The 52,998-nt window shown below is 63.1% G+C and carries 62 protein-coding genes (1 of these 62 only partly in view); 35 read left to right on the top strand and 27 right to left on the bottom strand.

Annotation, left to right across the window (positions count from 1 at the left end; genetic code table 11):
* Positions 1-164: 164 nt before the first annotated feature.
* Positions 165-881, bottom strand: a complete 717-nt coding sequence (rph, locus tag NKJ58_RS24670) for a ribonuclease PH (RefSeq protein ID WP_023672052.1) — start codon at positions 879-881, stop codon at positions 165-167.
* Positions 882-1,036: 155 nt separating this feature from the next.
* Between rph and hrcA the strand changes: the two genes are divergently transcribed.
* From hrcA to NKJ58_RS24685, 3 genes are all read left to right on the top strand, one after another.
* On the top strand, positions 1,037-2,122 hold the full coding sequence (hrcA, locus tag NKJ58_RS24675) for a heat-inducible transcriptional repressor HrcA (RefSeq protein ID WP_352854006.1): 1,086 nt from the start codon (positions 1,037-1,039) through the stop codon (positions 2,120-2,122).
* 36 nt (positions 2,123-2,158) lie between these two features.
* Entirely contained in the window at positions 2,159-2,359 is a 201-nt protein-coding gene (locus tag NKJ58_RS24680) for a hypothetical protein (protein WP_023672050.1), read from the top strand.
* A gap of 109 nt (positions 2,360-2,468) precedes the next feature.
* Positions 2,469-3,818 carry a PQQ-dependent sugar dehydrogenase gene (locus tag NKJ58_RS24685; RefSeq protein WP_023672049.1) on the top strand — a complete coding sequence of 450 codons (1,350 nt, stop codon included), beginning with the start codon at positions 2,469-2,471 and terminating at the stop codon, positions 3,816-3,818.
* A gap of 65 nt (positions 3,819-3,883) precedes the next feature.
* Here NKJ58_RS24685 and NKJ58_RS24690 read toward each other — a convergent pair whose 3' ends face one another.
* On the bottom strand, positions 3,884-4,348 hold the full coding sequence (locus tag NKJ58_RS24690) for a hypothetical protein (protein WP_352854008.1): 465 nt from the start codon (positions 4,346-4,348) through the stop codon (positions 3,884-3,886).
* A gap of 577 nt (positions 4,349-4,925) precedes the next feature.
* On the opposite strand from NKJ58_RS24690, the gene NKJ58_RS24695 reads away from it, so the two are divergent.
* The 3 genes from NKJ58_RS24695 to NKJ58_RS24705 all read left to right on the top strand — a co-directional run bounded on the left by NKJ58_RS24695 (position 4,926) and on the right by NKJ58_RS24705 (position 7,522).
* Positions 4,926-5,543 carry a LysE family translocator gene (locus NKJ58_RS24695; protein ID WP_023692951.1) on the top strand — a complete coding sequence of 206 codons (618 nt, stop codon included), beginning with the start codon at positions 4,926-4,928 and terminating at the stop codon, positions 5,541-5,543.
* A gap of 177 nt (positions 5,544-5,720) precedes the next feature.
* Complete coding sequence (gene cysK, locus NKJ58_RS24700) at positions 5,721-6,695, top strand: cysteine synthase A (protein ID WP_023672045.1); 975 nt, start codon at positions 5,721-5,723, stop codon at positions 6,693-6,695.
* A 200-nt stretch (positions 6,696-6,895) separates the two neighbouring features.
* Positions 6,896-7,522, top strand: a complete 627-nt coding sequence (locus tag NKJ58_RS24705) for a glutathione S-transferase family protein (RefSeq protein ID WP_023755939.1) — start codon at positions 6,896-6,898, stop codon at positions 7,520-7,522.
* Between the two features lie 9 nt (positions 7,523-7,531).
* Here the strand turns inward: NKJ58_RS24705 and NKJ58_RS24710 are convergent, their stop codons facing one another.
* Both NKJ58_RS24710 and NKJ58_RS24715 read right to left on the bottom strand, forming a co-directional pair.
* Positions 7,532-8,776, bottom strand: coding sequence for an RNA polymerase sigma factor (locus NKJ58_RS24710; protein ID WP_352854011.1), 1,245 nt, complete (start codon positions 8,774-8,776; stop codon positions 7,532-7,534).
* 7 nt (positions 8,777-8,783) lie between these two features.
* Complete coding sequence (locus NKJ58_RS24715; RefSeq protein WP_023744856.1) at positions 8,784-9,152, bottom strand: YciI family protein; 369 nt, start codon at positions 9,150-9,152, stop codon at positions 8,784-8,786.
* Between the two features lie 235 nt (positions 9,153-9,387).
* Here NKJ58_RS24715 and NKJ58_RS24720 point away from each other — a divergent pair, with 235 nt between their 5' ends.
* Positions 9,388-9,849 (top strand): RidA family protein, encoded by a 462-nt coding sequence (locus NKJ58_RS24720; protein WP_023755312.1) that lies wholly within the window; start codon positions 9,388-9,390, stop codon positions 9,847-9,849.
* On the opposite strand, the gene NKJ58_RS24725 is transcribed toward NKJ58_RS24720, so the two are convergent.
* The 3 genes from NKJ58_RS24725 to NKJ58_RS24735 all read right to left on the bottom strand — a co-directional run bounded on the left by NKJ58_RS24725 (position 9,812) and on the right by NKJ58_RS24735 (position 10,883).
* Positions 9,812-10,066 carry a hypothetical protein gene (locus NKJ58_RS24725; RefSeq protein ID WP_023744857.1) on the bottom strand — a complete coding sequence of 85 codons (255 nt, stop codon included), beginning with the start codon at positions 10,064-10,066 and terminating at the stop codon, positions 9,812-9,814. The two genes, NKJ58_RS24720 and NKJ58_RS24725, sit on opposite strands and share 38 nt — an antisense overlap.
* Before the next feature lie 62 nt (positions 10,067-10,128).
* Complete coding sequence (locus tag NKJ58_RS24730; RefSeq protein ID WP_352854013.1) at positions 10,129-10,554, bottom strand: thiol-disulfide oxidoreductase DCC family protein; 426 nt, start codon at positions 10,552-10,554, stop codon at positions 10,129-10,131.
* A 179-nt stretch (positions 10,555-10,733) separates the two neighbouring features.
* A complete protein-coding gene (locus tag NKJ58_RS24735) occupies positions 10,734-10,883 on the bottom strand; it encodes a hypothetical protein (protein WP_196813601.1) in 150 nt (49 codons plus the stop codon).
* 345 nt (positions 10,884-11,228) lie between these two features.
* On the opposite strand from NKJ58_RS24735, the gene ku reads away from it, so the two are divergent.
* Both ku and ligD read left to right on the top strand, forming a co-directional pair.
* The gene (gene ku / locus NKJ58_RS24740) at positions 11,229-12,095 is read left to right on the top strand and encodes a non-homologous end joining protein Ku (RefSeq protein WP_352854015.1); all 867 of its coding nucleotides are present in this window, start codon (positions 11,229-11,231) and stop codon (positions 12,093-12,095) included.
* An 11-nt stretch (positions 12,096-12,106) separates the two neighbouring features.
* On the top strand, positions 12,107-14,617 hold the full coding sequence (gene ligD / locus NKJ58_RS24745; RefSeq protein WP_352854017.1) for a DNA ligase D: 2,511 nt from the start codon (positions 12,107-12,109) through the stop codon (positions 14,615-14,617).
* 218 nt (positions 14,618-14,835) lie between these two features.
* Here ligD and NKJ58_RS24750 read toward each other — a convergent pair whose 3' ends face one another.
* The gene (locus NKJ58_RS24750) at positions 14,836-15,510 is read right to left on the bottom strand and encodes an ArsR/SmtB family transcription factor (RefSeq protein WP_023687541.1); all 675 of its coding nucleotides are present in this window, start codon (positions 15,508-15,510) and stop codon (positions 14,836-14,838) included.
* A 69-nt stretch (positions 15,511-15,579) separates the two neighbouring features.
* Between NKJ58_RS24750 and NKJ58_RS24755 the strand changes: the two genes are divergently transcribed.
* From NKJ58_RS24755 to NKJ58_RS24765, 3 genes are all read left to right on the top strand, one after another.
* Positions 15,580-15,783 (top strand): DUF1127 domain-containing protein, encoded by a 204-nt coding sequence (locus NKJ58_RS24755; protein WP_023687540.1) that lies wholly within the window; start codon positions 15,580-15,582, stop codon positions 15,781-15,783.
* Positions 15,784-15,868: 85 nt separating this feature from the next.
* The gene (locus tag NKJ58_RS24760) at positions 15,869-16,219 is read left to right on the top strand and encodes an NIPSNAP family protein (RefSeq protein ID WP_352854019.1); all 351 of its coding nucleotides are present in this window, start codon (positions 15,869-15,871) and stop codon (positions 16,217-16,219) included.
* On the top strand, positions 16,216-16,560 hold the full coding sequence (locus NKJ58_RS24765; protein ID WP_352854021.1) for an antibiotic biosynthesis monooxygenase family protein: 345 nt from the start codon (positions 16,216-16,218) through the stop codon (positions 16,558-16,560). The genes NKJ58_RS24760 and NKJ58_RS24765 overlap by 4 nt, the downstream gene beginning before the upstream one ends.
* Positions 16,561-16,720: 160 nt before the next feature.
* On the opposite strand, the gene mbfA is transcribed toward NKJ58_RS24765, so the two are convergent.
* Entirely contained in the window at positions 16,721-17,704 is a 984-nt protein-coding gene (gene mbfA / locus NKJ58_RS24770) for an iron exporter MbfA (RefSeq protein WP_023681248.1), read from the bottom strand.
* Between the two features lie 164 nt (positions 17,705-17,868).
* Between mbfA and NKJ58_RS24775 the strand changes: the two genes are divergently transcribed.
* Positions 17,869-18,189 (top strand): hypothetical protein, encoded by a 321-nt coding sequence (locus NKJ58_RS24775; protein WP_023728762.1) that lies wholly within the window; start codon positions 17,869-17,871, stop codon positions 18,187-18,189.
* Positions 18,190-18,306: 117 nt separating this feature from the next.
* Here NKJ58_RS24775 and NKJ58_RS24780 read toward each other — a convergent pair whose 3' ends face one another.
* The 4 genes from NKJ58_RS24780 to NKJ58_RS24795 all read right to left on the bottom strand — a co-directional run bounded on the left by NKJ58_RS24780 (position 18,307) and on the right by NKJ58_RS24795 (position 20,567).
* Entirely contained in the window at positions 18,307-18,678 is a 372-nt protein-coding gene (locus NKJ58_RS24780) for an endonuclease domain-containing protein (RefSeq protein ID WP_352854075.1), read from the bottom strand.
* Positions 18,679-18,774: 96 nt separating this feature from the next.
* A complete protein-coding gene (locus NKJ58_RS24785; protein ID WP_023681251.1) occupies positions 18,775-19,146 on the bottom strand; it encodes a hypothetical protein in 372 nt (123 codons plus the stop codon).
* 310 nt (positions 19,147-19,456) lie between these two features.
* Entirely contained in the window at positions 19,457-19,804 is a 348-nt protein-coding gene (locus NKJ58_RS24790) for a hypothetical protein (RefSeq protein WP_352854023.1), read from the bottom strand.
* 385 nt (positions 19,805-20,189) lie between these two features.
* The gene (locus NKJ58_RS24795; RefSeq protein ID WP_352854025.1) at positions 20,190-20,567 is read right to left on the bottom strand and encodes a hypothetical protein; all 378 of its coding nucleotides are present in this window, start codon (positions 20,565-20,567) and stop codon (positions 20,190-20,192) included.
* Between the two features lie 220 nt (positions 20,568-20,787).
* On the opposite strand from NKJ58_RS24795, the gene NKJ58_RS24800 reads away from it, so the two are divergent.
* From NKJ58_RS24800 to NKJ58_RS24810, 3 genes are read left to right on the top strand one after another with little or no spacing between them, the layout of a single operon-like run.
* Positions 20,788-21,981: a DGQHR domain-containing protein gene (locus NKJ58_RS24800; protein ID WP_352854027.1), complete on the top strand. Its 1,194-nt coding sequence runs from the start codon at positions 20,788-20,790 to the stop codon at positions 21,979-21,981.
* Positions 21,957-23,072, top strand: a complete 1,116-nt coding sequence (locus NKJ58_RS24805) for a hypothetical protein (RefSeq protein WP_352854030.1) — start codon at positions 21,957-21,959, stop codon at positions 23,070-23,072. The genes NKJ58_RS24800 and NKJ58_RS24805 overlap by 25 nt, the downstream gene beginning before the upstream one ends.
* Positions 23,072-23,899 (top strand): DNA adenine methylase, encoded by an 828-nt coding sequence (locus NKJ58_RS24810; RefSeq protein WP_031249420.1) that lies wholly within the window; start codon positions 23,072-23,074, stop codon positions 23,897-23,899. Before NKJ58_RS24805 ends, NKJ58_RS24810 begins: the two co-directional genes overlap by 1 nt.
* Here the strand turns inward: NKJ58_RS24810 and lepA are convergent.
* Together lepA and NKJ58_RS24820 are read right to left on the bottom strand one after the other, a co-directional pair.
* Positions 23,896-25,701, bottom strand: coding sequence for a translation elongation factor 4 (lepA, locus tag NKJ58_RS24815; protein ID WP_352854032.1), 1,806 nt, complete (start codon positions 25,699-25,701; stop codon positions 23,896-23,898). The two genes, NKJ58_RS24810 and lepA, sit on opposite strands and share 4 nt — an antisense overlap.
* Before the next feature lie 139 nt (positions 25,702-25,840).
* On the bottom strand, positions 25,841-26,212 hold the full coding sequence (locus tag NKJ58_RS24820) for an endonuclease domain-containing protein (protein ID WP_023681256.1): 372 nt from the start codon (positions 26,210-26,212) through the stop codon (positions 25,841-25,843).
* 194 nt (positions 26,213-26,406) lie between these two features.
* Between NKJ58_RS24820 and NKJ58_RS24825 the strand changes: the two genes are divergently transcribed.
* The 3 genes from NKJ58_RS24825 to msrA all read left to right on the top strand — a co-directional run bounded on the left by NKJ58_RS24825 (position 26,407) and on the right by msrA (position 28,309).
* Positions 26,407-27,108, top strand: a complete 702-nt coding sequence (locus NKJ58_RS24825) for a DUF1223 domain-containing protein (RefSeq protein ID WP_352854035.1) — start codon at positions 26,407-26,409, stop codon at positions 27,106-27,108.
* 79 nt (positions 27,109-27,187) lie between these two features.
* A complete protein-coding gene (locus NKJ58_RS24830) occupies positions 27,188-27,472 on the top strand; it encodes a hypothetical protein (RefSeq protein WP_352498511.1) in 285 nt (94 codons plus the stop codon).
* A gap of 111 nt (positions 27,473-27,583) precedes the next feature.
* The gene (gene msrA / locus NKJ58_RS24835; protein ID WP_352498510.1) at positions 27,584-28,309 is read left to right on the top strand and encodes a peptide-methionine (S)-S-oxide reductase MsrA; all 726 of its coding nucleotides are present in this window, start codon (positions 27,584-27,586) and stop codon (positions 28,307-28,309) included.
* Between the two features lie 165 nt (positions 28,310-28,474).
* On the opposite strand, the gene NKJ58_RS24840 is transcribed toward msrA, so the two are convergent.
* Together NKJ58_RS24840 and NKJ58_RS24845 are read right to left on the bottom strand one after the other, a co-directional pair.
* On the bottom strand, positions 28,475-29,479 hold the full coding sequence (locus tag NKJ58_RS24840) for a cytochrome d ubiquinol oxidase subunit II (protein ID WP_023696076.1): 1,005 nt from the start codon (positions 29,477-29,479) through the stop codon (positions 28,475-28,477).
* Positions 29,480-29,587: 108 nt separating this feature from the next.
* The gene (locus NKJ58_RS24845; RefSeq protein ID WP_352854038.1) at positions 29,588-30,949 is read right to left on the bottom strand and encodes a cytochrome ubiquinol oxidase subunit I; all 1,362 of its coding nucleotides are present in this window, start codon (positions 30,947-30,949) and stop codon (positions 29,588-29,590) included.
* A 269-nt stretch (positions 30,950-31,218) separates the two neighbouring features.
* Here NKJ58_RS24845 and NKJ58_RS24850 point away from each other — a divergent pair, with 269 nt between their 5' ends.
* Positions 31,219-32,145 carry an ABC transporter ATP-binding protein gene (locus NKJ58_RS24850; protein WP_352854077.1) on the top strand — a complete coding sequence of 309 codons (927 nt, stop codon included), beginning with the start codon at positions 31,219-31,221 and terminating at the stop codon, positions 32,143-32,145.
* Complete coding sequence (locus tag NKJ58_RS24855) at positions 32,142-32,903, top strand: ABC transporter permease (RefSeq protein ID WP_023681263.1); 762 nt, start codon at positions 32,142-32,144, stop codon at positions 32,901-32,903. Before NKJ58_RS24850 ends, NKJ58_RS24855 begins: the two co-directional genes overlap by 4 nt.
* A 194-nt stretch (positions 32,904-33,097) precedes the next feature.
* On the opposite strand, the gene NKJ58_RS24860 is transcribed toward NKJ58_RS24855, so the two are convergent.
* Positions 33,098-34,129: a phosphatidylglycerol lysyltransferase domain-containing protein gene (locus tag NKJ58_RS24860; RefSeq protein ID WP_023825836.1), complete on the bottom strand. Its 1,032-nt coding sequence runs from the start codon at positions 34,127-34,129 to the stop codon at positions 33,098-33,100.
* 185 nt (positions 34,130-34,314) lie between these two features.
* Here NKJ58_RS24860 and NKJ58_RS24865 point away from each other — a divergent pair, with 185 nt between their 5' ends.
* The 3 genes from NKJ58_RS24865 (at position 34,315) to NKJ58_RS24875 (ending at position 37,020) form a co-directional block, all read left to right on the top strand.
* Complete coding sequence (locus NKJ58_RS24865) at positions 34,315-35,463, top strand: flavin-containing monooxygenase (protein WP_155923588.1); 1,149 nt, start codon at positions 34,315-34,317, stop codon at positions 35,461-35,463.
* A gap of 394 nt (positions 35,464-35,857) precedes the next feature.
* Complete coding sequence (locus NKJ58_RS24870) at positions 35,858-36,343, top strand: MarR family winged helix-turn-helix transcriptional regulator (protein WP_023703860.1); 486 nt, start codon at positions 35,858-35,860, stop codon at positions 36,341-36,343.
* Positions 36,340-37,020 carry a GNAT family N-acetyltransferase gene (locus NKJ58_RS24875; protein ID WP_023681267.1) on the top strand — a complete coding sequence of 227 codons (681 nt, stop codon included), beginning with the start codon at positions 36,340-36,342 and terminating at the stop codon, positions 37,018-37,020. The genes NKJ58_RS24870 and NKJ58_RS24875 overlap by 4 nt, the downstream gene beginning before the upstream one ends.
* A 118-nt stretch (positions 37,021-37,138) precedes the next feature.
* Here NKJ58_RS24875 and NKJ58_RS24880 read toward each other — a convergent pair whose 3' ends face one another.
* Positions 37,139-37,363, bottom strand: a complete 225-nt coding sequence (locus NKJ58_RS24880) for a hypothetical protein (protein WP_023673272.1) — start codon at positions 37,361-37,363, stop codon at positions 37,139-37,141.
* 230 nt (positions 37,364-37,593) lie between these two features.
* Between NKJ58_RS24880 and NKJ58_RS24885 the strand changes: the two genes are divergently transcribed.
* Both NKJ58_RS24885 and NKJ58_RS24890 read left to right on the top strand, forming a co-directional pair.
* On the top strand, positions 37,594-37,935 hold the full coding sequence (locus NKJ58_RS24885; RefSeq protein WP_023681268.1) for a hypothetical protein: 342 nt from the start codon (positions 37,594-37,596) through the stop codon (positions 37,933-37,935).
* Positions 37,936-37,939: 4 nt separating this feature from the next.
* A complete protein-coding gene (locus NKJ58_RS24890) occupies positions 37,940-38,650 on the top strand; it encodes a phosphatase PAP2 family protein (protein WP_023687516.1) in 711 nt (236 codons plus the stop codon).
* 16 nt (positions 38,651-38,666) lie between these two features.
* Here the strand turns inward: NKJ58_RS24890 and NKJ58_RS24895 are convergent, their stop codons facing one another.
* Positions 38,667-38,858, bottom strand: a complete 192-nt coding sequence (locus NKJ58_RS24895) for a hypothetical protein (protein ID WP_023755330.1) — start codon at positions 38,856-38,858, stop codon at positions 38,667-38,669.
* Between the two features lie 79 nt (positions 38,859-38,937).
* On the opposite strand from NKJ58_RS24895, the gene NKJ58_RS24900 reads away from it, so the two are divergent.
* Together NKJ58_RS24900 and NKJ58_RS24905 are read left to right on the top strand one after the other, a co-directional pair.
* Positions 38,938-39,207 (top strand): helix-turn-helix domain-containing protein, encoded by a 270-nt coding sequence (locus tag NKJ58_RS24900; RefSeq protein ID WP_023673276.1) that lies wholly within the window; start codon positions 38,938-38,940, stop codon positions 39,205-39,207.
* Positions 39,208-39,286: 79 nt separating this feature from the next.
* Positions 39,287-41,008, top strand: coding sequence for a SulP family inorganic anion transporter (locus tag NKJ58_RS24905; protein ID WP_352854040.1), 1,722 nt, complete (start codon positions 39,287-39,289; stop codon positions 41,006-41,008).
* 18 nt (positions 41,009-41,026) lie between these two features.
* On the opposite strand, the gene NKJ58_RS24910 is transcribed toward NKJ58_RS24905, so the two are convergent.
* The gene (locus tag NKJ58_RS24910) at positions 41,027-41,884 is read right to left on the bottom strand and encodes an SMP-30/gluconolactonase/LRE family protein (protein WP_023681271.1); all 858 of its coding nucleotides are present in this window, start codon (positions 41,882-41,884) and stop codon (positions 41,027-41,029) included.
* A gap of 116 nt (positions 41,885-42,000) precedes the next feature.
* On the opposite strand from NKJ58_RS24910, the gene NKJ58_RS24915 reads away from it, so the two are divergent.
* Both NKJ58_RS24915 and NKJ58_RS24920 read left to right on the top strand, forming a co-directional pair.
* Positions 42,001-42,801 (top strand): helix-turn-helix domain-containing protein, encoded by an 801-nt coding sequence (locus tag NKJ58_RS24915; RefSeq protein ID WP_352854042.1) that lies wholly within the window; start codon positions 42,001-42,003, stop codon positions 42,799-42,801.
* Between the two features lie 116 nt (positions 42,802-42,917).
* Positions 42,918-44,294: an adenylate/guanylate cyclase domain-containing protein gene (locus NKJ58_RS24920; protein WP_023739822.1), complete on the top strand. Its 1,377-nt coding sequence runs from the start codon at positions 42,918-42,920 to the stop codon at positions 44,292-44,294.
* A gap of 50 nt (positions 44,295-44,344) precedes the next feature.
* Here NKJ58_RS24920 and NKJ58_RS24925 read toward each other — a convergent pair whose 3' ends face one another.
* The 3 genes from NKJ58_RS24925 to NKJ58_RS24935 all read right to left on the bottom strand — a co-directional run bounded on the left by NKJ58_RS24925 (position 44,345) and on the right by NKJ58_RS24935 (position 46,733).
* Positions 44,345-45,172, bottom strand: a complete 828-nt coding sequence (locus tag NKJ58_RS24925) for a C40 family peptidase (protein WP_023696064.1) — start codon at positions 45,170-45,172, stop codon at positions 44,345-44,347.
* Positions 45,173-45,213: 41 nt separating this feature from the next.
* A complete protein-coding gene (locus NKJ58_RS24930; RefSeq protein ID WP_023739821.1) occupies positions 45,214-46,149 on the bottom strand; it encodes a CHAD domain-containing protein in 936 nt (311 codons plus the stop codon).
* 86 nt (positions 46,150-46,235) lie between these two features.
* Positions 46,236-46,733 carry a CYTH domain-containing protein gene (locus NKJ58_RS24935; protein ID WP_023739820.1) on the bottom strand — a complete coding sequence of 166 codons (498 nt, stop codon included), beginning with the start codon at positions 46,731-46,733 and terminating at the stop codon, positions 46,236-46,238.
* 92 nt (positions 46,734-46,825) lie between these two features.
* Here NKJ58_RS24935 and NKJ58_RS24940 point away from each other — a divergent pair, with 92 nt between their 5' ends.
* From NKJ58_RS24940 to NKJ58_RS24955, 4 genes are read left to right on the top strand one after another with little or no spacing between them, the layout of a single operon-like run.
* Complete coding sequence (locus tag NKJ58_RS24940; protein ID WP_023681279.1) at positions 46,826-47,530, top strand: CerR family C-terminal domain-containing protein; 705 nt, start codon at positions 46,826-46,828, stop codon at positions 47,528-47,530.
* Positions 47,527-48,480: an HlyD family secretion protein gene (locus NKJ58_RS24945; protein WP_023681280.1), complete on the top strand. Its 954-nt coding sequence runs from the start codon at positions 47,527-47,529 to the stop codon at positions 48,478-48,480. Before NKJ58_RS24940 ends, NKJ58_RS24945 begins: the two co-directional genes overlap by 4 nt.
* Entirely contained in the window at positions 48,477-49,397 is a 921-nt protein-coding gene (locus NKJ58_RS24950; protein WP_023681281.1) for an ABC transporter ATP-binding protein, read from the top strand. The genes NKJ58_RS24945 and NKJ58_RS24950 overlap by 4 nt, the downstream gene beginning before the upstream one ends.
* Positions 49,394-50,530: an ABC transporter permease gene (locus NKJ58_RS24955; protein WP_023681282.1), complete on the top strand. Its 1,137-nt coding sequence runs from the start codon at positions 49,394-49,396 to the stop codon at positions 50,528-50,530. Before NKJ58_RS24950 ends, NKJ58_RS24955 begins: the two co-directional genes overlap by 4 nt.
* A 4-nt stretch (positions 50,531-50,534) precedes the next feature.
* Here NKJ58_RS24955 and NKJ58_RS24960 read toward each other — a convergent pair whose 3' ends face one another.
* Genes NKJ58_RS24960 through NKJ58_RS24970 form a run of 3 tightly spaced genes read right to left on the bottom strand, consistent with a single transcriptional unit; the run spans position 50,535 to position 52,518 of the window.
* A complete protein-coding gene (locus NKJ58_RS24960; protein ID WP_023681283.1) occupies positions 50,535-51,134 on the bottom strand; it encodes a DNA-3-methyladenine glycosylase in 600 nt (199 codons plus the stop codon).
* 17 nt (positions 51,135-51,151) lie between these two features.
* Positions 51,152-51,532 carry a nuclear transport factor 2 family protein gene (locus NKJ58_RS24965; protein ID WP_023681284.1) on the bottom strand — a complete coding sequence of 127 codons (381 nt, stop codon included), beginning with the start codon at positions 51,530-51,532 and terminating at the stop codon, positions 51,152-51,154.
* Between the two features lie 8 nt (positions 51,533-51,540).
* Positions 51,541-52,518: a threonine ammonia-lyase gene (locus NKJ58_RS24970; protein WP_023673293.1), complete on the bottom strand. Its 978-nt coding sequence runs from the start codon at positions 52,516-52,518 to the stop codon at positions 51,541-51,543.
* 195 nt (positions 52,519-52,713) lie between these two features.
* Here NKJ58_RS24970 and NKJ58_RS24975 point away from each other — a divergent pair, with 195 nt between their 5' ends.
* A protein-coding gene (locus NKJ58_RS24975) for a hydantoinase/oxoprolinase N-terminal domain-containing protein (protein ID WP_352519081.1) crosses the window boundary here: on the top strand, positions 52,714-52,998 show its 5' portion. It continues 1,737 nt past the right edge of the window; only the first 285 of its 2,022 coding nucleotides appear in the window; the start codon lies at positions 52,714-52,716; its stop codon lies beyond the right edge, outside the window.

Here is a 52,998-nt window from a genome sequence, read left to right on the forward strand (position 1 = left end):
GCCAAAAACTCCATGCCTTGCGATATCGCTGGCGTGAGCCACCACGAAAGCGCAAGTTTCAGTCCATGCCAAAGCTATCTTAGCGCCTATGCCCTTGCGGGGGAGATGGCCGGCAGGCCAGAGGGGGGTGTGAAGGATCGCCGACGTCATCACGTTAAATTCAATCAGGCCACAGCCATCTGCTGCAAGCTCACCAGCCGCTGAATGCCCTTCTTTGCCAGGCCCATCAGCTCCGCGAACTGCCCTTCCGAGAACGGCTCGCCCTCGGCGGTGCCCTGGATCTCGACGATGCCGCCCTTGCCGGTCATGACGAAATTGGCGTCGGTGCCGGCAGATGAATCCTCGATGTAGTCGAGGTCGATGACCGGCTGGCCGTCATGGATGCCGCAGGAAATTGCCGCGACATGGTCTTTCAGCACCTTGGCAACGCTGGCCATCTGCCGCGCTTCCATCCAGCGCAGGCAATCGTAAAGCGCCACCCAGCCGCCGGTGATCGAGGCCGTGCGGGTGCCGCCATCGGCCTGGATGACGTCGCAGTCGACGGTGATCTGCTGTTCGCCCAGCGCCTGCAGGTCGACAACGGCGCGCAAGGAGCGGCCGATCAGCCGCTGGATTTCCAGCGTGCGGCCGCCTTGCTTGCCGGCCGAGGCTTCACGGCGCATGCGCTCGCCGGTCGAACGCGGCAGCATGCCGTATTCGGCCGTCACCCAGCCCTTGCCGGAATTGCGCATCCAGCCCGGCACCTTTTCCTCCAGGCTCGCCGTGCACAACACATGCGTGTCGCCGAATTTCACCAGGCACGAGCCTTCCGCGTGTTTGGAGACGCCGCGCTCGAAGGAGATGGCGCGCATTTCGTCGGCTTGGCGTTTAGAAGGGCGCATCGAGGCCTCTTTCTGTTCTTTTACGGTTGCGTCGGCGGCTTGTAGACGCATGCAGCCCATGGCGCAAAGGAAAAGGCCGGGCGATCTGGCACAGACGCCGGGTTGCGCGGGGGCGATGGAAGTCTATATCCTTGAGCCGGAGGTTTTTGGCTCGAATGACCAAGGCAGTCACCGAACCCAGTCTGCTGGCGCCCGCGCTGCAATCGCTCGACATGCGTTCGCGCGACATTTTCCGGCGCATCGTCGAATCCTATCTGAAGGACGGTGAGCCTGTGGGATCGCGCAGCCTGTCGCGCATCCTGCCGTCGTCGCTGTCGCCGGCGACCATCCGCAACGTGATGAGCGACCTCGAGCATCTCGGCCTGATCTATGCCCCGCACATCTCGGCCGGGCGCCTGCCGACCCAGACCGGCCTGCGCTTCTTCGTCGATGCCTTCATGGAGCTTGGCGATCTTTCCGACGAGGAACGCCGGGTCATCGAGGCGCAGGTGCGCGCCTCCGGCTCGGGCGCGACGCTGGAACACATGCTGACCGAGGCCAGCCAGATGCTGTCGGGCATGTCGCGCGGCGCCGGCCTGGTGCTCGCCACCAAGAACGAGGTGGCGCTGAAGCACATCGAGTTCATCCAGCTCGAGCCGACCAAGGCGCTGGCGGTGATGGTGTCGCAGAATGGCGATGTCGAGAACCGCGTCGTCGACCTGCCGGCCGGCATCACCGTCTCGCAGCTGCACGAGGCCTCCAACTTCCTCAACTCCCATATCAGGGGCCGCACGCTCGCCGAGGCGCGCATCGAGATCGCCCGCATCAAGGACGAGACCAGGGCAGCGCTGGACACGCTGTCGCAGGATCTGGTCGAGAAAGGCCTGGCGGTGTGGGCCGGCGCCGATAGCGGCCTGCCGGCGCGCCTTATCGTGCGAGGCCGCGCCAATTTGCTCGAAAACGTCACCGCCCAGGCCGATATCGAATTGCTGCGCCACCTGTTCGAGGATCTGGAGACGCAGGACGGGCTGATCCAGCTGCTCGACCTCGCCGAGGACGGCCCCGGCGTGCGGATCTTCATCGGCTCGGAAAACAAGCTGTTCTCGCTCTCCGGCTCGTCGCTGGTCGTGGCGCCTTACCGCGACAAGGACGCCCGCGTCGTCGGCGCGCTCGGCGTCATCGGCCCGACCAGGCTGAATTATGCCCGCATCGTGCCGATGGTCGACTACACGGCCCAATTGATTACCCGGATGTTAAGATAATTCCGAAGCCGGGATCACCGTAAAGGAGGGCGCAGAATGGCGCTTGAATCGTTCAAGGCCCAGATCAGCATGCTGCTCGAAGAAATGGTCAACCAGCCGGAGGACGAGCACGAAATCCAGGAGCAGCTGCGCGAAAAACTGCGCGAAATGCGCGCCATGGGCTTGCCGCTGCCGGAAGATCTCGTCGCATTGGAAAAGCGTCTCGACGACGATCTGGACGTCGAAGAGGAAAGTTGAGCGGTTCTCTCGTCGAATCTGCGCGCGCGCACGCTTCTCTTTTGCGGCGGCTGCACAATATCTCCCTTGTGCATGACGCGCCGACCGGCGCGAGTTCGAGGAGAACAGCATGATCCGGATTGCCGGCTTGGCAGGCCTTGCCCTGCTTCTGGCCACCAGCACCTTCGCCCAGGAGGCCGATCAACCGCTGCTGACCGGCAAGGACGCTTTCGGCGACTGGAAGGCCGACAAGCCAGGTGTGCGCCGGCTGATCAAGCCGGATGATCTGCAAAAGCCCAACATGACCGAATCCGCCTCCAACAGCGCCGGCCTTGGCGATCGGCCCGAGGGCGCGAAGCCCGTCCTGCTGCCTGGGTTTTCGGCCGAACTGGTTGCTTCCGGCATTTCCAATCCGCGGGTCGTGCGCGTGGCGCCGAACGGCGACCTGTTCGTCGCCGACAGCGACGCCAACCAGATCCGCGTCTATCGGCTGGCCAAGGGTAGCGCGAAGCCGGCCGAAGAGGGCATTTTTGCCGACAATCTCAACCAGCCCTATGGCATCGCCTTCTACCCGCCTGGCGACAAGCCGCAATGGGTCTACGTCGCCAACAACGACAGCGTGGTCCGCTACGCCTATCGCGACGGCGACCTTAAAGCCTCTGGCGAACCGGAGACGATTGTCTCCGACATCCCTACCGGCGGCCACTGGACCCGCGATATCTCCTTCTCGCCGGACGGGAAGACGCTGTATCTCTCGGTCGGCTCCGGTTCTAACGTCGCGGAGGGCATGGGGAAGGCACCGAATAGCGGCCTTGACGCCTGGGCAAAATCACAGCCACTCGGCGCCACCTGGGGTTCCGAGGATGGCCGTGCCGACGTGCTGGCCTTCGGCCCCGACGGCAAGAATGGCCGCATCCTCGCTACCGGCCTGCGCAATTGTTCGGGCATGACCGTGCAACCGGCCACCGGCGCGCTGTGGTGTGTCGTCAACGAGCGCGACGGTCTCGGCGACGATGTGCCGTTCGAATATGCCACCTCAGTCAAGGACGGCGCCTTCTATGGCTGGCCCTGGTATTATATCGGCGCCAACGAGGACCCGCGTCACGAGGGCGCGCGCCCAGACCTCGCCGGCTCGGTCGCCGTGCCCGACGTGCTGATGCAGGCGCATTCGGCGCCGCTCAACATCGCCTTCTATGACGGCGACAATTTTCCGGCCGAGTACAAGGGCGATGCTTTCGTCGCCCTGCACGGCTCCTGGAACCGTGGTATGAGGACCGGCTACAAGGTGGTGCGGCTGAGATTCAGCGACGGCAAGCCGACCGGCGAGTACCAGGATTTCATCACCGGCTTCGTCCTCTCCGACGACGCCGTCTGGGGCCGGCCGGTCGGCGTCGCGGTGGCCAAGGACGGCGCGCTTATCGTAACCGAGGATGGCAACGGCACCATCTGGCGCATCACCCATGTCGATGGCCCATCCTGAGCCGGCGAACAGCGCAATCCGGCCCTAATGCACGTCCCGATGGATCACCTTGGGATAGGTATGGATCACCTCGGCCGATGAGCGCGGTCATCGAAACCGGTATCCCTGAGATTGAAGAGGCCGACCGAGCCGAAGGACTTCTTCGCCCCTTGCGCGAAGCGGCCGCCGCTGAAATCGTGCTCGTAAAGGCTCACCGTGACGTGGCCGGCATTGAGCTTCGGCACGTAAACACTGCTGATGGTGTCGTTGGCGACGCCCAGTTGGTTGATGTGGAAGCGATAGAGGTCCTGCACCATGCGCCGGGCCGCATTGCCATTGATCATCCAGTATTCGCGGCGCGATGCGCGGTTCGGGTCGATGAGTTTGAGCGGCGCCTTGCGGCCAAGCCCGAGCCAGTGCTCGAACACCATCACATTGGCGCCCCAGGGATAGGGATAATTGGACTTGTCGATGATGCGTGGCGGGCCATCCTCGGCAATCTCGGCGGTATCGACATAATCCAGCCATTGCAGCTGGAACGACGCTTCCACGTTGAGGTCGGTATTGCGCGGATCGGCAGCAATGATGCGCCAGTCCGAGACCGGCGAATATTTGGTGTCGAGGTCGATGTAGAATTCGCCTTGGCGGTGTCGTCGGGGTTTATCTTTTGCGGTCCGTCACGCTCGATCGCCACCAGCCGCACCTTGAAGCGGTTGTTGACGACCAGCGGATAGATCATCGGACGAACGGGGTAGGCGCCAGGGTTCCGGCTGTCGGTAAAATATCCAGTCTGCGGAACGACATCGCTATCGCCCTTGTCGAACAGGCTGAAAGCCTGACGCCCATCGAACCACAGATACCATTCCAGCTCGTGGACGTGACCGCGTGCTTCGGAATAGTTGTTGGGCATCCACTTCATGAGCTGGATGTGAAGTCTTTTGGCTAACATGGGTGCTCCTGCCGTTCGGAGCCATGCGAGATAGCCGACCGCCTTCGAGGCGTAAGTGAACCATCTCTCGCTTTCAGGCGATGATGACCGGCTTTCATGTCCTGCTTGGCGCAATCGAATCCGTTTTGCCGTTGCAGGCTTTTCATGGCATCAGAGTCGTTTCACGAGGTGCGACCGTCATGACCCTCACCGGCTTCCTTGCCTATAGTGCTGCGCTGGGCATCGCCGCCGCCATTCCCGGCCCCGGCGTCACCGCGCTTGTGGCGCGGGCGCTCGGATCCGGCTTCCGCTCGTCGCTGGCGATGTCGTTCGGCCTGATGCTCGGCGACCTCATTTATCTCACCGCGGTGGTGCTCGGCCTTGCCTTTGTCGCGCAAAGCTTCGGCATGGTGTTTCTCGTCATCAAATGGCTGGGCGTCGCCTATCTCGCCTTCCTCGGCTGGCGTTTCTGGACGGCCGGGATCACGCCCGAGACTGTCGAGGCCAGGAAAGGCAAGGGCGGCCTGGTATCGAGCTTCCTTGCCGGCCTCACCGTCACGCTGGGCAACCCGAAGACGATGATCTTCTACCTCGCCATCACGCCGACCATCGTCGACCTGAAGACCATCACGCTCGCCGACTACGGCATCCTGGTCGCGCTCACCGTTATCGTGCTCTTCGTGGTGCTTGTGCCCTATCTGGCGCTGGCCGCCAAGGCGCGCTGGTTCCTGAAATCGCCGCGCGCGCTGAAGGCGCTGAACCGCACCGCCGCTGGCTTCATGGTGGGCGCGGCCGCAGCCATTGCCGCACGTCAGTAGAGCGGTTCAGGCAATTCATTCCGCCGATCGGTCCATCCGGAAATGCGGCTTCGGAAGGCAAGCGTTTTCAGCAAGCGGCCCACTCGATATTTTCGGCCGGCAGCCTATCTTGCGCGGGCGAAAGCCTTATTCTGTCCGCCGACGCCAATTGCCTGATCTGATTTGGGAGCGAAACCAATGAACAAGCCTTCCGCGCGCGTGCCCGGCCGCGGCCGTGTCTACAACTCGATCACCGAGACGATCGGCGACACGCCGCTGGTGCGGCTCGACAAGTTCGCCAAGGAGAAGGGCGTCGTTGCCAACCTTCTTGCCAAGCTCGAATTCTTCAATCCGATCGCCTCGGTCAAGGACCGCATCGGCGTTTCCATGATCGAGGCGCTGGAAGCGTCGGGCCGGATCAAACCCGGCAAGACGACGCTGATCGAGCCGACCTCCGGGAATACCGGTATCGCGCTCGCCTTCGCCGCTGCCGCCAAGGGCTACAAGCTGATCCTGACCATGCCCGAAACCATGTCGGTGGAGCGCCGCAAGATGCTGGCGCTGCTCGGCGCCGAACTGGTGCTGACGGAAGGGCCGAAAGGCATGAAGGGCGCCATCGCCAAGGCGGACGAGCTGGCCGCCACCTTGCCCGACGCCGTCATCCCGCAGCAGTTCGAAAACCCGGCCAACCCGGAGATCCACCGCCGCACCACCGCTGAGGAGATCTGGAACGACACCGATGGCGGGGTCGACATCTTCGTCGCCGGCATCGGTACCGGCGGCACGATCACCGGCGTCGGCCAGGTGCTGAAGCAACGCAAGCCCTCGGTGCATGTCGTCGCCGTCGAGCCGGAGGCCTCGCCGGTGCTGTCGGGCGGCCAGCCCGGCCCGCACAAGATCCAGGGCATCGGCGCCGGCTTTGCGCCCAAGATCCTCGACACCTCGATCTATGACGAGATCGTCAAGGTCTCCAACGAGGATTCGGTCGCCAACGCCCGCCTCGTCGCCCGCCTTGAAGGCGTGCCGGTCGGCATCTCGTCGGGCGCTGCCCTGCAGGCCGCCATCGCCGTCGGGTCGCGGCCGGAGAACAAGGGCAAGAACCTGGTGGTGATCATCCCGTCCTTCGCCGAGCGCTATCTGTCGACGATCCTGTTCGACGGGCTGGGGGCTTAACGTCTTAACTGGATAGGCGGCGATCCTTCGCACCCCCCTCTGCCCTGCCGGGCATCGGGGGGTGCTGTCCCTCCGACATCGGAAGTCTCATGGCTGGACCGCAGAAAACCCGGCCGTGGCGTCCGCCACCGGCTTGAGCGGGAGGCGGCTTCAGGGTCAAATCGCCCCGGCCTGCTTCGCGCGGGCAGGGGGAGAATCACATGTACAAGCTTTACACGCGCCCAGGCAGCGGCGGTTTTGTCGTCGAGGCCGCATTGGCGCTGGCAAACGCGCAATTCGACCAGATCGACGTGCCGAAGAAGGATCCGCCGGACCCGGCTTTCCTCGACATCAGCCCGTTGAACCAGGTTCCGGTGCTGACCTTGCCCAACGGTCAATCGATAACCGAATCGGCGGCGATCTGCATCCTGCTTGCCGAGCGCCATCCGGAGGCGGGTCTGGCGCCGGCCGCCGGATCGCCGGATCGCGCCGGTTTCCTGCGCTGGATGGCGTTCATGTCATCGGTGCTCTACCCCGCCATCCTGCGCCTCTACTATGCCCATCGCTACACCACCGATGCCGACGGCAAGAAAGCCGTCAAGCAGGCAGCCATTGCCGAGATGGACCGCGGCTTCGCCATTGTCGATGCAGCCCTCGAGGGGCGCGGCTGGCTGGTCGGCGACGCGATGTCGCTGGCCGACGTCTACCTCGTCATGCTGGTGGCCTGGCACCCCGATATGGACAAGGCGCGAGCCGACTGGCCGAACATCGAACGCTTATGGTCGGCGCTGCGCGCGCATCCGCTGATGAAACGGCTCAACACCACGCATGAGATGTGGCCGGCCTGAACGGACGCTTCAATTTCGCAGGATCGCCCGTTTCGCCTGCAGGAAGCGGCGCACGGCGGGGTCGCGTTCAAGGCCGATCGCCCGGTCATAGGCTTCGACCGCTTGCGCCGCATTGCCGAGCCTGGCCAGCAGGCCGGCGCGAGCGGCCCAATAGGGCTGATAGTCGTTGAGCCGCTTGTCGTCGCCCAGCACGTAGAGCGCCGCCAGTCCTGCCGCCGCCCCTTCGGCCTCGGCAATCGCCACGGCGCGGTTGATCGAAATCACCGGCGAGCCTGATATCGCCGACAGCGCATCGTAGAAGTTACGGATCGCCGCCCAATCGGTTTGGCCGGTCCGTCGCCGCGTCGCATGCACCGATTGTACCGCCGCTTCGAGCTGGTAGCGGCCGATGACGCCCATGGTGGCGGCGTGGCCCAGCAGCGCCTCGGCTTCGTCGATCAGCGCGTGATCCCAAAGACGGCAATCCTGGCCGGCGAGCGGCACATAATCTCCAGCCGCATCGCGCCGCGCCGGGCGGCGCGCCTCGGCAAACAGCATCAGCGCCAGCAGGCCGAGCGCTTCCGGTTCGTCCGGCATCAGCGATGCCACCAGCCGCCCGAGCCAGATGCCTTCGGTCGCCAGATTGCGCGCTCTCGTCTCGGTCCCTGCCGGGTCGGTCCAGCCTTCGGCGAAAGCCGCGTAGATCGCTTCCAGCACCGTTCCCAGCCGCTCGCCGAGTTCGGCGCGATCCGGCACGCGGAACGGAATGCCGATCTCGCGGATGCGGCTCTTGGCGCGCACCAGACGCTGGCCCATCGTCGCCGGCGAAACCAGGAAGGCCGAGGCGATCGTCGCCGCGTCGAAACCCAGAACCGTCTGCAGGATCAGCGGCGCCCGCACGCTGGCTTCGATCGCCGGATGCGCACAGGCAAACATCAGCCTGAGACGTTCGTCGGGAAGGTCTTCGTCTTCCATGCTCGCCTCCATCTCCTCGGCCATCAGCTTGAGATGGTCGCGGCTCGCCTCGCTGGTCAGCCGACGGCGCACCGCGTCGACGCGCCGCCGGCGCGCCACGGCCAGCAGCCATGCTTCCGGCTTGTCGGGCACGCCGGTCTGTGGCCAGCGCTCCAGCGCCGCGGCGAAGGCCTCGGCCAGCGCGTCCTCGGCGCCGGCCACGTCGCGGGTGCGCGCCGCTAGCCAGGCGACCAGCTTGCCGTAACTCTGCCGGGCGGCCGCTTCGGCCGCCGCCCGCGCGATCTCCGGGCGATTGTCCATCACGGTTTCATTTCTTGGGCATGTAGTCGGCCATTTCCCAGATCGGCCGCAACTCGACCGTGCCGGCGCTCGCCGCCGGACAGCGCGCCGCCCACTCGATGGCGGTATCGATATCGGCCGCCTCGATCATGTAGAAGCCGGCAAGCTGCTCCTTGGTGTCGGCATAGGGGCCGTCGATCACGTTGGTCTTGCCGTCTGTGATCCGCACCGAGGTGGTCGCCTGGGTCGGGCGCAACCGTTCGCCGGCGAGCCATGCGCCGGATTTCTTCAACGCTTCGGTATAGGCGGCATATGCTGCGCTCATCTGCTGAGCCTTCTCGATTGGCGTGTTCGCCTGCGCGGCTTCGTCGCTGTTGATCAAAAGCATGTATCGCATGGGTCTTCTCCCGTGGTTTCGAAGGCCGCGTCCTAGCGGGGCCAGACGTATGTCGCGCGGCGGCGGCCGATTTCGACAGGCTTCAGAAAAAACTTTCGCCTCCGCCAGGAGATTTCGCAAGGACCAGATGTTCCTTCGTCTGCTGGCGGATGACCGGCAGCGGACTGGCCGTGGCTCCGCACAGCACTATCCTCTGTCGTTGGCGGGCACGTCACACGAGGCGTGGGAGAAGAGAATGGAACTCGTGACCCACAAGAAATTCAAGAACGGCCGGTTGATGCCATGGGGCAAAGGCACGGTCGTCAGCGGTGCGAAAGGCACCGTCTATCTCTGCGGCAACACCGCGACATCGGCTGACTACGATCCGGCCGGCAAGAAGGGTGGCGGCTTCGCCGGCGATGCCGCGGCGCAGTGGCGGGAAGTTCTCGGCAACATCAAATCGGATCTGGAAGAACTTGGCAGCGGGCTCGACCATCTCATCAGGCTGACCTTTTTCGTCAAAGGGCCATTTCCCGACGGCGGCGTCCTCAGCTCGCCTAATTTTCGTCTCGACGTGCTGGACGCGCTTTTCGCCGAGCATTGTCCGAAGCATTGCAGCGACAACAATCCGCCGCCTTCGGAGGTAATCGGCGTCGCAGCGCTTGCCCAGGCAGACATCGTCATCGAGATCGTCGCCGTCGCGGCGCTGCCGGACTGAGGCGCGAACGAACAGGCCGGCCTTGCGCGACGTCGCCGTTGCGATCGAAGCGCGTCGGCACGAGCGGCGGCGCCGCGCCGGTGCGGGTTTTGCACCAGGCCTCGGCTTTGGCCAGTGAGCGCCCGGCGACGAGCAGGATCAGGCGTGGCTCGCTCTCCAGCAATTGCACGATGCGGCCGCCGAAAATGCCATAGCCGCCAACGACCAGAAGCCTCATCTCGCCGCTCTTTTTGCGTATGTCGTTTTCCCAGACCGAGGTCACTTTTGGGTGACATGCGATTAGCCGATCATGCGCGCACGTATCGCGGCGGACAGGATCTCGCAACTGTCCTTGCGGCCGAACATGGCGTAGCGGTTTTTGGCGATGCGTTCGTAGAGCCAGTCACGCAAGGGGCGCGGGATGAGCAGCAGGGCCTTCGCCGCCCGCCACGGCCAGCCGAGTTCGGCCATCACCGCGATGAAACTGTCCAGCCGCATGAAGGGAGCGCCGCCGACAAGGACCAGATTGGTCTCGTAGCTGTCGGTGCGCAGCCCGTATCTCTGGAACAGCGCCTCGCCGAAGGGCGACTGCGCCGTGGCGAAGCGGAAGCGGTTTTTGCGGTCGAGCCCGACCACCGTGCGTACGAAGCCCGAGCACAGCACGCAGACGCCGTCGAAAACGATCAATGGCTGGCTGGCATCGAAGGGTTCAGGAGAAGAAGTCACGGGACGTCCGGCAGCTTGTGTCTTCAGACACTAAGCCCGCCGGCAGCGGGATCAAAGCCGCGGCGTTGTCGCACGGCTTCTCGCGGCCAGCGCGGGGCGCTCGGCGCGATAGGTGGTTGCGCGGGGATCGGCCTCCGGTCTGCAGATCCGGCTGTCGTGACGCGTTTCGAATGTCATGATCAATGCGCGCCGAGCGAGCTGCCGCGACGGGCGCAGGCCGGACCCGGGCCGCGCATGTAGTAGCGCTCCGGCCGATAGGTCGGCGCGATGAACTCACGGATGGCGGCGGCATAGCCGGCGATGTGGCCCCAGAATTTCATTTTACTCAAGTCCCTGTCCCGATTTTCGGATGTCCCGTCCGATTGCGGGGATCATAGCGTCGAGGCGTGAATAGTCGGTGAACACGATGTTAATCTTTGGTCGAAAACCCCATGCTTCGTGGCCGGAATGCGGCTGTTTGGGGGTCTTTCGGTGTGGTTCGTCGCCATTTCCGGCATTGTGACTTTTGCATCACATATGTTTCGTATGGATGTCGCTTGAGCGCGGTTCTGTTTCAGATTTGGCGAGCCTCTCGAAATTTCCATGCTCGCTGCCGAAATGCCCCTGGTTGCGCGCCCGGAACCGGAACGGGCCTTGCCCGTTCTCGCTTGAACCGCATCGCGCAGGAGTTCGCCATGGCACCTCGCCCCGCCTGGAAGGGCTATCTGAAACTGTCGCTGGTCACCTGCGCTGTCGAACTGACCAACGTCGTCACCCACGCCGAAAAAGTTTCGTTCCGGGTGCTCAACCGCAAGACCGGCAACACGGTCAAGCGCATCTATGTCGATTCTGAAACCGGCAAGCCGCTGGGCGATGGCGACGAGATCAGGGGCTATGAGGTGAGCCCCGGTGAGTTCGTCTATGTCGAGGACGAAGAGATCGAAGCGGTGCAGATCGAGTCCTCGCACACGATGGCGCTGGACGGCTTCGTCGACAAAGCCTCGATAGAGCAGATCTATCTCGACACGCCCTATTATGTCACGCCCGCCGACAAGGTGTCGGAGGAGGCCTTTGCCGTCATTCGCGATGCCATGGCGGACAAGAAGATGGCCGGGCTGGCGCGCGTCGTGCTCTATAGCCGCGAGCGGCCCGTGGTGATCGAGCCGCGCGGCAAAGGCATGGTGCTGACCACCTTGCGCTACGGCAACACGGTGCGGGAGCCGGAGAGCATCTTCGGCGACATCAAGGCGGTGAAGACCGACCAGGAGATGACCGATATGGCCGAACGCATCATCGACAAGAAGAAGGGGAAGTTCGATCCGTCGACATTCGAGGACAAGTATGAGGACGCGCTGCTCGAACTGATCCGCGCCAAGAAGGCCGGCAAGAAGGCGCCGAAAGCGCAGGCCGCGCCCAAGCCGTCCAATGTCGTCAATCTGTTCGACGCGCTGAAGAAGAGCCTGTCCGATGGCGGCCAGGCGGAAGGCCCGGCGAAGAAGGCCAAGCAGGCGGCAAAAAGCGGCAAGGCGAAAGCTTCTGCGCCCAAGCGCAAGTCGGCTTGAGGGTCGGCGCCGTGGCCAGCCTCGAACAATATCAGTCCAAACGCGATTTCAAGAAGACGGCCGAGCCGGCGGGCAAGGTCGCGCGCGGCAAGCAGCCCGGCGGCATCTTCGTCGTCCAGAAGCACGACGCGACCAGGCTGCACTATGATTTCCGCCTCGAGCATGAGGGCGTGTTGTGGAGCTGGGCGGTGACGCGAGGCCCGAGCCTCGACCCGCACGAAAAGCGGCTGGCCGTGCATGTCGAGGACCACCCGATCGACTATGCCGGCTTCGAGGGCACCATTCCCAAGGGCGAGTATGGCGGCGGCACCGTCATCGTCTGGGACGAAGGCACATGGACGCCAGAGATCGACCCCGCCAAGGCGATGAAGAAGGGCCATATCGACTTCGAACTCAACGGCCAGAAGCTGAATGGGCGGTGGCATCTGGTCAGGTTAAGACCCCGCCCTGGCGAAAAGCGCGACAACTGGCTGCTGATCAAATCCGACGATGCCGCCGCCCGCCCCGGCGAGGATATCCTGAAGGACGCACCGAAATCGGTGAAGTCCGGCCTGACCATCGAAGAGGTCGCGGAAGGCAAGACCGCCGACGGCAAGAAGCCGAAGGTCTGGCACTCCAACAAGCCTGCGGCATCCAGCAAGGCGAAAGCCGGCAAGCGCCTCGACTTCGTCGAGCCGCAACTGGCGACGCTGGAGCGCGAGGCGCCGCCCGGCGAGGACTGGCTGCATGAGGTCAAATTCGACGGCTACCGCATGCAGGCGCAGATCGCCGGCACGGAGGTGCGGCTGCTGACCCGCACCGGCCTCGACTGGACGGAGAAATTCGGCCCTGAGATCGTCGCGGAACTGGCCCAGCTGAAATGCAGCGACGCCATCATCGACGGCGAGATCGTCGTGCTCGCCGACAGCGGCGTTTCGTCTTTCTCGCTGCTTCAGCAGGATCTCTCCGCCAATCGAACCGACCGCTTCACCTACTATGTGTTCGACCTTATGCGGCTTGACGGCAAGGATTTGCGCCGCGAGCCGCTGGTCGAGCGCAAGCAGGCGCTGCAGGAGCTGCTCGGCGAGACGGCCGAAAATGCCCCCGTCCGCTTCAGCGACCATTTCGCCGAGCCCGGCAAGATCATGCTGCAGCACGCCTGCCGCATGGGCCTTGAAGGCATCGTCTCCAAGCGCGCCGATGCGCCCTACCGCAGCGGCCGTGGCCCAAGCTGGGTGAAGTCGAAATGCACGGCCCGCCAGGAATTCGTCATCGGCGGGTATCTGCCCTCGGACAAGACCGGCCGCGGCCTGCGTTCGCTGCTGGTCGGCTACCACGAGGGCGGCAAGCTCCACTATGCCGGCCGCGTCGGCACGGGCTTCACAGCCAGGAGCGCCACCGATTTGAAGAAAAAACTCGATGCGCTGAAGGCAGACGCCTCGCCGTTTGCCGCCGCGGTGCCAAAGGGCAAGGGTTTGGTCTGGGTCAGGCCCGAACTTGTCGGCGAAGTGGAGTTCCGCAGCTGGACCTCGGACCGTATAATACGCCACGCGTCGTTCCAGGGACTGCGCGAGGACAAGCCGGCGGAGGAAGTCGTGCAGGAAAAGCCATCGAAGGCGGCAAACAAGGCAAAGCCGGCGGCAGGCGGCGCCGGCAAGGCCGCCGGGGCTAAGGCGCCCGCGACGATCACGACCAGCGTAAAACTATCCCATCCCGACAAGCTGCTGTGGCCCGAGGAAAAAATATCCAAGCAGGACTTGCTCGAACACTACGCGCTGGTCTGGCCGCGCATGGAGCAGTTCATCGTCAACCGGCCGCTCAGCCTGGTCAGGGCGCCGGACGGCATCGGCGGTCCGCGCTTCTTCCAGAAACATGCTTCGGCCGGCATGAGCGACAAGATTGCCCGCATGAAGGACCCGACCGATGGCGAGGAAATCCTGTTCATCCGCGATTTCGACGGCCTTGCCGCTCTGGTCCAGTACGGCGTGGTCGAGGTCCACATCTGGGGCTGCAAGATCGATGAGCTGGAAAAGCCGGATCAGATCATCTTCGATCTCGATCCCGACGAAGGCGTCGACGTCAAGGCGGTGCGCGAGGCCGCGCTCGACATCAGAGGCAAGCTCGACGATCTGTCGCTGCCGAATTTCGTCAAGCCGTCAGGCGGCAAGGGCTATCACGTGCTGGTGCCGCTGAAGCCGTCGGCGGATTGGGAGGCGGTCAAAACCTTCTCGCATGATTTCGCCAAGGCGCTGGAGCAGGCCGCGCCCGACCGCTACACGGCGACGCTGTCGAAAAAGGCGCGCACCGGAAAAATCTTCGTCGACTATCTGCGCAACGGCAGGGGCTCGACCACCGTCGCGCCCTACTCTTCCCGCGCCAAGAAGGGCGCGACGGTCTCGGTACCGGTGACGTGGGCGGAGGTTGAGAAGGGGCTAGCGCCGAATTCGTTCCCGATCGGCGACAAGACGACGCTGAAGGAATTGGAGAAGGCCGATCCGTGGGCGGATTTCTTCGAGCAGGCGAAGGTGCTGAAGCGGGGGTGAGCGTCGCGCGCCTCACCTGCTACGCAAGCGTTCCGTCACACCCCCCTCTGTCCTCAAGGGGGGAGATTGGCAGCTTCGAGGCGCAGCTCACCTTTACGATGTTCGAGATTGGCGAAAGCTGTTGAGCGCGTAATCTCCCCCCTTGAGGGGGAGATGGCCGGCAGGCCAGAGGGGGGGTGCTGTCCCGCCAGCGTCGCCCAATTAGCGCTGCCGAACCTCTACGCCAAAAACACCCGCTCGAACGCCTGCTTCCCCGGCGGTGAAAACACCACCGCGCGGCTGTCCTTCTCCCGCCTTGCCCATTTCTCCGCCAGGATCTTGTCCAGAATAGCCGCGCCCAGCGTTCCCGCAAGGTGCGAGCGGCGCACGCTCCAGTCGAGGCAGGCGCGGCAGACCGGCCGGCGCGGCTTGGCGCCGACGTCGATGCCGATGGCCGAAAAATGCGAGGCTGCTGCTGGCCCCAGCCTCATCTCATTGTCGTCGCGCAACAGGATGCCGCGCGCGACGAGGCGGTCGAGCATCGCCACCGCATGTTCGCCGGCGAGGTGGTCGTAGCAGACACGGGCGACGCGCATGGCGCCGTCGCGCGGGCCGGGCCGCACCCGCTTGGGGCCGACCGCTTCGGCCACCCCGGTGATCGCCTCGATCATGCCGGCCACCTGCGGCCCTGCGAGGCCGTAATAGCGATGCCGTCCCTGGCTGGCCAAAGTTAAAAGCCCGCCCTCCATCAGTTTCGACAGATGCGAGGACGCGGTGGGCAGCGACACGCCGGCCTCCAGCGCCAGTTCGCTGGCCGTCAAAGCCGTGCCGCCCATCAGCGCATTCAGCATGTTTGCCCGCGCCGGATCGCCGACCAGGCTGGCGATGCGGGCAATGTCGGGTCCTTCACGCATAGTTAGGTCTCCATCGAAGCATTCTCGTCAGATAAGCATTATTGTCGGGCGGGATCAAGGAGAACGCCGATGCCAACCGCTTCCGCCCCACTCGCCAGCCGCCGGCCTTTTCCATTCGTCACCTGGCTGCAACGGCGGCTGCTCGCCCGCTGGTACGACCGCCACCTGCAGCGGCTCGGCCTCGCGGAGATCGACGACCATCTGCTGCGCGATCTCGGCCTGACCCGTGAGGATGTGCGCCGCGAATGCGCAAAATCCTTCTGGCAGGCCTGACAGCCAGCGCTTTTGCTTAGCAGACCCTGCGGCACAACGTTTCGACGCCGCTCGAACTATCCACGCGAAACCCAAGGAGATCACGATGACCATCACTTGCTTCATCCGCTATGAGATCGACCCGTTCGGCAAGCCGGCCTTCGAGCAATATGCCAAGGCCTGGGGCCAGGCGATCCCGCGCTGCGGCGCCGATCTGATCGGCTACTACGCCCCGCATGAGGGCTCGGCCACCACCGCCTACGCCGCCTACAACATCGACAGCCTCGCCGCCTACGAAGCATATCGCGCCCGTCTCGCCGCAGATCCGGCGGGCAAGGCCAATTACGAATTCGCCCGCCGCGAAAAGTTCATCTTGAAAGAGGACCGCATCTTCCTGAAGCTGGTGTCGGGGCCGCATGGACCGCGGCAGCTGTTCCAGACCAAGGAGGAGATATGATCGCTGTCATCTTCGAGGTGCAACCGGCTGAGGGAAAGCGCGATGCGTATCTCGGCATCGCCGCGGAACTCAGGCCGCTGCTCGACGGCATAGACGGTTTCATCTCGATCGAGCGGTTTCAGAGCTTGGTCGACCCGAACCGCGTCCTGTCGCTGTCCTTCTGGCGCGACGAAGAAGCGGTCGATGCATGGCGCAACACGGAAGAGCACCGGCAGGCGCAAAAGGCCGGCCGTGGCGGATTCTTTGCCGGCTACCGGCTGCGCATTGCGCATGTGCTGCGGGACTATGGGCTGACGGAGCGGGATGAAGCGCCGGCGGACAGCAGGGCGGTGAATGGGTGACTAGGTATCGGCGTCGCGCCAGGCCTCCTCATCCGGCCGCTTCGCGGCCACCTTCTCCCCGCTGGCGAGAAGAGACTGGCGCAGGCGTCGAAAATCTCCTCTCCCCTCGGGGAGAGGTCAGCCGAGCGAAGCGGAGGCTGGGTGAGGGGGCGCTTGGCGCTCACGCATTCCCGATCAGCACCCCGGCCGCAAACACCAGCGCCCCGCCCAGCACCACCTGAAACGCTGCGCGCAGGAAGGGCGTCTGCATGTAGCGGTTCTGCACGAAGGCGATCGCCCACAATTCGAAGAACACCACGACGGCCGCCACCGCCGTCGCCGTCCAGAAATGCGGGATGATGTAAGGCAGCGCGTGGCCGAGACCACCCAGCGTCGTCATGATGCCGACGGTCAGTCCGCGCTTGATCGGCGAGCCACGCCCCGACAGCTTGCCGTCGTCGGAAGCGACTTCCGTAAAGCCCATCGAGATGCCGGCGCCGATCGAGGCGGCGAGGCCGACCAGCAGCGTCTGCCAGGTGTCGTGCGTGGCAAACGCTGCGGCAAAGATCGGCGCCAGTGTCGACACCGAGCCATCCATCAGCCCGGCCAGTCCCGGCTGGACATAGGTCAGGATGAACTGGCGCTGCTCGGCGCTGGCTTCCTCGTCCTTGACCTCGCCCGGCACAAGTTTCTGCTCCAGCCGATGCGCCGAATTCTCATGGCTTTGCTCGGCCGCGGCCAGGTCGCCGAGCAGTTTCCGCGTCGAAGCATCGCCGGTGCGCTTGGCCGCTTCAACATAGAAGCGATAGGCCTGCCGCTCCATCTCTTCGGCTTGGCGCCGCACATGCTCGATGCCGAGCGGCCGCACCAGCCAGTCGGGCTTGCGCTCGTAATAGCCTTTCACGTGCTCGCGGCGCAGCAGCGGAATGCGCTCGCCGAAACGCTTGCGGTAAAGCTCGATCAGGGAATCACGATGGCCGTCCTCCTCCTCCGCCATCGCCTCGAACACTTTCGCCGATTGCGGAAAACTGTCCGCCAGCCCGTCGGCATAGGCGCGGTAGATGCGCCCGTCATCCTCTTCGGAGGAAATTGCCAGCGCCAGGATCTCCTGTTCCGACAGCGTTTCGAAAGGACGGCGGCCGAAACCGAAGACACGGGAAAGCATGAGAAATTCACCCCAGTTTAGAACAATTCTAAACTAGGCGCTGCAGTCTCTGCGGTCAATCACCAGTCAAGAAATGTTGAAGCGCCGGATTGCAACGCGCCCTTCATTATCGGCAAATGTTCACCTATATTGTCGCGACACGCAAGCGAAAAGGCATGAGCAAGATGACGGCAAAGCCGCACGACCACTTCGATCCGAAACCCGTCCTCGATCTGATCGCCAGCATCGAGGCCGATTTGCAACGGCTGAAAGGCCTGGTCGAACAGCAGGTCGAAAAATTCGATCCCGCCAATCCGCACAACAAGGCGCCAGACGGCAAGCTGACCGAGGAGGGCGTCGAATGCTGCTACCGCCTGTTCGACGAAGGCAGGTCGCGCTATTCGGTCGCCCAGCAGATGAAGATCTCGTTTGCCGCCGCGACGCACCGGTTCAATTCCTGGCGCAAGGCGGGCGGGCCGAAGCGGCAGAGGGCGTTGCTGGGATAATTGGCGAAAGCCGCGGGGAAACCCGATCTCCCCCCTCGTGGGGGAGATGGCCGGCAGACCAGAGGGGGGCGCTGTCCCGCCGACCTTTCCCTGCCCAAAGCCCAGCACCGGCACGGTTCAGGATGCGCCTCCAAGCCCAGCCGCAATCACAATATGCTGGCAGACATTGTCGACGTCGCGGATGACGTCGTCATTCCAGAACCGAAGGACGGTCCAGCCATCTTGTCCGAGGTGCGATGTCCGCGTTTCATCCCCGGCAGCCGCGCCGGCGTCCGCATGCTGGGAGCCATCGACTTCGATGACCAGCTTCTTCTCCGGGCAAGCGAAATCGACGATGTAGCCGGCAATCGGAAATTGTCGCCGGAAGCCAAGCCCCATCAGCCGGTGGGCACGAAGTTCGTTCCAGAGCTTGAGTTCGGCTGGCGTCAGGACTTTGCGCATCGATCTGGCGTTTGCGCGATGTCGAGGCGATAGAGGCGTGTGCGGCATTACGATGCTGGGTGGTTGCCGAGGCTTGCGCTCTATGGCGCCCCCCTCTGTCCTGCCGGACATCTCCCCCACTTGGGGGGAGATTGGCTGTACTTCCTACGGCGTCAGTTCAATTTCCTCCGTCTCGCCGCCATTGCAGGTGTAGCAGCAATCCTCGCATCTTTCCTTGTTGTTGGGGCCGACGCCCCAATAGGTTCCCTCGTCGCCGTCGACCCAGGCGCCGTAGCAGATGGACTCGCCTTCGTCGCACGAGACCGGGATCTGCTTGGTCTCGCCATCGTCGAGATAAAAATCCTTGTCGTTGCCCGGCCAGACATAGTCGCGGTCCTGGCTGTAGAGCTCGAGGCGCATGGCGTTGGGATGGCTGTTCTTGACGGCGAAGGTGATGTCGGCGGCGTGCGCGGCCGGCGCAAACAGCGCGGCAAGTGACAGCGCGACGACGACGCGGCGCAGACAAGTGAAAGACATGGTGTTCCCCCGAGGCAAATCGGCCCCCCGGCCGAGGGAATCAGCATCGCACGATGGCGGCGGAGATTGAAGGGCGGGGCGTGACTGATTTTGGGGGGATTGGTGAAGGTGGCGGAACTGCTGATCTCCCCCCTCGTGGGGGAGATGCCTGGCAAGAGGGGGGCGCTGTCCCGCCGACCTCTCATTCCTGCAGCCGCGTCATTTCAATTTTAGGCTTGCTGATCCATACGCTGGCGATCCTTCGCGCCCCCCTCTGTCCTGCCGGACATCTCCCCCACGAGGGGGGAGATTAGCAGCTTCGGCACCCCCACTACTCAACCAGATCGATCGTCTCGGTCGTCTTCTCCACGCAGATGAAACAGCACGTATCGCACGGCTGGTCATTGTCCGGCCCGACCCCCGCCGAAATCGCATCGTTGCCATTCACCCAGGCGCCGTAGCAGATGTTTTCGCCCTGAGAGCACGAGATCGGCACCGATTTCTGCGAGTTGGGCTCGATCAGAAACACCTGGTCGCCCCCCGGCCACGACATCTTGCGGTCACGGCTGAACAGCTCCACCGCCACCGCCTGGCTGCGCAGGTTCTTGACGAAGAACGCCATGTCGGCGGCATGCGCCGGGGTGGCGATGAGGAGGACGGCAAGGGTGAGGCGGAGCATGGCGGCGGGTTTCCGAATCGGAGACGCACGCTCGCATGGTCGGGGAAGAAGCGCCATCTTCCCTTCTCCCCCTGTGGGAGAAGGTGGCCTCGCGAAGCGAGGCCGGATGAGGGGTGTTCCAGGGAACGCAAGCGTCTCACTCCGCTGGAACACCCCTCATCCGGCTCGGCGCTATCGCGCCGATCCACCTTCCCCCACAAGGGGGGAAGGAAAAGTCAGCGCCCCACCTTCACATGCGGAGCCAGCCGCCGGATCGCGTCAATCACCTCGGCGACTTCAGCAACGTCCAGATCCAGCCGGCAAACGTCAGCACCAGGAACGGATAGCCGGCGGCGGGCAGCGGCGCCGAGGTGGGCAGCAAGGGCGCGCCCCACCATGCCCACCGTCACGACAAACAGGATGGCGCGCCGGCGAGCCGCATCCAGAGCGCAAAGGTATTCGCCGCGGCGATCAGAACGAGTGCCGCCGCCCACAGCGAAATGCCGCCGACATAGGAGGGCACGCTGGCCTCCAGCCCCGCCGCATTGCCGGCCAAAAGCAGGCTTTCGCCGGCGAGGAAGGTGAGGAAGCCCGCGGCTATGCAGTCATTGCCCAGCCGCTGGTATTTCATGGTCAGCAGCGCGGTTGCCATCACAAGCGCCACGCCGTCGATCGCCCAGAGTGTTTCACGCAGCGGAGCGCTGGTGACGAAGGTGCCGGCCAGGCCGAAGGCGCCACCGATGGCCAGGCCGATTGCGGCGATGGTGTCTGACGTGGTGCGCATGCGGGTTCTCCCAAAGCCGGAGAGAAGGATACGCTAAGGTAGAGGGTTGTTGAAGGCGTGGGCTCTTTCGCAGAGCCCCTTGCAAACATTCAAACTCCATTTGATAGCGCAAGTGGTGGACAGACAGAAATAATGATCGTGCCAGAGAAAAAAGTCCTTGATCCCGGATTCGGGACGGCCTCTCAGTTGAAATCGGCAGAAATATCTTGAAAGTGCCGGTATGGGGACGAATCAATCCGAAAAGTTGAGCAACGCGAGCTTTGCCGCGACGCGCTCTGAGCGCATTTCAGAATATAAGAACCGCCGGCAAGCCTTCGACTACGAAAAGGTGCCCGCACCTTCCGTCGACGATTTTAAAGCCAAAGGGTGGGAATTCGACAAGGCGCTCAAAACAGGCATACGTCTAAGACGGCCAAAGTCAAATGTGGAAATGTTGGAGAACAGATTTTGGTCCGTTCTCTACCTGCTTGGTTTTGAGCAACTCAACGTCGGGCATGAATTCGTCGTTCCCATAGACGCCGATGGCGATCGCATTGCGAAGAAAATAAGCGTCCTTGGAATCGATGAGGATACGATCGTTGTTGCGGATTGCCAAACAGCCGAAAGCCTTCGGCGGAAGAGCGCTTTCAGTTTGGTGGCAGATCTCGACACGCACAAGCGTGCAATAGCCAACACCCTCAGGAAGTTTCTGGGTGACGGCTCCGGTCGAAAAATAATCTGGTGCGTCGTGACGTCTCAAGTTCGTTGGTTGGAAGGAGATTTGGCGAAAGCGAAGGAAAAACAAGTGCATGTTCTGCGGGAGCAGGAGTTGCGATATTTTCAGGAAATTGCAAAGACACTTGGCCGCGCCGCAAAGCACCAATTTGTCGCGGAGTTTCTAAGCGGCCAGAAAATTCCTGCATTAGCCAACAGGTATGTTTCCGCGTCCCGATTTAAGCTCGGGGGCCGAACAGCTTACGCGTTTACAGTACCAGCCAAGGAACTGCTCCGGCGCGCATTCGTGAATCACCGAGACCTTCGCGATCCTTCTGGAGCTCCATCATATCAGCGGCTGATCGACTCTAAGCGTATCAAAGCCATTGCGAGCTTTCTCTCCAAAGGCGGATATTTTGCTAACTCGATTATTGTGAGCTTTCACATCCCGGTCAGATTCGACCAAGGAAGTCGCGATGACGAGTCAGACGTGCGCTTTGGCAAACTTTACCTGCCGGAATCGTACAAGACCTGTTGGGTGATTGACGGACAACATCGCCTGTATGGCGCCTCTTTGATGGAGGAGGGCATCGATCCGATCATACCCGTTGTAGCTTTGAGAAGCTTCCAGCCACCGAAGAGGCCATCCTTTTCACAACTATCAATAAGGAACAAAAGCAGGTGCAGCCGCGGCTTTTGGACGAACTGGATGGGGAACTGAAATGGGACTCAGACGACCCGGAAGAATCAGCGAGAGGCATCGCAGCTCGCTCGCTAGACCAACTTCGACATGAGATTGCTGGCCCGTTTGAAGATCGCTTCGCCCCGCCTGGCGTTCCTGCTACCAAGAACCAGGTTCTAGCGCTGCCTCAGATCAAACTGGCCCTTCTAAAAAGTGGTCTACTTGGACGGCGCTCTAGCCGAGATGGCTCATACCTGCCTGGCGCCCTGACCGGCGGAACTAAAAAATCAACATTAGAAAATACGTCGCAATTTCTCAGCGCGTATTTTTCGGCGGTCCGCGCGGCCAATGTCGCTCGGTGGGAAGCCGGACCTCCACAGCTTCTCTGCTACAACCCCGCCATCCAGGCTCACTTAAGACTATGTGGCGAAGTTGTGAGACACCTGACCCAATACTCGAAACTGGACCCCCATGAGAGCGACCCAGAGGTTATTGTCGAAAAAATCATCGGATTCTGTAATTCGCTCTTCGACTTCATATCGAACGGTACCGACGAAGCCTTTAAGGATCGGTTCTACGTTCCGTTTGGATCTGGTGGACCGGCGCGATATTTTTACCGGGCTGCCGAATTGGTGGCTCAAGCCAACTCCAATTTCGACCCGGACGGCCTCAAAGAATTTCTGGCCGGTACGAACAAGGATACTCGTGAGGAATGTAATCGCCTGGTTTCTTGGATCACAGACGAAGTCCATGGCTTTGTTGTTAGACGGTTACGAGACGAGCATGGGGATGACTTCTTCAACGTAGCGGTGCGGAACAAAGAAATAAAAAAGAAGGCATACGAAAAAAGCTTGGACGATCCAGCGGGACCGAAGCCTCTAGAAACATATCTAGATCTGATTGAGTTGAAGAAAATAGTGGAAACACCCGAGAACTGGCCTCTGTTCAAGGAGGCCCTCAGCTTTCCGCTGCCCGAACAATCGAAGGGCTTGGCAAAGTATCTCAAGTGGCTCGAAGATTTTAACGAAGTCCGGAAAATTTGGGCACATCCTTACGGACGTTCATACTCCGACGACGACGTCGCACTGCTTGAATTCATCCAAAGCGAGTTGAGAAAGAGGCTCGCGTAATGCTTTTTCGTACACCTGGTTCAATTATTTCTCCGCTCAAATGGGCCGGGGGGAAAAGGTGGTTGGCTAACCGCCACCAGGCTCTTTTCCCCAAGCAATTCAACCGCTATTTCGAACCCTTCTTGGGCGGCGCTTCGATCTTTCTTGCGCTGAGGCCAGAGAGCGCGGTCCTGTCAGACGCAAACGCGGAACTGGTCGAGATGTATAAGGCGATCAGAGATGACTGGTCGTCTGTTTCTGAGAAGCTACGATGGCACAGTGAACTTCACAGCGAGGCTCACTATTATCGGCAGCGCAGCGCTCCTCCAATGGAACGGTTCGAGCGTGCGGCGTGGTTTTTGTATATGAATCGCGCTTGTTACAACGGGCTTTACCGCGTGAATAGGCGAGGCGAATTCAATGTACCAAAGGGATCAAAATCGGAAATTTTGCTAGATACCGATGACTTTGCCGAGGTGTCCTCGGCCATGGCGAAGGCCGATCTCATATCCGATGATTTCGAAGCGATAGTTGACATGTCAGCCAGTGGAGATTTTGTTTATCTAGATCCGCCTTATACCGTAAAGCACAACAACAACGGATTTAACAAATATAACGAAAAATTGTTCTCTTGGTCTGACCAAGAGCGGTTAGCCAAATCGGTCGAACGAGCTAAGGCCAGAGGTGTAACGCTGATTGTAAGCAATGCGAACCATCAAAGTCTATTGGAACTTTATGAAGGTTTCGGCGAAATAGTCGAACTCACGAGACACAGCACCATAGGCGGCCTCAAGGCGTCTCGTGCAGCGGTTACAGAGATTTTGGTTCGTATTGGGTTTGACTCTTAATCGCCCATCTTCAAGGCCTGGATAAACGCCTCCTGCGGGATATCCACCTTCCCAAATTGCCGCATCCGCTTCTTGCCCTCTTTTTGCTTGTCCAGCAGCTTACGCTTGCGGGACACGTCGCCGCCGTAGCACTTGGCGGTGACGTCCTTGCGTAGCGCCGAGATGGTTTCGCGGGCGATGACCTTGCCGCCGATGGCGGCCTGGATAGGGATCTTGAACAGATGGTTCGGGATCAGCTCCTTCAGCTTCTCGCACATCTGCCGGCCGCGCTTTTCCGCCGCCGTGCGGTGAACCAGCATGGACAGCGCGTCGACCGGCTCTTCATTGACCAGGATCGACATCTTCACCAGATCGCCTTCCTTGTAGTCGGTCAGGTGATAGTCGAACGAGGCGTAGCCCTTGGAGATCGATTTTAGGCGATCATAGAAGTCGAAGACGACTTCGTTGAGCGGTAGATCGTAGATCAGCATGGCGCGCTTGCCGACATAGGACAGGTCGGCCTGGATGCCGCGCCGGTCCTGGCAAAGCTTCAGGATGCCGCCGAGATAGTCGTCGGGGGTCAGGATGGTGGCGCGGATCCACGGCTCCTCGATGGCCGAGATTTTCACCACGTCGGGCATGTCGGCGGGGTTGTGCAGTTCCTTGACCGAGCCGTCATTGAGCAGCAGCCGGTAGACGACGCTCGGCGCGGTGGCGATCAGGTCGAGGTTGAACTCGCGCTCCAGCCGCTCCTGGATGATTTCGAGATGCAAAAGGCCGAGGAAGCCGCAGCGATAGCCGAAGCCGAGTGCTGCGCTGGTTTCCATCTCATAGGAGAAGGACGCGTCGTTGAGGCGCAATTTGCCGACGGCGGCGCGCAGATCCTCGAAATCGGCGGCGTCGACCGGGAACAGGCCGCAAAACACCACCGGCTGCGCCGGCTTGAAGCCGGGCAAAGCGTGCGCGGTCTGGCGCTTATCCTCGGTGATGGTGTCGCCGACGCGAGTGTCGGCCACTTCCTTGATCGAGCCGGTGAAGAAGCCGAACTCGCCGGGGCCGAGCTCGTCGACATTGATGCGGGCGGGCGTGAACACGCCGGTGCGCTCGACCAGATGTTTTGCGCCGGTACCCATCATGCGGATGGTCGCACCCTTTTTCAGCACGCCGTCGATGATGCGCACCAGAACGATGACGCCGAGATAGGCGTCGTACCAGCTGTCGACCAGCATGGCCTTCAGCGGTGCTGACGCATCGCCCTCGCGCGGCGGCGGCAATTGGTGGACGATGGCTTCGAGCACATCGGGAATGCCGACACCGGTCTTGGCCGAGATCAGCACGGCGTTGGAGGCATCGATGCCGATGACCTCCTCGACCTGCTCGCGGATGCGCTCGGGCTCGGCGGCCGGCAGGTCGACCTTGTTCAGCACCACGACGATCTCGTGGTTGTTGTCGATGGCCTGGTAGACATTGGCCAGCGTCTGCGCCTCGACTCCCTGTGAGGCGTCGACGACCAGCAGCGAACCCTCGCAGGCGGCCAGCGAGCGCGACACTTCATAGGCGAAGTCGACATGGCCGGGCGTGTCGATCAGGTTGAGGATATAGTCCTCGCCATTGTTGGCGCGGTATTTCAGCCGCACCGTCTGCGCCTTGATGGTGATGCCGCGCTCGCGCTCGATGTCCATCGAGTCCAGCACCTGCTCCTTCATGTCGCGCAGCTCCAGCCCGCCGGTGGACTGGATCAGCCGGTCGGCAAGCGTGGATTTGCCATGGTCGATATGGGCGACGATGGAGAAATTGCGGATGTGGTCGAGAGGCGTGCTCATGGCGCGCGCTTTAGCAGGGGCGGGTTGCAGGGGCAAGCGGGGTGGCGGTGCCCTTGCCTTCTCCCCTTGTGGGAGAAGGTGGATCGGCGCGCAGCGCCGAGACGGATGAGGGGTGTTCCAGCTTGACGCCGACGTTCTTTCACCGCCATGGCTGCAAACTGACATCCCTTACATAAGCGATTATCGTGGTGCAGACGCTGTCCATGTCTTTCAGGACATCGTCGTTCCAAAAGCGCAACACACGAAAGCCTCTCGCCTCCAGTTCCGTTCTACGGGCCTGGTCTGACTCTGAGTCCGCATGCTGACTCCCATCGATCTCGATGATGAGGAGTGATTCAAGACAAGCGAAATCGGCGACGTATTTTCCAACAGGAACTTGGCGCCGAAATTTGATCCGATCGAGCCTGCGGTCACGTAGTTCGTGCCACAGTTTGTCTTCCGCCTCCGTCATTTCACGTCGGAGCGAACGGGCAAAGTTTCGTTTGGCAGGAGCGACGGGCTGATGTGGCATGACGTTAGATTAACCAACGTCTCACTCCGCTGGAACACCCCTCATCCGTCTCGGCGCTTCGCGCCGATCCACCTTCTCCCACAAGGGGAGAAGGCAACGACGCGTCCGCCCCCAATCACGAAGCGGTGAACCATGTAACGAAGCCTCGGGCAGCGACGAAGTGTGGGATGAACCCGCCGCAACGGAGACCCCCGATGACTGGACTTAACCCGAAACGCGCCGGCATGCTGGCTGCCGTAGGCGCCGCGCTGATGATGCTTGGCGGCACCGCCTTCGCCCAGCCGCTCACCGTGGTCGAATTGTTCACCAGCCAGGGCTGTTCGTCTTGCCCGCCGGCCAATGCCAACCTGATCAAGGTCAAGGACGAGCCGGGCGTTCTGGCGCTGTCGTTCAACGTCACCTACTGGGACTATCTCGGCTGGAAGGACATTTTCGGCCGCGAGGAATTTACCCAGCGCCAGGTGCGCTATGAGCCGTCGCTCGGCCGCTCCGGCCCGTTCACGCCGCAGGTCGTGGTCAATGGCGGTGCCGATGCGGTGGGTGCAGCGCCCGGCGAGATCGAGCAGCTGATTTCCGCGAGCGGTCACACGAACGGGCCGACGCTGTCGCTCGACGGCGGCAAGATCAGCATCGGCGCCGGCAAGGCTCCGGGCGGAAAGGCCGATGTCTGGCTGGTCCGCTACAACAAGGGCGTCGTCGAAGTGCCGGTGGCGCGCGGCGAGAATACCGGGCGCACGCTGCCGCATGCCAATGTCGTGCACTCGCTGGAGAAACTCGGCAGCTGGAGCGGCGACGCCACCACACTGCCGCTGCCGGCGGCAAGCGGCGGGCTGAGCACCGCGGTGCTGGTGCAGTCGCCGGGTGGTGGGCCGATCCTGGCTGCAGCCGCCGACTGATTCTTTTTCTACGCAACGCCGCTAGCGCGGCATAACCGGGCTCGCATCCGCGCGCCCTCTTCAAGGAGGAAATACCATCATGACCAAGACCCTGACCGCGCTCGCTTTTGCGCTTTCGATGACCGCCTTCGCCTCCGGCGCCCGCGGGGACGAAGCGACCAACGCCATGAAGCCGGCGATGGCAACTGATGCGATGAAGCCCGCGACCGATGCCATGGCGCCGGCGACCGATGCCATCAAGCCAGCCGACCCAATGGCGACGAATGCGATGAAACCCGCCACCGACGCCATGAAACCGGCCGATGCCATGAAACCCGCAACGGATGCGATGAAGCCGGCGGACGCCATGGCGCCCGCGCAATAAGGCTTGGTCCCATGGCCCGGCCGCACAGTGGCCGGGCCGGCGCACGGCAATTTGAGAAACCTGGCGGGACGTTCTGTCGTATAGTCTTCGCCACCATCAAGGAGATCAGACATGACCGGCATTGCAAGGACGAGAACGCCGATCTTCAAGAGCGCGCTTGCCGCGCTCATCGTCGCCGCCGCCGCGGCCGCCTTCTGGCAGAGCCCTGCGCGCTCGGCCGAGGACGCGGTGGTGATCCCGCCGCCGGCAATGGACGAGAAGGCCGCCAGCGGCAGCGAGAAGGCTATCTTCGCCGGCGGCTGCTTCTGGGGCGTGCAGGGCGTGTTCCAGCACGTCAAGGGCGTGACCAAGGCCGTCTCCGGCTACACCGGCGGCGCCAAGGATGACGCCGTCTACGAAACGGTGGGCAGCGGCCGCACCGGCCACGCCGAATCGGTCGAGATCACCTACGATCCGTCCAAGGTGACCTACGGCCAGCTGCTGCAGGTCTATTTCTCGGTCGCCCACAACCCGACGCAGCGGAACTATCAAGGGCCGGACTCGGGCACCCAGTACCGCTCGACCATCTTTGCCGAGAATGGCGAGCAGCAGAAGATCGCACAGAGCTACATCGCCCAGCTCGACCAGGCGAAGGTGTTTGCCAAGCCGATCGTCACCACGTTGGAGACGGGCAAAACCTTCTATCCGGCCGAGGAATATCACCAGGACTTTCTGACGCTGAACCCGACCTACCCCTACATCGTCTACAACGACCTGCCCAAGGTGGCGAATTTGAAGGCGCTGTTCCCGGGGTTGTACAGCGAGAAGCCGGTGCTCGTGCTGGCGGGGAAGAGCTGAGCACCTAATCTCCCCCCTCGAGGGGGAGATGTCGCCGGAGGCGACAGAGGGGGTCGGTCCGACCGGACGCGACCTCCTGCGGCAGAAGAAGGTTAGCGCTCCACGGGCGGCGACCCCCTCTGGCCTGCCGGCCATCTCCCCCTCAAGGGGGGAGATCAGCTCCCCTCAATCATACGTCAGATCCGTCGCCTTCCCGCCGAACACCCGATACGCATAGAACGAATAGAAGATGATCACCGGCAGCACGACCACCGTGCCGGCGAGGATGATGGCCAGGCTTTCCGTCGCCGACGCCGCCTGCCAGATGGTCAGCCTGTCGGGCACCACGAAAGGATAGAACGACCAGGCAAGCCCGGCAAAGCCGAGCGCGAAAATGGCGGCGAGCGTCAGGAACGGCCGCAGCGCGTGGCGATCGTCGGGCTTGGGCAGATGGAAGGTCTGCCGCCACAGCCACAGGAACAGCAGCGCCGACAGGATCGGCAGCGGCGACAGATAGAGCATTTCGGGCCAGACGAACCATTTGGCGAAGATACGCGGACTGGCGAATGGGGTCGCCAGCGACACCGCCGCCATGCCGAGCGCGGTCAGCACCAGGGCTGTCCGCAGCCAGGCCACCGCCTTCCTCTGCAATTCGCCCTCGGTCTTGTAGATGACCCAGGCCGCGCCCATCGCTGCATAGGCCGCGGACAGGCAGAGCGCCACCAGCGCCCCGAAAGCGATGCCGCCAAAGCCGACATCGAGGCCAAGCACATAGACGCCGAGCATATAGCCTTGCGCCAGCGAGGCGATGACGGAACCGAGGAAGAAAATGCGGTTCCAGCGGTGCTTCTTGCCGGCGGGCACTTTGGCGCGGAAATCGAAGGCGACGCCGCGCAGGATGAGGCCAACCAAAAGCACGAAGACCGGAATGTAGAGCGCGGTGAGGATAACGCCATGCGCCAGCGGAAAGGCGACCAGGAGCAGGCCGACGGCCAGCACCAGCCAGGTCTCGTTGGCATCCCAGAACGGGCCTATTGCCGCGATCATGGTGTCCTGCTCGGCATCTTCGGCGACCGAGAACAGGATGCCGATGCCGAGATCGAAACCGTCGAGAATGACGTAGATCAGGATGGCGAGGCCCATCAGGCCGGCGAAGATCAGGGGCAGCGCGGTTGGCCAGTCGAAGCTCATCGGTCTGTCATCCCTCTCATCAACGGTTCTGCCCTTCGCTATGGCTCCGGGCGTTCGTCATTCGAAAAGCCAAATCGTTGGCTTTTCGTCCGCTACGCGGACCATTCCTCACTCCGCTGCGGCCGGTTGCGACATCGCCGTCTTCATCACGCCCGGCAGCGGCGAGGTATCGCCGTCCTTGGCGGCCTTCAGCGCCAGGTGCACCAGCACGCCGAGATAGGCGATCAACAGCAGCACATAGAGGATGAGATAGATGGCGAGCGTCAGCGCGACATGGCTGCCGGCGACCGGGCCGATAGCGTCGGCGGTTTTCAGCACGCCAGTCACCAGCCAGGGTTGACGGCCGATTTCGGTGGTGTACCAGCCGGCCAGTGTCGCCAGCCAGCCCGACAGCGCCATCGGCACCATCAGCATGGCGAGCGGCCTCGGCAGGCTGTGGCGGCGCTTGAGGAAGAAAGTCGCCGACCACGAGACGATGAGCATCAAAATGCCGGTGCCGACCATGATGCGGAAGCCCCAGAACACCGGGAAGACCGGCGGATGCAGGCCGGGATAGTCGTTGAGCCCCGGCACGATACCGCTGGTGGAATGGCGCAGCACCAGGCTGGCGCCGTCGGGAATGGCGATCTCGAATTTGTTTTCCTTCGCCGCCTCGTCGGGCAGCGCAAACAGCACCAGCGGCACGTTGGGGCCGGTATTCCAGTTCGCCTCCATGGCGGCGATCTTCTGCGGCTGGTGCTCCAGCGTATTCAGCCCGTGCTGGTCGCCGGCGAAGATCTGGATCGGGATCAGGATGGCGGCGGTGAAGACGCCGGTGCGCAGCGCCTTCCACATCGATTCCGACCGGTCGCCGGTGAGATAGCGCAGCGCCGAGAGGCCGGCGATCAGGAACGACACCGTCAGGCCGGAGGCAAGCAGCATATGCGTCAGACGGTAGGGCATGGACGGGTTGAAGACGATCGCCCACCAGTCGACGGGATGCGCCTTGCCGTCGATCATCTCGAAGCCGGCCGGCGTCTGCATCCAGGAGTTCAGCGCAATGATCCAGAAGGCCGACAGCGTGGTGCCGCCGGCGACCAACACCGTCGCCAGCGTGTGGACGCGGTTGGAGACGCGGCGGAAGCCGAACAGCATGATGCCGAGGAAGGCCGCTTCGAGGAAGAAGGCGGTGAGGATCTCGTAGGCAAGCAGCGGCCCGGCGATGTTGCCGACCCTTTCCATATAGCCCGGCCAGTTGGTGCCGAACTGGAAGCTCATGGTGACGCCCGAGACCACGCCCATGGCGAAGGACAGCGCGAACACCTTCACCCAGGTGAAATAGGCGCGCATCCAGGCGGAATCATTGGTGGCGTTGTAGCGGAGCTTGAAGAACAGCAGCACCCAGCCAAGCGCAATCGTGATGGTCGGAAACAGGATGTGGAACGAGATATTCGCCCCGAACTGCATTCGCGACAGGATGAGCGGGTCCATGCGGGCTCCGGCTGCTGTTGTTGGCGCAGAATAGGCGGCGGATGCGGTCCGGTCAAAGCGGCTTGGCGTCACGCGGGGCGCGTTGTCGCAGCAGACGGGACCAATCCGTCAGTGCCCCGCAGCACTCTTGAAACGAAACGGCAAAGGGAACGTTTGTCCACAATTGTCAGCAGCGGCATTGACTTCCGAGCCTGCGCACCGACATTCAGCGCAATAATAATCCTCGCCTCTTGCAAACAGTCGTTTCCGGCCTCATGCCTTCCACTAATTTGCCTTCCATCATTTCGATTTCCGGGGTCACCAAGACCTACGCCACCGGCTTCAAGGCGCTGAAGGAAATCAACCTCGACATCGAACGCGGCGAGATTTTCGCGCTGCTGGGGCCGAACGGCGCCGGCAAGACGACGCTGATCTCGATCGTCTGCGGCATCGTCAACCGTTCGTCGGGAACGGTGACCGTCGACGGCCACGACATCAACCGAGACTACCGCGCCGCGCGCAGTCTGATCGGGCTGGTGCCGCAGGAGCTGACCATCGACGCGTTCGAGAGCGTCTGGGCAACCGTCACCTACAGCCGCGGCCTGTTTGGCAAGGCGCCCAATCCGGGCTTCGTCGAAAAGGTGCTGCGCGACCTGTCGTTGTGGGACAAGAAGGACGCCAAGGCGATCACGCTGTCGGGCGGCATGAAGCGGCGGCTGATGATTGCAAAGGCGCTGTCGCATGAGCCGCGCATCCTGTTCCTCGACGAACCCACGGCCGGCGTCGACGTCGAACTGCGCCAGGACATGTTGGCGATGGTGCGACGGTTGCGCGACGACGGCGTCACCATCATCCTCACCACGCACTATATCGAAGAGGCCGAGGCGATGGCCGACCGTGTCGGCGTCATCAACCGCGGCGAGATCATCCTGGTCGAGGGCAAGGCCGAACTGATGCGCAAGCTCGGCCGCAAGCGCCTGATCGTGGAATTGCGCAACCCGCTCACCGCCATTCCCGATGCATTCTCGCACTACGCCTTGGAGCTGTCGGGCGATGGCACACAGCTGACCTACACCTATGACAACCAGAGCGAACGCCCCGGCGTCGCATCGCTGCTGCGCGAACTCGAGACGGCCGGCATCCAGTTCCGCGACATGGACACGCAAAACAGCTCGCTCGAGGAGATCTTCGTCAATCTGTTGAGGCAAGAGCCATGAATTGGCGAGCAGTATGGGCGATCTACCGGGTCGAGATGGCGCGTGCGTTCCGCACCGTGCTGCAGAGCATCGTCTCGCCGGTGATCTCGACATCGCTTTATTTCGTCGTCTTCGGCTCGGCCATCGGCTCGCGCATCACCGAGATTGACGGCATCAGCTACGGCGCCTTCATCGTGCCGGGGCTGATCATGCTGTCGCTGTTGACGCAGTCGATCTCCAACGCCTCCTTTGCCATCTATTTCCCGAAATTCGTCGGCTCCATCTACGAGCTCTTGTCGGCGCCGGTGTCGTATCTGGAGATCGTCATCGCCTATGTCGGCGGCGCCGCGACCAAGTCGATCATCCTCGGCCTGATCATCCTGGCGACGGCCTCGCTGTTCGTGCCGCTCACCATCCAGCATCCGTTCTGGATGCTGGCCTTCCTTGTCTTGACGGCGGTGACCTTCAGCCTGTTCGGCTTCATCATCGGCATCTGGGCGAAAAGCTTCGAGCAATTGCAGCTGGTGCCGCTGTTGATCATCACGCCGCTGACCTTCCTCGGCGGCAGCTTCTATTCGATCAACATGCTGCCCGAGACCTGGCGCACGGTGACGCTGTTCAACCCGGTCGTCTACCTGATCAGCGGTTTCCGCTGGAGCTTTTACGGCAAGTCCGATGTCTCGGTCGCCGTCAGCCTGGGCATGACGATGGTGTTCCTCGCCATCTGCATCGCCATCGTCGCCTGGATCTTCCGCACCGGCTACCGGCTGCGCAACTGACCCTGCCGCTCTAAAGCGCGTCGCGTTTGAACGGGACTCAGGCGACGCGCATTAGGTCTTTGTTCTTATGCATGTCGTTTGCTCAAAACCGGGACCACTTTTGAGCAACATGCAAATGGGCGATCGCCCGTGCGCCGGTCAAATCAACAGTTTTGCTGGGGGCAAATTGGCCACGTTGGCCGCCACGCTTCTTGCTAGATCGCCTTGATGAGGCGCAGCAACCCCAGCATCTCGATCAGCCTGCCCTCGCGGAAGGCGATGTAGGTCGGTTCTTCGACGCCATGGAAGCGGCGCTTGAACGCCGCCTGGCCCTTGAGGTTGAACTTGCTGCGGTTGACCCAGGGCGACTCATAGGCCCGCTCGAAGGCGTTGCGCCAGAAGCTCGATTCGGCAAAGCTGTTGGCTCCGACATCGAGCATCGGCGACAGGCCGAGCGTGACGACCGAAATGCCCTCATTGCGAAAGCGGTCGACGGCGAATTTGGTCAGCCCGATTTCGGCATGCGGCGAGGCATCGATGTGCTTGCGCTTGAACGAGGTGGTGTAGCCGATCACCATGCCGCCGCTGAACATCGGATCGAAATCGAGCAAGGCGACGAGCTCGCCTTCCGGGCTGTAGAGCACGAAACGGCGCATATCGATGCCGAGATGATCGGCAAAGGGCCTGTTGAGGAAGGCCATCTCCCAGCGCTTGACGATGCGGTCGGCCCGCCAGTTCTGCGACAGGCGCTGGACCTCGTCGAGATAGACCGCTCCTTCGCCAAAGGAAAACCCCTTCTTCAAGAGCCAGCGTTCGGAATAGCGCACGCTTTCGTTGCGCTTGCCGGAAAAATCGTGAGCCGGCAGCTCCAGCCGCGTGTCGACGCCGAGGCGGTTGACCTGGTAGCCGAGCCCGGCCAGAACGCGCGCCGTCGGTTCGCCGATCTGCACGAACCACGGGCTGTCGGCGGCTTCGACAAAGCGCCTGATATAGTCGGGCCGATCGGCCGGATGGGCCACCGGGTCACCGAGCGCGAAATGGTGCTTCATCTTGGTGCCGAAGGCGATGTAGCCGTCGGCGTCGCCGAAATAGGACAGTTTTTGCTGCACGGCGGTCGAATAGGCCAGCGAGAAGTCGCCGTGCCGGCGGACAAGCGCCAGCCGCTCGACATGCGAAAAATCCTGGCGCGGCACCTTGGCTGCGGCGCCCTCCAGCAGTCTGTCAAGAAAGATACGCAAGGAGGGCATGGTCGAGCTTCCGCGTGCCGATGATAAACAGGCTTGCCCCCAAGGCCTCGAATCAGTCGCATTGACGCGACCTCATTATCGATCATATCGCCCCTGTGCCATATGGGACGTGCCATATAGGACGGGTCCCCATGGCGCACCTGAAAGGGAATCTCGACCGAATGGCGGCTACGACAAGCGAAACGATGCCTATCGTCCTGGGGCCGAAAGGACTCGACGACACGGTTATCGTCATCGGCGCCGGAGCGGCGGGGCTGGCGGCCGCCGACGCGCTTGGCCGGCGCGGCGTGCGGGTCGTCGTGCTTGAAAAGGAGCCGCGGATCGCCGAACCGTGGCGACGGCGGCACGAGAAGCTGACCCTCAACACGCATCGCGCGCTATCGGCCCTGCCCGGCCTTGCCTATCCGCCACGCACCGCCGCCTTTCCGAACAAGGATGCCATCGTCGGTTATCTCGAGGATTTTGCCCGCGCGCGCGGCATAAGGGTCGAATTCGGCACCGCCGTCGAGCGGATCGAACGCAGAGGCAATGGCTGGCTCGTCCATACGGGCCGGGAAACGCTGAGCGCCCGCAATGTCATCGTCGCCACCGGCCGCGACCGCTTGCCATGGACGCCGGACTGGCAAGGCAAGGCGACTTTCACCGGCAAACTTGTCCACGCCGCCGATTTCGGCACAGCACAGGACTATGTGGGCAAAAGCGTGCTGGTGGTCGGAGCCGGAAATTCCGGCTTCGACGTGCTCAACCACCTCGCCCGCGCCGACACCAAGGCCATCTGCTTGTCAGCCAGGCAGGGTCCGTCGCTGATGCCGAAACGGATCGGCAAGGTCGCCGTGGCGCGCTTCGGCGGTTTCATGGCGATGCTGCCGACGTGGATTGCCGATGCCGCGATTGCCGCGACGCAGCGGCTGGTGTTCGGCGACCTCGCCCGCTTCGGCCTGCCGCCGGCGCCGAAAGGCGGCGCCAGCCGGCTCGGCGTCGAGCAGATCGCTATCGCCGTCGACGACGGCGCCGTCGCAGCGCTGAAGGCCGGACGGATTTCGGTGGTGGCGCCGGTGGCGGCTTTCGAAGGCGCCGGCGTGCGGCTGAACGACGGCACGGTGCTCGAGCCGGATGTGGTGATCGCGGCAACCGGCTATCGCACCGGCCTGGAGGCCATGCTGGGCGATCTCGGCGTGCTCGACGCCAAGGGCGTGCCGAAGGCCAATGGCGGCACCCCGAGCGGCCAGCCCGGCCTGTGGTTCATCGGCATGCGGCCAAGCCTGACCAGCTATTTTCACAGCGCCGGCCTGCAGGCCGAAGCGATTGCCCGTCAGATCGCCAAGGGGTTGTAGACGAGCGCTTCTGGACGGAGAACCACCGCGCACTTCGGGCTGCTGCTATGGCGCGGACTAGTGGTTCAACGCATCTGCAAGACGGATCGAATATCCTGGCGATTGGCTGAAACGCCGATCCCGTCGTCATCCACGGGCGAAGCAAGGAGCGTAGCGACGGCGCAGACCCGAGGATCCATGCCGTGACTTCTGAACTACGCTGCGTTGCAGGTTCTGCTCCGCTGCTTCCACGGCCAAGGCATGATCCCTGGGTCTCCGCGACGGAGCTTCGCTCCTGCTTCGCCCAAGGACGACGAAGTTGAGATGCTTGCGGCCAACCTCCAAAGCAGGCGCTTGAACTCGTTCATTGCATCATTATATAACATGTTATACTTATCCAGGAGACGGACCACCCATGGAAGACATCATTCGATCCCTTGGCTACCTCACCCTCGGCAGCAGGCTGAAGCGCATCGGCGAGCAGTTGCAGGCCGATACGCAGCGCATGCTCGATGGGCTGGAGGTGCCGGTGCAGTCCAGCCAGTATCCTCTGCTGGCCGCGCTCGACCGGCTTGGGCCGCTGCCTGTCGGCGAACTGGCGCAGTCACTGGGGATCACCCAGCCGGGGGTGACGCGCAGCGTGGCGCTGCTGGCCGAGTTGGGGCTGGTCGAGGCCGCGCCATCGAACGACGACCAGCGCCGCAGGATGATCTCGCTGACCGCGAACGGCCAGCGCCTGGTCGATAAGGCGAAGCGGGACGTTTGGCCGCGCATCGAGAACGCCGTTGCCGACTTGTGCAAAGACCTTGCAGGGCCGCTTCTCGAACAACTCTCGGCAATAGAGGACGGCCTGGCGGCGGCCCCGCTCGACCGCCGTGTGAAACAGGATGTCGCGCCATGAGCCATGTCCTCGATCGTCCGGTCTGGAGCGCGCTCGACACGCGGCATCGGATCTTTGCGTATGGCGACAGGCTCGCCAGGCGCTATCCCTCCTCGATCGTCCCCTTCGCGGCTTCCGGGGCAGACGACGCTGAGAGCCTGCAGGCGCTCGCAAGCCTCATTCCTGCAGGTGAGAGCGTGTTCATGCTCCAGGCGGACCCCATTGCCTTGCCGCCGGAACTGACCGCGACCGTGACCGCCTTCGGCGTTCAGATGGTTGCCGAGGCGCCATTGCCTTCCGTGTCGGACGAGCGTGTACAGCAGCTGACGCAGGACGACGCGGCCGAGATGCTTGCTTTGGCGTCACTGACCAAGCCCGGCCCGTTCACGCTCAAGGCGCTGAGCCTCGGCGAGTTCTGGGGCGTGAAGATCGACGGCCGGCTGGCGGCGATGGCCGGCGAGCGCATGAAGCAGCCCGGCTACAGCGAACTCAGCGGCGTCTGCTCGCATCCCGAATTTCGCGGCAGCGGCCTCGGCCGGCTGCTGTCGGTGTTCGTGGCCAACCGAATTTTTGCGCGCGGCGAAGTTCCCTACCTGCATGCCTATGCCAGCAATGCCAACGCGGTTGGATTGTACGAATCCATCGGCTTCAGGCTGCGGGCAGAGATGAATGTGGCCGTCGTGCAGCGCGCCGGCTAGAGCGTTTCACCGTTTCACGGAAACGGCGAACCGCTCCTAGGCCTTTATTTTTACGCAATTCCGGACGGAAAACCGCTTCACACTTTTCCTGGAATCGCTCCAGGCCGCCTTGCGGGCCTCAGGCTGATTTCGGCTCCAACCGGCGGAAACCCACGGTTTCCATAAGCATATCTTCCTCGACCATGCCGGCATTGTGCAGCGCAAGCAGGTTCAGCGCGATCTCCCGCGCCTCCGCCGAATCGGGATGCACGTCGCGCCTGCGGCAGGCTTCGTCGAACACGCGTTGCAGCCTGGCGATGTCGTCGGGTTTCAGCAGGCCACGGTCATAGACGGACTTTGGCATGGCACTCTCCTCCAGAAGAGGTAGGGCGCCATGTTTAAAAGTCCATTCTTTTCCAATGCTTGAGCGCAGCTGCCTGGGTTTGCACGAATCCGACCGAGCGTGGCAGTCAGACCGCGATCGCGCTGCCATTCATTCAGCACCTCGGCCGTGGCCTGTTCCGCCGCAGTCTGCTTGACGTGCCGCCACGCTTGCGAAACAAGAGCTGCCACAAAGGACAGCGAGGCACAAAAGTGAGTTTCTGGGGACTGGCGCAGCTCGTCATTTCGACGGTGATCTTCCTGCTGGCGGCCATCGCGGCCAAGCAATGGGGGCTGGCGCCAAGCCTTGGCAAGATCGTGCTGACACTGGCGCTCTATACGGCGGGCAATCTGATGATGCTGCGGCTGGTTCGTGAGTTCGGCATGTCGGTGTCGTTCAGTCTGTCGGCGGTGATCCAGCTGGTGGCGGTCAATGTGGTGGCGCTGGTGTTCTTCGGCGAACGCGTCAATGCCTTGCAGGCGACCGGCATCGTGCTGGCCATCGCGGCGGTGGTGCTGATCTCGCTCGGGCCTTACCTGCAGGGGCGACTGTAATCCGATGAAGACCCCGCGTGCGTTCACCAACTGGCTTGAATTTCCGGTGCTGCTGGCCGGGCTGGTGATAGCCGCCGGGCTGTGGGGCTTCGAGGAACTGATGGAGGTGGCGCGGGCCACCACGCCGCACGCTTTCGATACTGAGATCCTGCTCGCTTTCCGAAAAGTGGGTCAGCCGGATGTTCCCGTCGGCCCGGCATGGCTGGAAGGCGCGATGCGCGACATCACCAGCCTCGGCAGCTCCAGCGTGCTGGTGCTGATCGTAACGGCGGTGATCGTCTACCTCCTGCTGATCCGTAGGCCGAGGACGGCGCTGCTGATCTTTGTCGCGGTGGCCGGCGGGCAGCTGCTGTCGACCTTGCTCAAGGCCGGCATCGACCGGCCGCGCCCCGATCTTGTCTCGCACCTGGCCAACGAGACGTCGCTGTCGTTTCCCAGCGGCCACGCGATGCTGTCGGCGGTGACCTATCTCACGCTAGGCTCGCTCGCAGCGCGCTTCCTGCCGGGACGAACGACGAAAATCTATGTCCTCAGCCTGGCGGTGCTGGTAACGCTGCTGGTCGGCGTCAGCCGCGTCTATCTCGGCGTCCACTGGCCTTCCGACGTGCTGGCGGGATGGTGCGCCGGCTTCACCTGGGCGACGCTGTGCTGGCTGGCGGCGCGAATGCTGCAGCGGAACAAGGCGGTGGCCGATGGCAACGAGCCCGAAGACTGACGATCCGGAGCGACATTCAAATCAGCCGGTTGATCAGCCCGTGTCCGCAGCCTGCCAGCAGAAAAACCGCCGACAGCAAGGCTGCCGACGTCGTCAAGGTCCTGAAAATATTCAACTGATATTTCCCCGCCAGTAAGAGCCAAGGCGGTAGCGTAGCATGCTCATCCCGTATCCCGCCATCCGGCTTTGTGGAGAGATCATGTTTCATGCATGCTTTATGATGGTTGAAACATCACTATGATTGTATTACACGTCGTCTCCGCAGACTCAGACGGGGGTTCCGACCGATGATCACTGCCGCCCAGATGCGCGCCGCGAGGGCGCTGGCCGGCATCGATCAGAAGACGCTCGCCGAGCGTGCCGGCGTTTCGCTTCCGACAATCCAGCGCATGGAAGCGAGTGACGGCGTGGTCAGGGGTGTGGTCGATACGCTGATGAAGGTTATCCAGGCTCTCGACGAGGCCGGGGTGGAGCTCATCGGCGAGAACCAGACCAGCGAGCGCGGCGGCCGGGGCGTGCGCCTCAAGCCGGTCGCGCCGCCGAACCCGCAAGGCTGAGCCGGCATATAGTCGCGACGGCGACCGCCGACAGTCCTGCCGACGATCCCGCCGCCTTCACGCAAGCGGAAGGCAGTCCATGGATCAGATCCGGCGGGCAGTGCATCAACCGGCCCAGAAGTCGGCAAAGCCGACATTTTCAGAGCTGTTCACGCCCAAGCTGGTGACGGTCTGGCGCGAAGGTTACCGCCTGCCGCAGTTCAAGGCCGACTTCATGGCCGGGCTGACCGTCGCTATTGTCGCGTTGCCGCTGTCGATGGCGATTGCGATTGCTTCGGGCGTGACGCCGGAGCGCGGCCTGTTCACGGCCATTGTCGGCGGCTTCATCGTCTCGGCGCTCGGCGGCAGCCGCTTCCAGATCGGCGGCCCGGCCGGCGCCTTCATCGTGCTGGTGGCGGCGACGGTGCAGCGCGAAGGCGTCGACGGACTGCTGCTGGCGACGATGATGGCCGGCATTTTCCTGCTCGCCATCGGCTATCTCCGGCTCGGAACCTATATCAAATTCATCCCTTACCCGGTGACGGTCGGCTTCACCGCCGGCATCGCAGTCATCATCTTCTCCGGCCAGATCGTCGAACTGTTCGGGCTGAGGCTTGCCGGGCCGGAGCCCGGGCCGCTGCTGCCGAAGCTGATGGCGATCGGCCACGCGGCCGGCACGCTCAATATCTCGGCAACGCTGGTGGCGGCGCTGACCATCGCCACCATCGTCGGGGTGAAGCGCTGGCGGCCCGGCTGGCCGGGCATGCTGATCGCCGTCGGACTGGCCTCCCTTGTCGTGGCGCTGCTTTCGCTGCCGGCGGAAACGATCGGCACCCGCTATGGCGGCATTCCGCGCAGCCTGCCGTTGCCGGCACTGCCGGCACTCAACCTCGACAAGGCGCTTGCGGTGCTGCCGGATGCGGTGGCTTTTGCGCTGCTCGGCGCCATCGAATCGCTGCTCTCGGCCGTGGTCGCCGATGGCATGACCGGGCGGCGTCACCGTTCCAATTGCGAACTGGTGGCGCAAGGCTTTGCCAACATCGCGTCTGCCGTGTTCGGCGGCATCTGCACCACCGGCACCATCGCCCGCACCGCCACCAATGTGCGGGCCGGCGCGCATGGGCCGGTTTCCGGCATGCTGCATTCGCTTTTTCTGCTGGTCTTCATGCTGGTGGCCGCACCAATGGCGAGCTACATCCCGCTTGCCGCCCTTGCCGGGGTGCTGGCGGTTGTCTGCTGGAACATGTTCGAGAAGCAGGCCTTCGCCACGTTGCTGCGCGCTTCGCGCGGCGACGCCCTGGTGCTGATGGCAACCTTCCTGATCGTCGTCTTCCGCGATCTCACCGAAGGCATCGTCGTCGGCTTCGCGCTAGGCTCGATCCTGTTCATCGACCGCATGGCCAAGTCGATCGCCGTGGAGGCGGATTTGCCGCTGGTGCAGGACGATGTCGCCGACAGCAGCGGCCGCGCCTACGATGCAAGCGAGGCAAGCGACGCCGACACCGTCGTCTATCGCATCTCCGGCGCCTTCTTCTTCGGCGCCGCCTCGACTGTCGGCACGGTGCTCGACCGCATCGCCGACCAGCGCAAGAACTTCATCCTCGATTGCTCGGCGGTGCCGTTCTTCGATTCCACCGCGGCCAATGTCATCGAGGGCGCGGCGCACAAGGCGAAGCGCGCAGGGGTGCGTTTCATCATCGCCGGTGCCTCGCCGCAGACACGGCGCATGCTGATCAACCACGGCGTCAAGCGGCCGCTGGTGACCTTTGCCGCCTCGATCAAGGATTCGCGGGCGCAACTCAAAGCCGCGCCCGCTGGCTGAGCCGGCAAGTGTGCGCCGTCAGTCCAGGCTCAGCACCGCGATCTCGCCCTCGTTCATCAGCGGCACGAAGATCCGCGTGCCGTCTGTGCCGATATCGGCGCTGCCCGGCTTGAACTGCTCTACAGCCTTCGGCGCCTCGCCGACTTTGTACCGATAGAGCGTGCCGGTCATGAAGGCGGTGGCGTAGATGCTGTCGCCGATGGCGACGACGCCGTCGAGGTCGGAAAAGTTTTGTGCGCCAGGCAGCGGCGTCACGGCTTTCGTCGCGAGATCGACCGACAGCAGGCCCCCGGGCGCGGCAGTGCTGAAGTCCGGCTTGATGCCCTTGCCCCAGGACGCCACGATCAGCCGATCGCGATCGGCAAAGATGCCGTTGGGTGCGGCGAGCTTCGCATCCTTCACGAACAGTTCCGGCTTGTCGCCGTCAATGCGGTAGATCGCATCGGCCAGCATGTCGGTGACATAAACCTTGCCCGAACTGTCCGATGTCACGTCATTGAGGAAAACGGCGCCGGGCACATCGATCGTCGAGATGAGCTTGCCGCTGGCGAGATCGACGATGCGCACCTTGGTGATGTCGGCGACGTAGAGCTTGCCGCCAGAGATCGCCGAGCCCTTCGGTGCATCCATGCCGGCGGTCCAGTGCCGGCTAACGACCTTGCCGTCCAGCGACAGCACCGAGAGATAGCCGTTGCCGTCGGCCTCCCCGGGATTGCCGACGATGTTGGAGACGATAATGCGATTGTTGGCGGCATCGAACAGCGCCGATTCGGGTTGCTCGAAGCCCGAGGCGCGCCAGAGTTCGGCGGCCTCGGCCGCAGGCACGAGCGCGATACCGAAGGCGGCGAGACAAATAGAGGGGATGAGGGTTTTCACGGCCAGGTCTCCTGTGGTGGATGGCGGAGAGCTAGAGATGTCGATACTTTTCCGGAAGGGCGATTGCCGCTAGTATCAAAACGCGATACCAAACCGCGAGAAAAGAGGTGCATTCCATGAACGGCCTGATCTTCGAGGCGCTGAAGCGGACGCTGAAGGCCAAGGGCGTCACCTATCGTGAGCTAGCCGGGCGTATGGGCATTTCCGAGCCGACGGTGAAGCGCATCTTCCACGAGCGCAACTGCAAGCTCGACCGTCTCATCGGGATCTGCGCTGCCGCCGGCGTCGAGCTGGAAAACGTGCTGGGGTCGATGAACCGGGGGCCGGGACCGGTCAACCGCATCGCGCCAGAGGTCGAGCGCAAGCTTGCCGGCCGGCCGGCGTTGCTGTTCATCTTCGTCATGCTGTCGGAGAAATTCACGCCCGAGGGCGTCATGCGCTCGCAAGGCTTAAGCGAAGCGTCGATGTTCCTCTATCTGCGCGATCTCGAAGCGCTCGGCCTCATTGCGCTGGGCAGCGGGTTGTCGGCACGGCTGCTGGTCGACACACCGATCCAGTGGAATTTCGAAGGGCCGCTCAGGCCGCTATTCGAGATGACAAACAAGAATTTCATCGGCTGGGCGATCACCCATCTGGAGCGGGAAGCGACCTTCGTCTCTTTCTCCAGGCGGATGCGGCCGGAGACGGCGGAGATGGTGAAGCGCGAGGCGGAGGAACTGGCCGAGCGCGCCAAACTGCTCGCCCATCACGACCAGCACACGACGCCGGAAGACGGGCTGACCGGCTACAAATGGACATTTGCTTTTGGCGCAACCCCGTTTCCGGCGATCATGCCGATCGGCCCGCACCCCAGGGATGCCGGTGCGTCCGACCGGCCCACCGCTCCGGCAAAGGGACGCCGCCCGTTGCCGGCTTGACGCGCCAGCCGCGTTTCAAAACCGAAACCATGATAGAGTTCGCGCGCTGATTTGCCAGACTGTACGGGGCGGGTTTGCCGAATGCGTGACCGTCCCCGCAAAATCGAAGTGATCCTATGCCGACCGCGCCAACACTTGAACTTCGCCGCTATTCGCGCCTGAAAAATTTGCGGGAGCGCGCAGAACGCCAGGGTGCTGCATTGCAGTTCTGGGCGCGCACGGCATCGCTCGCCGTGATCTCCTGCTTCTTTTCCTTGATCAGCCGCTGGGATGCCTCGCTGCTCTTCGTGCTGGCGGGCCTAGCGCTGTTCCAGCTGGTCGGCCTGATCCAGTTTCGCTTTGCGCGCCGTCGCAACGCGCCATGGTGGATCGGTTACCTCGTCGGTACGCTGGACATCATTCTGTTGACCGTTCTGCTGGTAACGCCCAACCCGTTTTCCCGCGAGGTCGCGCCGGCTGCGATGCAACTGCGCGAGGGCAGCTTCAAATTCCTGCTGATTTTCGTATGCCTTGGCGCGCTGACCCTTTCGACGCGATTGGCGCTCTATCTCGGCGCGCTCGCGGCCTTGACGTGGACGATCGGGGTGGGATGGGTGGTTTTTCATGCGGGAACCGTCATTCCGGCAACGAACCTCTATTCGCTGCCGATGACAGAGCGACTGAATCTCTATCTCAACCCCAATTTCGTCGATACGTTCGCGCAGGCGACCAATGTGTTGGTTGTCCTGATTATCGGCGCGATCATGGCGCTGGTCGTCTCCCGTTCCCGGCATCTGTCGGAAGACTATGTCAAGGCGGAGCGCGCCCGCGCCAATCTCGCCCGGCATTTTTCGCCCAATGTCGTCGACCAGCTCGCCTCGGATGACGAGCCCTTCGGTCCGGTCCGCCGGCAGGATATCGCGGTGCTGTTCGCCGACATCGTCGGCTTCACACACTATTCCGAGGATCATCCGGCCGAAGCAGTGTTCGAACTACTGCGTCAGTTCCACCGTCGCATGGAGCAGGTCGTTTTCGACCACCATGGCACCGTCGACAACTATATCGGCGATTGCATCATGGCGACCTTCGGGGTTCCGCAAGCCAGCCATGACGACGCAACCCGGGCCATCCGGTGCGCTGAAGCGATGATCGCCGCTATCGAAGACTGGAATGTCCAGCGTGTGTCCAGGGGATATCCGCCGCTGGACGTTCGGATCGGTGCACAATATGGCGCCGTCGTCCTCGGCGCGGTCGGCAGCGAGCGCAACCTGTCCTTCGCGGTGGTGGGCGACACCGTCAACGTCGCCAGCCGTTTGCAGGCGCTCTGCCGGGAACTTCAGGCGAATATTTGCTTTGGGTCACGACTGATTGAGGCCGCGAAGGCGGAATCGCCAACGACACGGTTGAATGCGCGCGATCATGGACCGGTTAGCATCCGCGGCCGGGACGAACCGGTCCATGTCTGGGTCGAACACAGGGCCGAAAACCAGGGCGCTATTGCGGTTTCGGCGTGATGCAGGCCGCCATGTGAGACGCCTGAACCTCATGACTCAGGCCGAAGCCATCACGTGTCTGAGGCGATTGCGCCAGCCTTCGCGGCTGCGGCGTCGGTGCCTGCCTTGTCCTCCCAGGTCACCGCCCGGTAGTCGAACCCAAATTCCAGCGTCGGTTTCACGATGCGGAAGAAGGGCGACAGGTCGAAGTCGCGCGGCGTGTAGAGCGAGTGGTGGCGGATGTGCAGGATTTCGCGGCGCGAATAGTTCGACTGCGCCGAGGCGCGGCCGGGCGCGCGGGTGATCTCGGGCAGGATCGGGTAGCGGATCTCGCCATAGGCTTCGGCGATCAGCGTCGAGCAGATGGCGCGCGTCGGATCGCCGGAACCGAAAGCCAGCATGCGGCGGCGCCAGCGCACCGGCACCGGTGGCGTCGGCAGGAAAAAGCGCAGCATGTCGAAGATGTTCTTGAGATCGTATTTCAGGCCGAGCTTGCCGATCATGAAGGCGACGACATGGTCGCGGTCTTCCGGGGTCAGCCCGCTCGCCCGGCAGATACGGGTGTTGTAGGTGCGGTAGCGCGACAGCGGCACGGCGACACAGCCTTCGCCGAGCGTCACTTCGATCAGCCGACGCCGTTCCGATCCGTCCTCCGGTTCGGACAAGGCATCGCCGACATAGAAGGCGGCGTGCGACCAGGTCGACTGTGTCAGGTATTTGATCGCCGCCGAGATCTTCTGGTTGCCTTCGATGAGCAGGATGTCGCCGGGCTCGAGCGTGCGCCGCAACGTCTCGGCATCGGACGGCGTGTAGGGCTCATAGCCCGAGGATTCGTCCTGCAGCCGGCCGGCAAGCCAGCGGCCAAGGCGGTCGAGAATCGTGTCGCGCGGCGCGGTCATGGCAAAGTGTGACTAGCACGAGGTGACGCCCTCGGCCATGATCAACCGACCGGGACCTCTTCCGACAATGCCGGGCCGGCGAGGTCGTCGCGCGCATTGCGTGCGAGCTTCTTCGTCGAGCGCTTGGGGCTGTCGCCGAACAGCTCGGCCGCTCCGGCGAGGCAGCTCTTCTTCAGGCTTTTTTCCGAGCGCTTCAAAAGCTTGCCAAGAAGCCTTGTGTCCTGCGCATCGCCGAGCGGCTCACCGTCGGCCTCGAGCAACACGCGCATGACGAAGACGTCGTGCAGTTCGCCGAGCTTTTCACCCAGTTCGTCGACCGCCTTGCGCCGCACCTTGATCGGCGTCGGCCACAGCCGGCCGAGCAGCGAAAGATGCATCGAGTGGGTCTTGGCCGCCTTACGCAGATCGTGGAAATCCTCGGCTCCTCCGTGGGATCCGGCCTTGTCCAGCGCCTTCCTGGCCCGGCGCAAGGTCTTGCGAGCGCCTTCCGCAAGCACATCGGCTGCATGCTCAGGCAGATCGGGGAGCAGCAGCCGCTCGATCCGGATCAGGCCTTCCTCGCAGGCGGCCGTGGCCGCGCCTATGGCGGCGTCGAGACCAGCCCCGGCATGGATTTCATGCTGGCGGGCGATAAGCCGGTCGCGCACGCTGTCGAGGCCGCCGGCAACCTGCTCGGGAAAGGCGGCTGCCAGCCGGTCGACGGTCTCGACCAGCGCGGTCGCCTCGCGCGGCCCGGCAAGCAGCGCCGCCACCTGACGGTAGCATTGGTTCTCAGTCCGACAGAATGTTTCATTTCCGGAACGGACCAGCCGCAGCAAGGCGCGCGCGCTCTTCAGCCGCTTGCGGCATTTGTGCAATGCCTGCTCCGGCTGGTCGCGCGCGACGGCCAGATGGGCAAGCGCCTTGCCGATCTCCTCGCCAAGGATACGCCTGACCTCGCCGGTCAGCGGCAGGCGCGGATCGATGCGAAAGCTCATGCGGCGATCTCCGGAATCCCCCTAGAGCATGATGCCGAAAAGTGTGAAGCGGTTTTCGGACGACATCATGGTCCATCTCTTTTGATTTAGAGCCGGATTCCGATTTTAGGTCGACCCGACCTAAAATCATCCGGCTCTAGGGCGAGCGACGCGTTGTAAAATCTCTGCTCGCCGGTCACTTCGCGGCCGAGCCAATCAGGCAGCATTTCGTCAGGTACATCCTCCGGCGTCTCCAGTTCGGCCACCACAAGGCCGGCTAGAATCCCGCCGAAAACATCGACTTCGTAGAGATAGCCGCGATGCCTAACATGGTGGCGTGTCTTCTCGATGACATGTCCGATGGCGAAGGCCAGCATCTCCTCTGCGTCCGCCAGTGGAATTTCATATTCGTATTCGTCACGCTCGCGGATCTTGCTGCCGAATTTGAGCGTCAGCTTCGCCGAACTGCCGTCGCTGATGCGCACGCGCACGGTGCGGCCAGGTGCTGCGGCAAGGTAGAACTGGCGAATGCGTATATTCGCCTCGGCCATTTCTAGCCATTCGGCGGTGGAGACCAGGAACTTGCGTTCGACTTCCTTGCCCATGGCCGCGCACTAAAGCGTCTGCGGCCCGACATGGCAAGCGGCCGTAGATAATCAATTTGACTTTAATCAATCGATTGATTAAACACGCCGACATGATCAAATCCGCGCCCGACAAAATGCCCCGCCAGGAGACATCGCCCGCCGAGCAGACGCGCGCCGCACTGGTGCTGGCCGCGCTCAAACTGTTCGGGCGGCAGGGCTTCGACGGCACCTCGACGCGCGAGATCGCGGCGGAGGCGAAGGCCAACATCGGCTCCATCGCCTATCATTTCGGCGGCAAGGAAGGGCTCCGCGGGGCCGCCGCCGACCACATCGTCGAGACTATCCAGGCGGTTGCCGGCCAGGCGCTCGGCGGCATGCAGCTGCAAGGTCAAGCCAGTTCAGAGACGGCGCGGGCGCAGCTCTCGACCGCATTGGAGCGGATGGTAGGATTTATCGTCGCCCGGCCGGAGGCGGGCGATATCGTACAATTCGTACTTAGAGAGTTGTCGCATCCGACGGCCGCCCTCGACCGCATCTATGACGGGGTGTTCGAACCGACGCATCGCCGCCTCTGCCAGATCTGGGAACAGGCGACGGGCGAGCCGGCCGAAAGCGAGGCCACCAAGCTCGTGGTCTTCACGCTGATCGGCCAGGTCATCTATTTCCGCATCGGCCGCGAAGCAGTGATGCGTCGTATGGGCTGGCGCGAGATCGGTAACGCCGAAGCCGCCAAGGTGGTGGCGGCGGTCACAAGCAATCTTGGCGCCATACTGGCGGCCCGAAATCCGGTCGCCCGCAAGGAGGGCAAGCGATGAGTTTTCTCTGTTCCCTGCCGCTCGCGGCCCAGCTGTTCGGCGCCTGCGCGCCGGCAGCGCCGCTTGCCGTCGGCTATGTCGAGGGCGACTATGTCTTGCTGGCGCCGATCGAAGTGGCGCAGGTCGAGACCGTCGCGGTCAAGCGCGGCGACCGTGTTGTATCAGGCACGCCGGTGGTGACTCTCGAAAGCGCCGACGCAAAAATCGCCGTCGCCCAGGCAGAGGCCGCGCTCGCCCAGGCGCAGGCGCAGCTTGCCGACCTGCAGATCGGCAAGCGGCCGGAGGAGATCGCGGTGCTGAAGGCCGAGGTCGACATGGCCAAGGCCCAGGCCACGGATGCCAAGCGCAAATACGACCGCGCCGCCGACCTGTTCAAGCGCGGTGCCGGCACGCAGGCCGACTACGACACGGCCGCCGCGACGCTGGAGACCGCCAATGCGCAGGTCGGCCAGGCGCAGGCCAACCTCGCCGTCGGCGGTCTGCCTGCGCGTCCCGAAACGATCAAGGCGGCAGACAATCAGGTCAAACAGGCGCAGTCGGCGTTGGAACAGGCTGAGTGGCGGTTGTCGAAGCGCGTGCTGGCGGCACCTTCGCCCGGCCGCATCAATGACGTCATCCGCAATTCCGGCGACACCGCCGGTCCGACCGCGCCTGTCATTTCGATGTTGCCGGACGGTGCGGTGAAGCTCAGCGTCTATGTCCCGGAAAGTGCGTTCTCGTCGATCAAGGTCGGCACGCTGCTTGTCGTCCATTGCGACGGCTGCGGGCCGGAGGTGAAGGCGCGCGTCAGCTATGTCTCGCCCGACCCGGAATTCACCCCGCCGGTGATCTACTCGCTCGAGAACCGGCAGAAGCTGGTCTACCTCGTCGAGGCGCGGCCTGAGGGCAAGGCGCAAGCGCTGCAGCCGGGACAGATCGTCGATGTCGAGCTGGCGGCCTCCGCAAAATGAACGCCATCGACGTTCATGGCCTGGTCAAGCGTTTCGGCGACAAGACTGTCGTCGACCATGTGACGATGACGGTGGCCGAGGGCGAGATCGTCGGCTTTCTCGGGCCCAACGGGTCCGGCAAGACGACGACCATCCGCATCATGTGCGGCCTGCTGACGCCCGACGAGGGCGAAGGTAGGGTGCTGGGTTTCAACATCCGCACCGAGTCGCTCCGCATCAAGCGCGAAGTCGGCTACATGACGCAGAAATTCTCGTTCTACGAGGATTTGACGATCGGCGAGAATCTCGAATTCGTGGCGCGGCTCTACCGGCTGAAGTCGGTCGAGGAGCATGTGTCGAAAACGCTGGAAGAGCTTGGCCTGACGAGCCGCCGCAACCAGCTCGCCGGCACGCTGTCGGGCGGCTGGAAGCAGCGGCTGGCACTGGCCGCCTGCATCATGCACAAGCCGAAGCTGCTGCTGCTCGACGAGCCGACCGCCGGCGTCGATCCGAAGGCGCGGCGCGAATTCTGGGACGAGATCCACCGGCTGGCGAGCGGCGGTCTGACCGTGCTGGTGTCCACCCACTACATGGACGAAGCCGAGCGCTGCCACCGCATCAGCTACATCTCCTACGGCAAGATGCTGGCCACCGGCACGGTGGACGAGGTGGTGACGAATGCCGGTCTGACCACCTTCGTGCTGCAGGGACCGCGCCTCGACCAGGTCGCCGATGCACTCAGGGACCGGCCCGGCGTCGACCAGGTGGCGCCGTTCGGCGCGACGCTGCATGTCGTCGGCTCCGACAAGGCAAAGCTCGAAAAGGCGCTCGCCGATGTCGAGAAGGAGCACAAGGGCGTCAGCGTAAAACCCGGCGAGACCAGCCTCGAGGACGTCTTCATTCAGTTCATGTCCGGCTCGAAGGACAATATGGCATGAACAGCGTCTTCTCCTTCGCCAGGCTCGGTGCGCTGCTGATCAAGGAATTCATCCAGATGCGGCGCGACCGCATCACCTTCGCCATGATGCTGGGCGTGCCGCTTTTGCAGCTGGTGCTGTTCGGCTACGCCATCAACAACGATCCCAAAAGCCTGCCTGCCGCACTGGTGGCGACCAGCAACGACCCCTACACCCGCGCCATTGTCGCGGCCCTGCAGACGACCGGCTACTACCGCTTCGACCATGTTGCGCAAAGTGCCGAGGCTGCCGAATTCCTGATGGCGCGCGGCGATGTCGCCTTCGTCGTCACCATCCCGGCCGATTTCGGCCGCCGGGTGGAGCGCGGCGACAATCCGCAGATACTCATCGAGGCCGACGCCACCGACCCGGCCGCTGCCAGCGGCGCCATCTCGACGCTAAGCAAAGTGGCCAGCCAGGCGCTGCTTCGGGCGCAAGGGATGCAGGAGGCGGCGAGTGAGGCCGCCAGGGGCCAGCTCGATGTGGTGGTGCACCAGCGCTACAATCCGGAAGGCATCTCGCAATACAACATCGTGCCCGGCCTGCTCGGCGTCATCCTGCAGATGACCCTGGTGATGATGACCTCGATCGCGCTGACCCGCGAGACCGAGCGCGGCACTATGGAAAACCTGCTCGCCATGCCGTCCAGCCCGTTCGAGATCATGCTGGGCAAGGTGCTGCCCTATCTTGTGGTCGGTGGCGTCCAGGTGGTGGTGGTGCTGGCGGCGTCGAAGCTCTTGTTCGCCATCCCCTTCACCGGTTCCATGTCGCTGCTGCTTACAGCCGTATTGGTGTTCGTGCTGGCGCTGGTGCTGCTTGGCTACACCATCTCGACCATCGCCCGCACGCAGATGCAGGCGCTGCAGCTGACCTTCTTCTTCTTCCTGCCGTCGATCCTGCTGTCCGGCTTCATGTTCCCCTATCGCGGCATGCCGGGCTGGGCGCAGACCTTCGGCGAGATTTTTCCGCTGACGCATTTTCTGCGCATCACCCGCGCGGTGATGCTGAAGGGCGCCGAACTGCCGGCGGTTGCGGGCGAGATCGCCTGGCTGGTCGGGTTCGTGGCCTTGTTTGCCGGCGTCGCATTGGTGCGGTTCAGGCGCACGCTCGACTGAGCGTTCAGGAATTGAGCGATGGCGGACCGCTGACGAACGGACTGCCCCTGACATAGAACCGCAGCGGGCGGTCCGCATCCTTCGTGATGCCGATGCGGATGCCTTGGCCGATGTCGCCGGGCTCGTGCTCGTCGGCTGCCAGCCATAGCGGGCCTTGGCGGCACAGATCGAGGCCGTCCAGCGAACGGTCGATCCGCAATGCCTGGGCGAGCCGCCCCGGCCCGCGCGCCAGGTCGCGCAGGCGCTCCACGCCCCGGTTCAGCCGCATGATGGCGATGCCTTCGAGCGGCTCCAGCGCCCGGATCAGCACGCCGGTGCCGGTGCCCGGCCCCTCGCTCGAGACATTGAGCATCCAGGAGACCCCATAGGCGAGGTAGACGTAGGCGTGTCCGGGCCCGAGGAACAGCGAACGGTTGCGCGGCGTCATGCCGCGATAGCCGTGCCCGGCGGCGTCGCCGGTGACATAGGCCTCGGTCTCGACGATACGGCCGCTGACGATGCCTTCCGGCAGCTCCCGCACCACGAGCTTGCCGATGAGATAGCGGGCGAGATCGGCCGTATCATCAGGCAGTTCGGCACGATCGAGCGGATGGTGGCCGGTCATGCTACCGCCGCCGTGTTTCAAGGTATCCGTTCGACCCATTGCGCGCGCGACTGCCCCGGCTCGAACGGATCGCCGAAATACTGGGTCTCGCGAACCACCTTGCCATCGACGAACTCCATGATGCTCACCGTATAGGACGGAATCCCGTCATAGGTCAGGACATATTCGGTGATCCAGAGGTCGCCTGACCCGGTGATCCGCCGCACGGCAAAGCGCTTCCGGTTGGGCTGCGTGGCGCGCGACGACTGGATGTTGTGCCGTCCGCTGATGCGCTCGCCTGATTGCGGATAATCGAGCACCGCGTCCTCGCGATAGATCTGATGCTCCGTCTCAAGATCATTGGCATCGGAGGCAGCCCAATGGCGATCGAGAGCCGCCCTTATCTCAGCGTCTGCCATATCGGTTCTCAGGCCGCGGCCATGATCTCGGCATAGGTGGTGAAATCGACATTGCCGCCTGACAGCACGACGGCGACGCATTTGCCCGACAGTTCGATCTCGCCTGACGAGAGCGCCGCCAGCGCAACGCAGCCGCCGGGTTCGACCACCAGCTTGAGATGGGCCATGGCGTCGCGCACCGCCTGTGCGGCCGCCTTGTCGGAGACGGCGATGGCGCCGGCGAGGTTCTTGCGGTTGATCTCGAAGGTGATGGCACCGGGCTCTGCGGTGAGGATGGCATCGCAGATCGAGCTGTGGCCAGGCTCGTTGGAGACCCTTTTTCCCTCGATCAGCGAGCGGCGGGTGTCGTCGAAATGCTCGGGCTCAACGGCCCAGACTGCCGTGGCCGGCGAGGCATCCTTGACGGCGATCGAAATGCCGCTCGTCAGGCCGCCGCCTCCACAGGGAATGACGACCGCATCGAGGCTGACGCCGAGCGCTTTTGCCTGGCGCATCAGTTCGAGACCGATCGTGCCCTGGCCGGCGATGATGGCCGGATCGTCGAAAGGAGGCACCAGCACCATGCCCTTGTCCATGTAGGGTCGCACCACCGTCATGCGGTCGTCGCGAAAGCGGTCGAACGGCACCACTTCGGCGCCCATCTTGCGGACATTGGCGATCTTCATCGCCGGCGCGTCGGCCGGCATGGCAATGACCGCCTTGACGCCGAACATGGCAGCCGCCGCGGCGACGCCCTGAGCATGGTTGCCGGAGGAGAAGGCGACGACGCCGCGGCTGCGCTCTTCTTCGCTCAGCGAAGACAGTTTGTTGTAGGCGCCGCGGAACTTGAACGAGCCGGTGCGCTGCAGCGTCTCCGGCTTGAACAGGATGCGGCCGCCGAAGCGTTTGTTGAGTTCCAGCGATTCGATCAAGGTCGTTTCGGCGATCAGGCCGGAGAGCCGCGCGGCGGCGGCATGGATGTCGGCGATGCCGGGAAGCGTGGTCATGGCGAAGTCCTGAAAGGGATGAGATCGGCGCATGGTGCACGCAAAGGCAGGCCACGCACCAATGAAAAAATGTGACCGTTACAAAGTTTGGCGGGCATGAGCGGCGACGAGGGTCAAACTGGCCCACCTCTCCCGCCTTTATCAGCCGGGCCGTATCGGCTAAGGGCGGGGGAGCAGAATCCCGGACCGCCAGACATGACCGCCAAGCCAAAACCCCTGTTTCTCGGTATCGACACCGGTGGCACCTATACCGATGCCGTGCTGTGGTCGGAACAAGGCGGGCCAAAAGGCAAGGTGCTGGCCAAGGCCAAGGCGCTGACCACGCGGCACGATCTTGCCGTCGGCATTTCCGGCGCGGTCGATGCGGTGCTGGGAAAATCGGCCACCGATCCGGCCGCGATCAAACTCGTGTCGATGTCGACGACGCTCGCCACCAATGCGCTGGTCGAGGGCCAGGGTGGGCGTGTGGCGCTCATCATG

Source organism: Mesorhizobium sp. M0139, assembly GCF_040322455.1.
Classification (GTDB): domain Bacteria; phylum Pseudomonadota; class Alphaproteobacteria; order Rhizobiales; family Rhizobiaceae; genus Mesorhizobium.

Excerpts from the sequence above, each read along its gene's own strand:
- NKJ58_RS24925 (WP_023696064.1), bottom strand. The coding sequence starts at position 45,172 with ATGACCGCGCCGCGCGACACGATTCTCGACCGCCTTGGCCGCTGGCTT.
- rph (WP_023672052.1), bottom strand. The coding sequence starts at position 881 with ATGCGCCCTTCTAAACGCCAAGCCGACGAAATGCGCGCCATCTCCTTC.
- NKJ58_RS24960 (WP_023681283.1), bottom strand. The coding sequence starts at position 51,134 with ATGACCGGCCACCATCCGCTCGATCGTGCCGAACTGCCTGATGATACG.
- NKJ58_RS24710 (WP_352854011.1), bottom strand. The coding sequence starts at position 8,776 with ATGGACAATCGCCCGGAGATCGCGCGGGCGGCGGCCGAAGCGGCCGCC.
- NKJ58_RS24695 (WP_023692951.1), top strand. The coding sequence starts at position 4,926 with ATGACCCTCACCGGCTTCCTTGCCTATAGTGCTGCGCTGGGCATCGCC.
- NKJ58_RS24715 (WP_023744856.1), bottom strand. The coding sequence starts at position 9,152 with ATGCGATACATGCTTTTGATCAACAGCGACGAAGCCGCGCAGGCGAAC.
- NKJ58_RS24860 (WP_023825836.1), bottom strand. The coding sequence starts at position 34,129 with ATGCCCTCCTTGCGTATCTTTCTTGACAGACTGCTGGAGGGCGCCGCA.
- cysK (WP_023672045.1), top strand. The coding sequence starts at position 5,721 with ATGAACAAGCCTTCCGCGCGCGTGCCCGGCCGCGGCCGTGTCTACAAC.
- NKJ58_RS24765 (WP_352854021.1), top strand. The coding sequence starts at position 16,216 with ATGATCGCTGTCATCTTCGAGGTGCAACCGGCTGAGGGAAAGCGCGAT.
- mbfA (WP_023681248.1), bottom strand. The coding sequence starts at position 17,704 with ATGCTTTCCCGTGTCTTCGGTTTCGGCCGCCGTCCTTTCGAAACGCTG.
- NKJ58_RS24760 (WP_352854019.1), top strand. The coding sequence starts at position 15,869 with ATGACCATCACTTGCTTCATCCGCTATGAGATCGACCCGTTCGGCAAG.
- NKJ58_RS24900 (WP_023673276.1), top strand. The coding sequence starts at position 38,938 with ATGATCACTGCCGCCCAGATGCGCGCCGCGAGGGCGCTGGCCGGCATC.
- NKJ58_RS24795 (WP_352854025.1), bottom strand. The coding sequence starts at position 20,567 with ATGCGCACCACGTCAGACACCATCGCCGCAATCGGCCTGGCCATCGGT.
- NKJ58_RS24845 (WP_352854038.1), bottom strand. The coding sequence starts at position 30,949 with ATGGACCCGCTCATCCTGTCGCGAATGCAGTTCGGGGCGAATATCTCG.
- NKJ58_RS24720 (WP_023755312.1), top strand. The coding sequence starts at position 9,388 with ATGGAACTCGTGACCCACAAGAAATTCAAGAACGGCCGGTTGATGCCA.
- NKJ58_RS24680 (WP_023672050.1), top strand. The coding sequence starts at position 2,159 with ATGGCGCTTGAATCGTTCAAGGCCCAGATCAGCATGCTGCTCGAAGAA.
- NKJ58_RS24895 (WP_023755330.1), bottom strand. The coding sequence starts at position 38,858 with ATGAAACATGATCTCTCCACAAAGCCGGATGGCGGGATACGGGATGAG.
- NKJ58_RS24915 (WP_352854042.1), top strand. The coding sequence starts at position 42,001 with ATGAACGGCCTGATCTTCGAGGCGCTGAAGCGGACGCTGAAGGCCAAG.
- NKJ58_RS24875 (WP_023681267.1), top strand. The coding sequence starts at position 36,340 with ATGAGCCATGTCCTCGATCGTCCGGTCTGGAGCGCGCTCGACACGCGG.
- NKJ58_RS24775 (WP_023728762.1), top strand. The coding sequence starts at position 17,869 with ATGACGGCAAAGCCGCACGACCACTTCGATCCGAAACCCGTCCTCGAT.
- NKJ58_RS24965 (WP_023681284.1), bottom strand. The coding sequence starts at position 51,532 with ATGGCAGACGCTGAGATAAGGGCGGCTCTCGATCGCCATTGGGCTGCC.
- NKJ58_RS24840 (WP_023696076.1), bottom strand. The coding sequence starts at position 29,479 with ATGAGCTTCGACTGGCCAACCGCGCTGCCCCTGATCTTCGCCGGCCTG.
- NKJ58_RS24920 (WP_023739822.1), top strand. The coding sequence starts at position 42,918 with ATGCCGACCGCGCCAACACTTGAACTTCGCCGCTATTCGCGCCTGAAA.
- NKJ58_RS24790 (WP_352854023.1), bottom strand. The coding sequence starts at position 19,804 with ATGCTCCGCCTCACCCTTGCCGTCCTCCTCATCGCCACCCCGGCGCAT.
- ku (WP_352854015.1), top strand. The coding sequence starts at position 11,229 with ATGGCACCTCGCCCCGCCTGGAAGGGCTATCTGAAACTGTCGCTGGTC.
- NKJ58_RS24820 (WP_023681256.1), bottom strand. The coding sequence starts at position 26,212 with ATGCCACATCAGCCCGTCGCTCCTGCCAAACGAAACTTTGCCCGTTCG.
- NKJ58_RS24800 (WP_352854027.1), top strand. The coding sequence starts at position 20,788 with ATGGGGACGAATCAATCCGAAAAGTTGAGCAACGCGAGCTTTGCCGCG.
- NKJ58_RS24945 (WP_023681280.1), top strand. The coding sequence starts at position 47,527 with ATGAGTTTTCTCTGTTCCCTGCCGCTCGCGGCCCAGCTGTTCGGCGCC.
- hrcA (WP_352854006.1), top strand. The coding sequence starts at position 1,037 with ATGACCAAGGCAGTCACCGAACCCAGTCTGCTGGCGCCCGCGCTGCAA.
- NKJ58_RS24950 (WP_023681281.1), top strand. The coding sequence starts at position 48,477 with ATGAACGCCATCGACGTTCATGGCCTGGTCAAGCGTTTCGGCGACAAG.
- NKJ58_RS24905 (WP_352854040.1), top strand. The coding sequence starts at position 39,287 with ATGGATCAGATCCGGCGGGCAGTGCATCAACCGGCCCAGAAGTCGGCA.
- NKJ58_RS24685 (WP_023672049.1), top strand. The coding sequence starts at position 2,469 with ATGATCCGGATTGCCGGCTTGGCAGGCCTTGCCCTGCTTCTGGCCACC.
- NKJ58_RS24825 (WP_352854035.1), top strand. The coding sequence starts at position 26,407 with ATGACTGGACTTAACCCGAAACGCGCCGGCATGCTGGCTGCCGTAGGC.
- NKJ58_RS24705 (WP_023755939.1), top strand. The coding sequence starts at position 6,896 with ATGTACAAGCTTTACACGCGCCCAGGCAGCGGCGGTTTTGTCGTCGAG.
- NKJ58_RS24785 (WP_023681251.1), bottom strand. The coding sequence starts at position 19,146 with ATGTCTTTCACTTGTCTGCGCCGCGTCGTCGTCGCGCTGTCACTTGCC.
- NKJ58_RS24955 (WP_023681282.1), top strand. The coding sequence starts at position 49,394 with ATGAACAGCGTCTTCTCCTTCGCCAGGCTCGGTGCGCTGCTGATCAAG.
- NKJ58_RS24870 (WP_023703860.1), top strand. The coding sequence starts at position 35,858 with ATGGAAGACATCATTCGATCCCTTGGCTACCTCACCCTCGGCAGCAGG.
- NKJ58_RS24755 (WP_023687540.1), top strand. The coding sequence starts at position 15,580 with ATGCCAACCGCTTCCGCCCCACTCGCCAGCCGCCGGCCTTTTCCATTC.
- NKJ58_RS24930 (WP_023739821.1), bottom strand. The coding sequence starts at position 46,149 with ATGAGCTTTCGCATCGATCCGCGCCTGCCGCTGACCGGCGAGGTCAGG.
- NKJ58_RS24935 (WP_023739820.1), bottom strand. The coding sequence starts at position 46,733 with ATGGGCAAGGAAGTCGAACGCAAGTTCCTGGTCTCCACCGCCGAATGG.
- NKJ58_RS24855 (WP_023681263.1), top strand. The coding sequence starts at position 32,142 with ATGAATTGGCGAGCAGTATGGGCGATCTACCGGGTCGAGATGGCGCGT.
- NKJ58_RS24970 (WP_023673293.1), bottom strand. The coding sequence starts at position 52,518 with ATGACCACGCTTCCCGGCATCGCCGACATCCATGCCGCCGCCGCGCGG.
- NKJ58_RS24890 (WP_023687516.1), top strand. The coding sequence starts at position 37,940 with ATGAAGACCCCGCGTGCGTTCACCAACTGGCTTGAATTTCCGGTGCTG.
- NKJ58_RS24880 (WP_023673272.1), bottom strand. The coding sequence starts at position 37,363 with ATGCCAAAGTCCGTCTATGACCGTGGCCTGCTGAAACCCGACGACATC.
- msrA (WP_352498510.1), top strand. The coding sequence starts at position 27,584 with ATGACCGGCATTGCAAGGACGAGAACGCCGATCTTCAAGAGCGCGCTT.
- NKJ58_RS24725 (WP_023744857.1), bottom strand. The coding sequence starts at position 10,066 with ATGAGGCTTCTGGTCGTTGGCGGCTATGGCATTTTCGGCGGCCGCATC.
- NKJ58_RS24780 (WP_352854075.1), bottom strand. The coding sequence starts at position 18,678 with ATGCCGCACACGCCTCTATCGCCTCGACATCGCGCAAACGCCAGATCG.
- NKJ58_RS24750 (WP_023687541.1), bottom strand. The coding sequence starts at position 15,510 with ATGCGTGAAGGACCCGACATTGCCCGCATCGCCAGCCTGGTCGGCGAT.
- NKJ58_RS24810 (WP_031249420.1), top strand. The coding sequence starts at position 23,072 with ATGCTTTTTCGTACACCTGGTTCAATTATTTCTCCGCTCAAATGGGCC.
- NKJ58_RS24865 (WP_155923588.1), top strand. The coding sequence starts at position 34,315 with ATGCCTATCGTCCTGGGGCCGAAAGGACTCGACGACACGGTTATCGTC.
- NKJ58_RS24940 (WP_023681279.1), top strand. The coding sequence starts at position 46,826 with ATGATCAAATCCGCGCCCGACAAAATGCCCCGCCAGGAGACATCGCCC.
- lepA (WP_352854032.1), bottom strand. The coding sequence starts at position 25,701 with ATGAGCACGCCTCTCGACCACATCCGCAATTTCTCCATCGTCGCCCAT.
- NKJ58_RS24830 (WP_352498511.1), top strand. The coding sequence starts at position 27,188 with ATGACCAAGACCCTGACCGCGCTCGCTTTTGCGCTTTCGATGACCGCC.